This is a genomic window from Caballeronia sp. GAFFF2, from assembly GCF_023631485.1.
In the GTDB taxonomy this organism is placed as follows: domain Bacteria; phylum Pseudomonadota; class Gammaproteobacteria; order Burkholderiales; family Burkholderiaceae; genus Caballeronia.
Genome location: NZ_JALQDA010000052.1, coordinates 1 through 41,307 on the forward strand (window position 1 = coordinate 1; position 41,307 = coordinate 41,307).

The window sequence follows — 41,307 nt, forward strand, 5'->3', positions numbered from 1 at the left end:
GAAGTCCTCGACTCCTATATCCGGTGGTACAACGCAACACGGATCAAGGTCTCGCTCGGCTCTCTTAGTCCGGTCGAATACCGGCAATGTCTCGGAATCGCGGCATAAATCAGTCCAAGAATTTAGCCGCACCCCCTGTGGGTCAGGTTTCAGTCGGCGTTGACACAAATGGACGAACCCCGTCGTTTGGCTGGCTGGCCGAGCCCGGTCACATAAGCAGCCATCGCTATCGGTTGGATGGACAACTCGATTGAAAACTAACAAACGACCAAGCGCGCGACGACCGCCGAGCTGGCATCGACGCTGGTTGAGCTGGTGGAGAGTCTGCTAGCGGACGTCGCAAGCGACGTTGAGGTTGTCACGCGGGAGCGTGGGCTCAAGGATGAGATGCGGGAGCGGCTTCGGCGGGCGCTGAACCGGGTGGAGTGCGCGCGGGGTGTTTTGGGAGCAGTGCGTGAAAACGCAGGTTCAGAAGGAGCGTGGAAGGAGCTGCCCACAGAAAGAGGCGCTCGTGGCTCCGCCAACGGAGAACCCCATGGAGACTATGAGAATGACGATTCGATAGGCGAAAAAGCGAGCTTGGAGTGCGATGGAATTGCTCGCAAAGAGTGGCCACAGGACTACCCAGAGGGGGCAGTCGAGTGGCACATCTTGGAGAGGATGCAGTGATTGCCGGCATGACTGTGGCGGATTCCTGACGCCAATGGCTCGAAAATCACCCCCTCGCTAATAGTGTCCCTCGAGGGCGCGGGGGGCGGTTTTTTCTGGAATCAGGAGGGGGTTAAAAGGGGATTTTTTTCTTCAGCGTGCACCACACCGAATGAAAGTGTCCCCAGCCTTGCTCCGTAAGGGTTTGCGGGAAAAATCACCCCCCTCCAGGGACGCTTTTAGCAGAGGGGTGAGGGACGCTTTCATTCTTTGCGGGCAACAAACAACTTGCTTTGCCCTCGCCCTTGCTCCACCGTCACAGACTTCGCAAGATTCCGCATATTGGCCACGCTGAAGTAAGGCGCTATACCCGACTGGGCTCCGCTTCTTGGCTCATTCTCAACGTTTGAACCAACGTTGGCTTGTCACGAAAACCTTATGTGGCAAGAGTTTGCGGCTTCGTTGGCGCAAACTCTTGGTTCAAACCTCGAAGATAGACCGCGACTTGCACCAAGGCTAGACCGATACCGTATACCGCGCTGTGCTCCGCACACCCGTCAATTGTAGTGACCCTTTTTTCAACAATTGATCCAATGCTCGTCGCATCTGCGATCGTGGAATTTCCGTGCCCACGCGTTGATGAATCTGGCTGATGCTTGATCCCGGATAACGCGCGACATCTTCCAAAATGAGCGCTAATAAGCGATGCGGTTCGATCCGCTTCAACGTCGTCGTCGCCGCAAAGTCGAGATTTCTAAGTAAGCGCGGGTCAACGAAGTAACGAGTGGCCTGGGTACGTCCCGCCGACTTCACGATCTCCCAATCTAATAGTCGCGCCAGCCACGGACGAAGTGCGTCCGGAGAGCCAAGCTCTAGCAAAGCGATGAGTTCGCGCGCAGTAAGTGAATCGTGCTGCGCGAGCAGTCCCAATGCAATCCGCTCACGTTGCTGCAAATGAAACGTCTCATCCGCCTTGGCGAGAAAGTCGATCACCTCCGGCTTCAGAATGCGTCGGCGTATCGCCACCTGCACGCGATCATGATTCTCAATTAACTCGGGTGCGGGGCGTCCTTGCGACAACAGGATTTCATACATCTTGTCGAAACCGCTCCCCTCGCGCTCCATCAGCTTTAGGTCATGGAACAGTCGCGCCAGGATCTCATTGCGCCGAACAGTCGTGTGCAGGACGTTCTGCGGTGTAACGCCAAGCGGAAGAAGACCAGGATTTACGACTTCAAGCCGGTCCGGATACAAATTGATAAAAATGTCGCCCCGCTGCGTGTACGGTCGATGAACTAGTGCATTAACGAGAAGCTCGCGCACCACAATCTCGTCGTAAGCCGGGACATACTGTCGATAAAGGCCATCTGGAAGCTCGTACCGCTCACGGAAATCTGGGACCTCCTTCCATACCGCCTCGACCAATTCCATCGGACTCAGAAGTTGGTCGTCCCACACCCATTTATTGACCTTCGCGCCGCTGTCGTCGTATTTGATGACCTGAATGACGGGCGCGGTCGCGAGCTGCGCGCGATCGGCTTGAGTGCCGACGCATAGAACGCCCATGTTTGTCAGATAGTCCCCGCGCACCAGCATATAGTGTTCGAGCAACTCGTCGACCGACTTTTCTTTGACCGACGCCTTCACACGGTCCGACGTAAGAAGACCTTGCGTGAGCCGCTGAATCTGCTCGGCGTTCACCACATGTCGAGACACACTTGCTGTGCATTGAGTCTCCCAAGGCAACGCCGCGCGTTCGCTCGCAAGCCTCAGCACATCATCGCCCGTGACGGGGGCGCTTTTGTCGGCGATACGGATGAAATAGCGTCCGTCGGTGGTGGACGCTACCGCCACCGCGCGTGGGATGGTTATCTCAAGATACTGCCCGCCGTTCTCAGCCGTCTTTGCCTCAGGCAACGCAACAACGTTGACGGTGAGCTCGCTCAGACGACGGCGTACCAAGTCGGGCAGATCCATCGGAAGCACTTGTTCAGGCGGGGGCACAGCGACGGCATCTTCGATGCCAATGAGCAGTCGTCCTCCGGTTGCATTGGCGAACGCCACCAAGTCTTTAGCCAACTCATGCCAATCCGCGGACTTTCCGGTTACGGCACGCAACGATTTCTTGTCGAGCAACTGCCCTTCTTGGCTCAAGTCATACCCCAGGTGAAAACGGCGATTTGCGTTCTGATTAGGACGGTCGCACCGTCAGGCGTTAGCCCAACGACGCGGAGAGCGGCGCAAATGATAATTTTATGTCGAAATCGACGGAGAGATCGTACGTATGCTGATTGCATAAGCGAACAGACGATCGATAGTCGGCAAGTGGTGCGTGCTGCGCCGGCGTGTCGAGGATGCTGTTGAGATGCCGCTTCATTGCGTCGAGTTTTACTGCGCGCGGCCCGTCATCCGAATCGGATAAGGCGGCACGACGATTCGCCGGCCCTAGACCTGCCTCAAACGGGCGCACTTTCGCGCTAATCGCGGTACGCAAAGCGAACGTCTATGCACGGAGCGCTTCATGCCAGGTCGCACACAAGAAATCGAGGCGAGACGTTCGTAATGCAGCGTGTCAGACAGCGCCGCATTTTTCGAGGCGAAGGTGGTAACTTCGACGTCGGTTTCGGGCTCCGCTCCGTACGTCGCACGGTGCACAAGCTCAACCGCGCCGTCCTCGCGATGACATCTAGTACGGAGCCGCGGCGCGCGTCTCCACACAGTGCAGTGCATCTCGGAGTTATCACGAGTGGAACGACGATCGCATGCTCCATGCGCATCGGATTGACCGCCAGTGGCGGCACCGAATCGAATCGCCGTGTGCGACGCGCCACGCGCCGGCAACCGCGCGCTTAAGCGTGATCTACTCACGGATTTTCGCCGCACTGAGGGCTTTTAAAGGCTACCGAGTTTCATTGCTTTGACTGTCGCCGCTTCGGTGATCCACAGGCTGCCGACGAACGCTCGATTGGCAATGTGCCCGTAACCCGTCCTCAGCAGCGACCCATGGGCCCCTCCCCTCCTGTGCGTTTTCAGAATATGCGTTGGCACGTGACGCACTTATTCGATCGTTCGGACAATCGAGCTCTCATCGTGAGGTGCACCGGGGCAGGCCACAATACGGCCGGGCGGGTTGTTCCAAGCTGCAACAGGCGGTGCTCACTGCTTGTGCATAGTGTTCGAACGGCGCACCAATGCAAATCGGCCCGACATGCATGTGGCCTAAGAGCGTCTAGTCTGCCGCTCGTATCAAAATATACAGAAGTTGTTTCGGTCATTACAAACCGCTTCTGCAAATAGAGAAAACCTGCTCAAGGCGGCAAATAGCGTTGCAGGGAACGCTTCAGCCTTCTTCTACCGTGAAACAATCGGCGTTCCTAGCTGCTCTTATAAGAATAATTCGTTTAAAAACAACTATTTGCATCAGATCCTGGTTACGCCGAGCTGTTTCACGCTGAGCCATAACAAAATCGGAGCTGTCAACTAGTTAGTTAGGATTCCTGTATCATTGATGCCAAATTTCGGCAACTATCAACTCGGGTAGACACCTGAAGCTCTTAACCTGTACGGTCTCGCCCAGTAAGAGATCCGCGCCAAGCGCGATTAAATGACTTGTCTGGCTTGCCGAGATGGCCCAGCTTGGCTGCTAATAACAGTTAGCAGACAAGGCTGATTCTGCTATTCCCGATTTTTTCGGCTGCCAACGAGCGACTTTCCGGCCTCTGCTCTACCCTGCCCTTCCCTCACCCTCCCGTCACCCTTCCCGGCCCTGACGACCATGCGATCGTCAGGGCCACCGCCGTTACGCCGGCTTAATGTTCGACGCTTGCCTGCCCTTCGGACCCATCTTCTCGTCGTAGCTCACCTTCTGCCCTTCCGCGAGCGTCTTGAAGCCGTTCGACTGGATTTCCGAGAAGTGCGCGAACAGATCGTCACCGCCTGCGTCCGGCGTGATGAAACCAAAACCTTTTGCATCGTTGAACCACTTGACCGTACCGGTTGCCATGTTGTGTTGTGCCTTAAAAGTTGAGAACGGCGCCGCCCCTCGCAAGCGCCGGACGCTATCTTGATCGACGGGGCCGGCTCGCGCAAGGGTGTGCTCCCGAGGGTCGCGAACCCGTTTCGGCTGCCTGACCCGGCGGCTAAAACGCTATAGTCGCGACGAGTCGGCAGCGACGACGTGGCCGGCGTTGGACGCCGAGGGTTCCGCTGGGTCCTTCGGTTTTTTGGTCACGCGCCTTGAAAGCGACCGCGTCGTCCCTCCCCTGCCGTTGCGACAGGGCCGTTGCGGTGCCCCATCGCGCACGGGACTGATCAACTTTACGGGGTCCGCGCGCTATCTATATCGGGCGGGTGGGTTCATCTGCCGGCTCTCCGGCAGCAGCGTCGAACCGCACCGTCGCGCTTTTAGGGGGCACGGGACATTGTGCGCGCCCCCTCGCGACTCGCACCGCGCTTCGATGGTCCGTCGCCTTAAGGCCCCGACGTAATCCACCACCGCACTGTAAGCGCACGCGCGCCTGAGTTTGCTCTGCCGCGTCTCGCGTCCCGGCTTGATTCCCGACGCGCACTTCACGACGCTTAACCGGCGCCGCGTGAGCAATACCCAACCGCCCTCTTCGTCCGCGACTATGGTTGACAACTGCCGTCCGCTCCTCCTGTCCCGGTCATCCCCAACGGTATCGCTTGGGACGGCGATGCGCGTTCCCAGTTCGTTCTGCCACATCGTCCAAAGCATCCTCGAGCATGATTGACGTGTGCGGTCGCCCTGCCCTGGTTGCGCTAGCCGAGGCACGCTCAACGATCCCGCGCGCCGGTGAAAAGCGGCGCCTGCCTTGCTTAATGCGGCGGCGTCCACGGTCACTTCCTGATCGCTTCGATCGTCCGAATGGCCTCTGCCACCTTCCCCTGTTTCCTCGCCCTGGGCCGGGTCATCGGTCTCTGCAAGCTGGTTTTTCGGGGCCCGTCAGCGTGTAGGGACTGGAGTGTTCGCGGAGTCAAGACGGTCGGATCGGTAGTTGCGTTATGGATGGTCTCGTCTACGATCGGTCTCAGTTCAGCTCCACCGGCTCGTGACTGAGGCGTTCGCTTTGCACTCACCGCCGTCCTTGAGGCAGCACATACGCCGTCATGGCTGGGTGCGTGTGGACGGCAGCCGACCGCGTCACGCGCCCGCACTTCGCACCTTGAGCAGGTGACGCAGTCCGGCGATATGGTCACGCACGGCGCCCGTGACCGGCGACTTGACCGTGCTCAACGGAACGGCCGAGGCCGGTGCGTTGCCGAGTGCTTGCTGCTGTGCGTGGGCGAAGCGTTCGAGGTCAAGGGCGGTGGCGGGGCGGAGTTTTCCGGACTTAAGCGCTGCGGCGAACGACGGCATCCAGCCGGCGGCCTGCCGTCCAACGCGCTCCGTGAGGCTGAAGATCGTCAGCGAATCGCCCCCGGCGCCCACGATGAACTGACGCGCGTTGTCTGCATCGATGAAGGTCCGGCCCGCGTGTTGAAGGGCGATGGCCTGGCCTTCGGCGCGTTGCTGATTGCGCGCCTGGGTGGCGTCGCCATCCGCGCTCCGACGGCGCACGAGATGGGTGAAATCGACTGGGGTGCGAAGCAGGGCACGAAGGTAACTTATCGGCGCCTTGGCGAGCTTCAGGTGGTCCCAAGTGGCTTCTACCACATCGGAGAGTCGCTTGCCGTGATCTCGGGCTTCACGCATGAGTTTGAAGATCAAAAAATCAAAAAAACCCAGGGTGCGAAGACGCTGAAGGTCCGCAGGCAACTGGCCCGGTTGTCTCTTGTGAAAAACAGAAGGGCTTAGATCCTTATATATTCCACCGTCTGCCAATGTGGCAGACGGTGCCGGGAATGAGGTCTGCGAGGGTGCAGCGGCTGACGAGGAGGGCGCTTGCGAAGCCTCGCTCTCGTGCGTGCGTAAGGCCTCAATGAGTCCGAGGAGGGCAGCAGCGTGTTCGGTGAGGTGGAGGTATGCGCGGCCAAACAGGCCCGCTCGGACGTAGCGGCTTTGGGGGCGACGCTCGATCAGTCCCGCGACTTCGAGATCGTCGAGGCTCCGATAGAACGTGCGCATCGATTGCAGCGCACGGCCTGTGAGCAATTCACGACGAGCGAAGATCGCAGCAAACGGTTGGGCAGCGTCAACGGTCCGCGCGAGGGCAGACAGGACGGCGCGGGCCCGGGGAGGGATTTGTTCGATGTGCGCGGCCCGGAACGCTGCGCGGAAAATGATCCACGGCAGGTTGGTCGAGTCGCAACGAAATGCGCTAAGGGCGGCCGAATCTTCAGGGTGTGCTTCACCCTCGCCGGCAACGAAGTGTTGCGCGATAGACATGTCGAGCGATCCATTAAAAATGGATTGAATTCGCTTGACTGTCGACCTTGTTGCGCTACACTCCGGGTGTCTGCAGTCCCTTTCCAGTTTCCAGCTGGGGAGTCGCGCGGCAAGGTTTCCAGCCAAGCCCGCAATCGCAAAGGCCCTCAGTTTCCAGCTGCGGGCCTTTGTCTTTCTTAAGCTAGGTTTTCGTCATTTCGGTTCCGGTAGACGCCTGCGTAGTACGAAGTTGTTGTTAATCAACGACTTATGGTTTTTGAGTCTGCGCGAGTTGCTCTAGGTGCTTTCGAATAGCATCACGTACCGAATCTGCGATTTCCTCAGATTGAAACTCGATTCGCATCACGTTCTTAGCGCTTCGGACATCGCACCAAGTTGTTTTCCCAGAGCGAATCTTGAAGCTTGATGCGGCTGGGGTGGCTTTCTTCGGGGCATCGGACGATCGAGCAAATTTCACTGCCTGCGACTGATCGAGCCTCCGGTCAGCAAGACATTGGACAGCCTCTAATACCCGATCCCTCTTGCCCGCTTCGACCAGCACTGCGAACTCGGCTGCGGCATTTGCGCCAAGAAGTGCAATGTTCGCTTCCAGAATTGTCCGAACTTCAGGCGGAAGACGGTCGAAAGACAGCAATGCGCTTATGTGTGACGGACTGATACCCACACGCTCGGCAACGGTCGCCCTATTCATTTCCGGATGCTCGGTCTGAAATCGCTTCAGACCAATATATTTCTCGTAGTCAGTTAGGTCCGACTGCATCAAGTTCGCGAAGAAGGCTCCTTCGTCAGCTTCCTCAGCCGTTGCCTCGCCCAGCACGCAGCGAATTGTTTCGCGGCCCAGTTCCCGATAAGCATCGCTTCGATGATGTCCGGAAATAATCTCGAAACCACCTTCCGCGCGCGGCAGCACAACCACCGGATGAATCAGCTTGTTATGGCGGAGATTGTCGCGAAGCTCAGCATATTTCTCCGGTGCCATGTATCTGCGACGGCCGGGGACTTCATGCAATTCTGAAAGAGGGACATCAACGGTGCCGCCCATCTGCTTTGCTTCTTGCAGCTCTTTCCGAAGCCGCTCAATCTCATCCTGCTGCTGCTCTGACTTTGCTTGAAGGTGCATCAGCTGACCGGGCGCAGTGCGGGGCGTCGTTGCAGCGCGATTCTGTGCTTTGTCCGCCTCTTCATCTGTAAGGCGTATGTTCGCCGCCTTTGAAGCGAAATTTTTCATACTCACGATGCGCTACCTCCTTTCTGCCAAAGACCCGAAACACGATCATCGACGCGATCGACAAACTGATCGCAGGGCGTTCGAATCCGACGGAGAGTCTCAGCTCCCCCTTCATACGTTGAGATGTCGTACACCGTTGCAAAGCGCATATTGGTGTTGCGCGCTACGTCAGTTTCTGGAATTTCAACTGGGATGACCCGGTTGCCGTACAGTTGGCTAATCCACGACTGAACTGCCTTGGCTGCGGGCTTTGGCGTCATCCGTGTAATCAGGATGTCGAGAAAGTCGAACTCTTTGCGCGACTGTTCTCCGCGCGCTGCCATGCCGGTTACCAAATCCGAGAACAGGTGCCAAAACTGAACCATCGAAGCGAACGATAAGACGTCGGGAACCACGGGCACGATCACCCCGTCGGCCGCAAAAATCGCATTGATTGTCAAATAGCTCAGCGTCGGTGCCGTATCCAGGATGATGTAGTCGTATTTTTCCCGTAGAGCTTCGATTCCAGCATGGAGAACATTTTCGAATCGTTCACCGCGGGCACCGGCTGATGCGCGGGCAGGCAGCATGAACTCAGCATTGAAAAGCTCGGTCGACGACGGGATGAGATCCAAGTTTGGCCAGTAGGTCTCTTGCGGCAACGTCCGCATGTCGAACTCATCACCTCGCAGGTAGGCCTCGATCAAAGGCATGATGGTCTGTGAGGCGTCGACCTCCGCATGCGGATTGATCCCGTATAGCGTGGTAGCGCTGCCCTGCGGGTCTAGATCTATGTGGCAGACACGCCGTCCACGACGCATCGCTAGTCCCTGAGCAAGAACAGTCGACATCGTCGTTTTAGTGACGCCACCTTTGAAGTTCGCGACGGCGATGATTTTTCCGGGGCCTGACCGGGGAGTCGGAGCGAGTTCAGCACGTACCCATTGAACAGCCTCTTCAACTGTAAACTGCCGCGGCGACCCCCGACGAGCTTGCTTGCCTTGCGGCAGCTCGCCCTTTTTGAGCATATAGGCCATCCGCTGGACGTCGATCCCGCACATTTCCTGAACTCGCGCTGAACTGATCATTGGAGGCACCTTTCTCGGAAAAGGCTCCAGCAGCTCATCCCGAATCTTCTGCAACATGAAGTCGGAAAGCCCAGCGAGCTTGATAAGATCTTCAGGTGTTGTCTTACCAGGGTTGGCGAGATCTAAGTCCATAGTCTATTTTCGATCGGTTTAGATTATTCTATCGCCAAGCCAACTTTTCACCCATCCGATAGAATCAAGTGGACTTTAGACGGCTGGGGTAGTAAACGCAAGTTAACTTTAAACATCGCAGACGACTCAGTGCTAGAAGTCTCGGCCATTAGACGCGTTTACCGCGAAACCACATTAAGTGTGAAACGTGGTTACACGTGAAACACACAACGTGGCTGATCGTCGGGCTGACTAACAATAGTGTGAAAGACATCTACCCAGCCTTCGCAAACCTCTTCGTTGCGAACCTGCATCCTCGTCCAAGGTGGCGTTGGGGCTCTTCGGGCTGAGGAGGCGAGTCGAAGAGCATGCAGCCTCAGATTTCCGAGCAACTTGGGTTTCGCAAAACTTGCTTTGTAAGACGGTCGCCTTTCGACGCCGCGAAACCCTGATAAGCGGCGCTCCGCGCCGATAGAGCACACGCACCTGGCGGTGCCTGTGCCGCGGGATTGCTTGTGCGGGAAACACGTCGCCGCGCTCCATCCTTTGTCTGCCGTTCAAAGCGCGTTTCATCTGCCCTTCAAAGCCGCCTCTTAATCGACGCATAGCACGAACCGGATTCGGCACAAGGGTTCGCTTCGCCGCGTCCTCACCCGTTCGATGCTCGCCTGCGGCTGCGCTTCGCTGCGGCCTCCGGGCGCGCCCTTGCACCGAATCCGGCCCGTGCAAGACATGCGCCGAGGCGGCTCCGAAGAGCAGATGAAACTGAACGACAGACAAAGGAGGTAGTCATGAGCGCAACGACCACCCGCACAAGCAACCCCACCAACGATTCGGGCGTTCCTCCCGAACCCTCCGAGGCTCACCAACGAACATATGTCGAGGGCGACATTCGAGTGGTGACTGTTGACGATTCCCGTATCCAGTTGCGGTACCAAAACGGCAGATGGTTAAAGGTCACGGTGACATCGCTTTAATTGTCGATCGCACAATAAGGATACCGAATCATGACGGCAAGATACTTTTCTTGTGCTGACACCGCAACGCTGATTCGTCAGTCGTTGGCGGAGTGCTTCAAGGGCGTACCGTTCTTGGTCCGCACTCAGACTCACGGCGGTAGCGCAATCTTTTACGTGAGTCGGACCGATGGCCCGAACGCCGCGCAGGTCGAGGCGATCACCAGCAGAGTTCGGCGGGTGTATTTCGACGGACCGAATGATGATGCGGCAGCCGGTGATCAGAGGCTGGACGCATACGAGGTCTGCTTTGGGGTAGACCACATCTTTACTGTTCGCGAGCACAGCGACGCAGCGGTGCAATCCGCTATCGACAGTATCTATCGACATTACGAAAACCTCTTCGCCGGAAACGGTCTGTCCAAGCCGACTGTCGATCAATTTCGCTCCTGTGAACTATCACGACTCCAACTTGCGGAACTGGTTTCGGACACCACGACCACTGTGCAGACGATGATCCATCAAGCGCTTGCCAAACAAAGCGATCGCCTAAAAGTGGCCTGTGAAAAGCCTGCACTCCAATCCTACATAACGCTCCGCGACGGCTATGCCCGCGAATGCGGCGAGCAACGATCCGTCATGCCGCTCTACGACCGATTTGGACCCGTTGACTGAACAGGAGAGGGGGAGGGCGATCATGCATCCCGCCGATTGCCTTCCGTTCTACATCAACCTTGTTTCTAACCGGCCAACGACCAACGCAATCCCACTCTGCGTAACTCGGTCGCTGGCATTCTCTGGGAGCTTGAAAATGGATGATTGCAACGACGCCATCAACGTTCAGAACAATGATGTCGAGCTTGACGATGCAGCAACATCGCCCACGGGACTCGACAACACCTTTGGCGGCGACAGTGCCATCGAGCAAGTCGCATTGTCACGCTTGAATCCTTCGCCGCGAAATGTGCGCCGCAAAGCAGCAACTGGAATCGACGGCCTCGCGGACAGCATCGCCGCGAAAGGGCTGCTGCAAAATCTGGTAGCTCATCCGATGACGGGAGCGCGCGGCAAAAAGCCGAAGCTTTGTGTGTGCGCAGGACAACGCCGACTTGCCGCACTTCAGTTGCTTGCAGAACGCGGTGTGATCAGCGCGGACGAGTTGATTCCGGTGAAGGTCGTCACCGAGGCTGAAGCAGTCGCCGCATCACTCATCGAAAATCACGCCCGCGAGCCAATGCACGGAGGCGATCAGGCGATGGCATTTCGGCTGCTGATCGAGGAGGGCAGGAGTGCAGACTACATCGCTGCGCTGTTCTCGGTTTCGGTGTTGACCGTGCAGCGACGTCTCAAAATCGCCAACGTCTCGCCCAAACTATTGGACGTTTTCCGCGATGACGGCATGAGCATCGAGCAGGTCGTCGCTCTTGCCTTGACCGATGACCATGACTTGCAGGAACGGCTATGGTTCGACGCCGCACAGGCATGGTTGCGCGATCCTCATCAGCTACGCGCTGCGATCACGAAGGAAGAAATCGAAATCCGCAACAATCCGCTTGTCGCGTTCGTGACACTCGAAGCCTACGAGGCCGCCGGTGGGTTCGTGCGTCGAGACTTGTTCAGCGATGACAACAACAGCGGGCACATTGCCGATGCCGCACTGTTGCTGCAACTTGCCACCGACCGTCTGATCGAGGTGGCGCAAACAATCAGTGCCGAGGGCTGGAAGTGGGGTCGAAACCCGAGTCAAGCGCGACTACAGCGAGTTGGCCGAATATGGTCGGCAGTCGTCACACACGCGCGACATGACAAAAAAGGAGGAACGCGATTTCGCCAAGCTCCAGAAGGCAAGAGACACGGCGACTGGCGCACTCAATGCGTATTACGACGACGAGTCCGCCGAGGAGGACGAGGAAAAACGCGGTGCTTTGGAGGAAGCAGCGAACGCGGCGAGCGATGCCTGCGATGCTTTTGTCGAAAGCATGGAAGCATGGTTGCCTGAACAGTTGCAGGCTGGTGGCGCTTTCGTGTTCCTCAACTATGCGGGCGAAGTCGTCATCGAGCGGGGCTTTATCAAAAGGGACGATATGCAACGGTTAGGTTCTGCGCAGAGCGCCGCCGATGGCACGTCAGGAGTCGAGCCGAAGAAGAAAGCGAAGCCTGTGCACAGCGAAAAACTCTGCCGCCGCTTGACCGCACATCGAACCGCTGTTGTTCAGGTTGAACTGGCCGCACAACCGGGCGTAGCAATCGCCGTATTAATGCACCACATGATCCCGACTATCTTCGCGGACCATTACGGCCACATGTATTCCGGCCGTACTCTTGAGGCAAAGTTTACTTGCGTGCATGACGGCCTGTTGCGTGAGGCCGATGATCTGGCGAATAGCCGTGCATGGAAGGAAATCGAAGCCGAGCGTGCGATGTGGACAGCGATGCTTCCCGAGAACAATGCCGAGCTACTACCGTGGCTTTTGCAGCAGAGCGACGATGTCACGTCCAACTTATTCGCGTTCTGTGTCGCAGCCACCCTCGATAGTGTCTCCGGGACCGATGGCGATCATCCGGTGAGCCAGTTGTTCGACGTGCTCAATCTCGACATGAGCAAGTACTGGACTGCGACGCGGGAGAGCTATCTGGATCATGTATCAAAAGGTCGGATCGCCGAGGTCGAAACTGCGGCAGTCTCGGCGGAAGCAGCAACACCGCTCGCATCGAACAAGAAGGATGAGGCAGCATCGATGGCCGAAAGGCTGCTGTCCGATACAGGTTGGATTCCCGACATGCTGACGAACCGCAGTTCGGTGAAGGAGAGCAACTTCGCTTCACCCGAACTTGATGACCAAGAGTCAGACGAGGAGGGCAGCCGAGAAGAAGCTGACGCAGACGCAGATCAGTGACCCGCAGAAGGTAGCCAAGGAAGGGCAGTAACTTGACCGTTCCGTATTCAACGTCGAACTGGAAAAGAAAAGGCTCGAAGCGCGGCAACGCTTCGAGCCCGACCGTCCAACGTCGCAGGAGTAGAACGGGATCCAACTGATTTCATTATATCCGCGCCGAGGCCGAACACAAAGCCGAACACCAGCCTCCGCGCCTGGCGGCGCTGCGCGCCCCAAGGGGGCTTGCCGGTTGTTTCGCACGGTCTATCGGATGGTCTGCTCGTCGGAGTCGGCCTGTCGCTCACGCCCTTGAATCTGCCACACGCCCCGGCTTTCCCGGTCAAGGGGCATTTCGCGGCATATCCTCGACCGCTTCGCGGCCTGCGGTATTCCACGACCCCTTGACCGCGCCGGTTCGCGCGGCAGAACGGGCTTACCGCGACCGACCGACTCCGACGAGCAGACCTAGCAAACGGCTTCGCGTGCTCCACGCCCCTTGAAGTGAGACAAGCGCTCACGCGCCCGTCTTGATCGAACGATCCGCTCCCTCGCTCGTCCTCGGGGCAGCACCTTTGATGCCAAGACTCGCCGGGAAGAGAGTACTTATCAAGAATAATAAATAGATACTGCTATTGACTTTGGTGAGGGTATCGACCATAATACATACATCGAAGCACGAAACGGAAAGACGCTTCGATACCGAGAAACCAGCGGCGGCAACCGCTTCTCGACCTTCCACAACGTCGCAATTTAGGAGTACTATAAATGCAACTCGCATCCAAGTTCGGTTATAACGCACCCGTTCTTCGTTCGGAAATCCCCCTGACGGACGACCAAATCCAAAGCATCGCGCCGTCGATTTTCGCTGCTGAGAAGCACGAAAGCCGCTCGAAGCGTTACACCTACATTCCGACGATCGATGTGCTCAACGGCCTGCGCCGCGAAGGTTTCCAGCCCTTCATGGTCGCACAGACGCGTGTGCGAAACGACGACAAGCGCGATTTCACCAAGCACATGATTCGCCTCCGCCATGCTGACCAGATCAGCGGCAAGGAAGCGAACGAAATCTTCTTGTTGAACAGCCACGATGGAACGAGCAGTTATCAGATGCTCGCCGGTATGTTCCGCTTCGTCTGCTGCAACGGCATGGTGTGCGGCACGAATGTCGGAGAGGTGCGCGTCCCGCATAAGGGTGACGTTGTGGGCGAAGTCATCGAAGGCGCATTTCGCGTGCTCGATAACTTCGAGGTGGTGGACGAGCAGCGCGAAGGCATGCAAGGCGTGACGCTCGATACCGGCGCACAGAACGCATTTGCGCGCGCAGCCCTCGAATTGAAGTACGACACGGAAGACGCCGCCGCGCCCGTTACCGAGACGCAGATTCTCCGCCCCTGCCGCATGGAGGATGGCGGGTCGGACCTGTGGACGACCTTTAACCGTGTGCAAGAAACATGGTGAAGGGTGGCCTGCGCGAACGTAGCGCGACGGGCCGCACGACCACCACCCGAGCGGTCAGCGGCATTGACCAGAACGTCAAACTGAATCGGGCCTTGTGGGTTCTCGCCGACGAGATGCGCAAGATGATCGGCTAACGCGGACGGCTGCCGGGCGAGCACAGCCGCCCGGTAGTTCCTCGGACACATGGAGAGAACACCATGAGCAAGGTCTTTTATATTCCGGGCGAGCCGACCGCGATAGATTATGCGTTGGAACTGACGGACGGCCCAACCACCACTTACGTCACAAACTGGACACGCGAAACGCTCGACCAGCTCGCGCAGCGTTATCCGGGCGTGGTGATCGGTGAGGAGGATTCCTTCATCGAGCAACAGGAGCGTGTGTTATCGACTAACCCGGAGGAAATCACCGAGGCCGAATATCATGCAGCCATGTCCGGCCCATGGCCGCCGCTCGTCTGGCAACTGGGCGATGGCGTCGAATCGTTCAAAGGTAGCGAACCCGTCGAGGGGAATATCACCTTGATCTACGCGAGAAAGGGTTCCCGTTACTGGCGATTTCGCGGTGTCGCGACACTGCCTCACCCGTTGATCGCACAGAAGATTCAGCACCATTAAAGCCGCGAGACAGTACGCTCAAATCGCCCCATCCCACCGGATTGGGGCTTTCTGTTGACCGATATTGACTCCGAGCAGATAATCTAGTCCCGATTTCAAACATTTTTGAGGGGGCGCAAACATGGCAGGAGAGAGGATGACGGCGAAGGACTTCAAATCGCTCATGCCCCGCCTCAAGCGCATGACCGTCGGTAACGTGGAAATTGCGCGGCGCGTGCTTGTTGACGGTATCTCGCAGGTAGATGCCGCTACAGAGAGCGGACTGAGCAAGCAGCGCGTCGGTGCGGTAATCAAAGCCGTTGAAGCGGCAGCAAGAGCGATTCCCCCGGATTGGGAACAAGTTGAAGTCTGGCTGCCGCCGGAGCTTGCTGCGCAAGTGCGACAGATGGCCGAAGAGGCAAGGGCACAACTGACGATGGGTGGTGGTATTTTGTCGTCCTCGTGGCCTTCGACGCGATAGCGCAACTAACCGTCTCCGGCCGATTTCCACCGCCAATGTTGTCCCCGGATCTGATGGCAAGAAGCAGGGGCGTGAAGCTGTCTACAGAGGACAGGGAGAAAAAATCTGCGCGCCGTCCCGGCGCGCAAGTGTGTCGCAGCGTGGTAATCCTTCGTTACGCGCGGACTGTCATCGAATACGAAGGTAACGGCAAAGACCGCTCGGGCGGGTAAGTCGCCCCTTTGGCGAACCTTGTGTCCCTCACATTCCAGCGGCCAGCTTACTTCCGATGAAGCCGCCGACGATGCCTGCAGTCAGTGCGAGCACTGCCAGCAGCAAGACAAGCCGCCGCGCTTTGTGTTCGAGTGCGGCATTGGCGGCCACGAGTTGGACAGCGCCACTGTTGAGTTGATTGCCAACCTGCGCCGCCGCTACGCGGCCCGCCTCCATGAGCTTATTGCTGTTCTGCTCGATGACAGACTCAAAATTGAGCTTTGCCGCGAGGAATGCCTTGGCTGCGGCGTCGGTCGTTGCCCGCTCGATTTTTCCGGACAGTGCCTCGTCAGCCTGCTCGAAGCGCCGCACAAGCGCATCGGCATCTTGCAATAACTCTGCCATCAGCGCTTCGCGTGCGGTGGATACGTTGCCACCCATAACGGCCCCCGTTACTTGAATAGCACCTTGTACACGTCATCCAAGTTCTTATGCGCGGACTTCGCGAGCCGCTGCGCCGAAATCATGATGACCGCACGCGCCTTCGTGTCGTCATCCTTCGCTTCGCGCAGCATCGCCCGGTAGTCGGTCCCATCCGCGACGATCTCTGAAACACTCTTCTTGAGAACTCGCAACCGCTCGAAAATCTCGTTTCGGAACACTGCTGCTTCCGGTTTTAGCGTGAAGCATTTGCGATCTGCATGAAGGCCGAAAACCGTGCTGAACAGGCGCGGCACATCGTTTGCATCTTCAAGCTCGACCTTGTTGAACACCACGCGGATTTTCTTGGCCGGGACACCGAGGCCCGCCAGTGTCTCAATGGTGTTGACCGTGTCGATCTGCTGTTTCTTCTCACTCACCGCTGGCACGACAAAATAATCGAACTCTTCATGCGAGCCGTCGAACTGGCTCATCTGCTTGATGAACTCTTCGACGTTTGATGCGCCGACATCGACGATGGCCGAATCGAGCGTCATCAGATCCTCTTGAAGCCCTCCGTAGTCCTTGCCCTTGAGGCGCTCTGCGCCAGTGCCGGACGATCCCGCATTAATCGTTTCGACCTCAAACTTCGGCGCGTTCATGCGCGGCGCGAGGAGATTATCGACCAGCGTCGTTTTGCCAGGATTCCCACTGAAGTTGATGACGGCGACTTTCATTTGCGGCTCCTTCGTTGCTGTTTGGCCAGGCGTTCGTAACGTGCCAACTTTTCGGCTTGTTCAGCCGGGTCGGGCTTCATCAGACGGTCAAGCTCCTGCATCGAGATCGGCCCTTGTGAGGCCTCGTGTGAGACCGAGTCCGTCGATAAATCTGAATCGCTTATAGAGGATGAGTCAGAGTAGTGTCGTTGTGACACAGATCCGGTGGCGCTGGAGTGCTGGACATTAGCCGGAAGTTTCTGTCCCGCAGTCTCTTGCTCGACTTGCTGCTTCTGCCTGTACCGGTAGAGATAGCTTTTCAATGTGGCTTCGGTCAGATCGATTCCGTTCGCTCTCAGGGCCTTGAGAACATCCACGATCCGCACGCCTGCTGAGAGCCTCTGTTCTATCAGTGGCATCACTTCACGCACTTTCGCCGCCTTGGTTTTGGGCTCCAGCGCCGTCAAAGCCTGCACCACATCACGTTGCGGCATTCAAGCATCCTCCAAGCTATTGATACGCACTCCTATTGCATTTAGCACGCATTCTTCATACTACCAACTTGCATCTGTTTTGCAACCTCTGTGCTACTCGATTGCTACTTGATTGCATCCACTTCGCCTACGCCCTTTGGGCTAGTTGATTTTCACGCCCTTAACCCTTAGAGATCCCTGTCCTTAACAGGCCAGAAATCTCGATACACATCACGCACCCCCTGCGGGAGTGCAAACCCTTGATATGACCGGACTCACAGAGAAAGTGACACTACTTTGGCTCTATAGCGTTGCTATAGGAATTCACAGGAGAGCTATGTGTTTGCTCATTTGATACCTATAGACAATACTATAGGTTAGAAGATTGAGTTACTCTAAATTTAACAACAGGGGATGACGACGCATGAGCACAGGCAAATCGATCCCAGTCTGGTTTTCAGAAGAGGATCGCCGCAGGGTCGAAGAAGCGGCGGCACTCGCGGGCTATAAGCACCTGTCGAAATATATTCGCGACAAAGCGATGAGTCGTGATAGTCAGCGCGACAGCATGGAAACGTGGGCTGAGCGGCAAGAGCTCAATGGCCGACTAGCGGAAATTGAACGTACCCAAAAGTCCGCGCATACGCTTTTGGCCGCGCTACTTTTTTTGATGCGCAAGAAGGCGACGTCGGGCGATTTCAACGATCTCGTGCTTGCATGCGAGAACGCTGTATCGGGTGCCGGGATGCCCACGGAATTACTTGCCGCCTCGTCTCCAGAATTCGCTTCGCTGGTAACCCGATTCGCGGAGGATTCGTGATGTCAGAACCGATTGAGCAGATCGACTCGGACATTCAGGCTGCGCTCGATGCGCCGAGCATCAGCGACTGGCTGCACGATGCACTGCTGAGCGCCCTGCAGCGCGACTGTGTTGATGCGGCGTGTGATGCGCAAATATTGGCTGCGTGGCTCGCCCGGCGCCGTGACGCGGTGGTCGGGTCCAGCGTGGCCAGCGTGGGTTAGGCCGATGCAGAAACATGAAGCGGAGAACGCGACCCTGATCTTTGGCGTGAGCTTACCCGTGGCCGGCTGGCTTGCCGGCGCCTACGCTGCAAATGTTCCGCTGCGCCCGCTCCCGGAAGCGCTCACCGTTGCGCTCCATACGACACCGCACAATCCGCTCATCGCAAGCGGGGTCATGCTCGGTCTTGGCCTTGCGGCAACCGCCGCCTTTCTGCTGCACGAATACGGCGACGACGGATTTCGCGGCGCCCGCTATCACCGTTGGCTGCGCGGTGCGCGCATGGCCAACTGGCACGGCGTCAAACAACAGGTAAAGGCCGCCAATCGTCGAGAGAACCGCCGTCTTCGCGTCGAATTGAAGCGCGCGGCAGACACCAATGCGCCGAGTCTCGCAAGAACAGACTTGCCTCCCATCATGATCGGTCGGATGCCGATGCCGTTGCACCTTGAAAACCGGAACACGCTGATCTGCGCGACCATCGGCGCCGGTAAGTCGGTCGCAATGGAAAGCATGATCGCATCGGCCGTGAAGCGCCGCGACAAGATGGCCGTGGTTGATCCGAACGGCACGTTCTATTCGAAGTTCAGCTTTCCCGGCGACATCATTCTCAATCCGTTTGATCAACGTTCAGCCGGTTGGACCATCTTCAACGAGATCCGGGGCATCCATGACTTCGACCGGATGGCGCAAAGCATCATTCCGCCGCAGATCGATCCGACCGACGAGCAGTGGTGCGCTTACACGCGCGACGTACTCGCCGACACCATGCGCAAGTTGGTCGAGACCAATAACCCCGACCAGGACGCACTGGTCAATCTTCTCGTGCGCGAGGATGGCGAGGTGATTCAGGCATTCCTGGCCAACACCGACTCGCAGGGTTATTTTCGCGAGAACGCGGAGAAGGCAGTCGCCTCAATCCAGTTCATGATGAACAAGTACGTGCGACCGCTTCGGTTCATGTCCAAAGGCGAATTTTCGCTGTACAAATGGGTGCACGATCCGAACGCGGGCAACCTGTTCATCACGTGGCGCGAGGACATGCGCACAACGCAGCGGCCACTCGTGGCGACGTGGATCGACACGATCTGCGCCACCATCATGAGCATCCCCGACAGCTCGGCGCCGCTCGCGCGCCGGCTCTGGCTTTTCCTCGACGAGCTGGAATCGCTCGGCAAGCTCGAGTCGTTCGTGCCGGCGGCAACGAAGGGTCGCAAGCACGGTCTGCGCATGGCCGCGTCCATTCAGGATTGGGCACAGCTTGACGAAACCTATGGGAAGGACGCCGCGCGAACCTTGCTTGGATGTTTTCGTAACTACCTGATCTTTGGCGGCTCGAACGCGCTCAATACCGATAAGGCGAGTGAGATTCTGGGCAAGCATCAGGTGGAGCGAGTCCAGATCACGACGAACGCAGGCGGTGGCGCAGGCGGTGGTGGGGGAGGGCGCAGCCGCAACATTGTCACGAGTCCGCCGGAACCGGTCGTGATGGATTCAGAGATCTCGTTCCTGAAAGACCTGGAGGGCTACGTGATGTTCGGCGAAGACTTCCCCATCGCGAAAATAAAACTGCCGTACGTCAAGTATCCGCATCGGGCGACTGCAATCGAGATCAAGTGAGGAAGGCACCGCGATGCTCAATGTGACGCCGATTCGCGGAAGCAACCAGTATGCAGCCGCCCATTACTTCTCGTCGGCCGACGACTACTACGCTAAGGAGAATCCCGGCGAGTGGCAGGGCGAAGGGGCGCGGCACCTCGGGCTCACGGGGCCCATCGAACAGGCACAGCTTTCGCGTCTCCTGGACGGCCAGCTGCCCAACGGCGAGCGAATCCAGACGACGTTTGACCCCGTCGACAGCAAAAAGCGCATGGGGCTCGATCTCACTTTCTCGGCGCCAAAGTCGGTTTCGATGCAAGCGCTCGTGGCCGGCGACCGCGAAGTGACCGCTGCGCATGACCGCGCCGTGACCCGCGCGCTCGAACAGGTCGAGCAACTCGCCGAGGCCCGCAAGAAAGTAAAGGGCAAGAGCTACCGTGAACGCACGGGCAACATGACCATCGCCAAGTTCCGGCATGAGATGAGCCGGGCGAAAGATCCTCAGTTGCACACGCACTCGGTCGTGATGAACATGACGCGGCGCGCCGACGGTGCATGGCGGGCGCTCGCGAACGAGGACATTTTTCGCGTCCAGCACGAGGTCGATGCGATCTATAAAGCCGAGCTGGCAAAAGGCCTGCAGGCGGTCGGTTACTCGATCCGTTTGGTTGACGACAACGGCAATTTTGAGTTGGCCCACATTAGCCGGGATCAGATCGAAGCGTTTTCAGCACGCAGCCGTGTCATTGAAGAGGCGTTGGCCAACGAGGGTAAAACGCGCGCGAGTGCCACCACGATCGAGAAGCAGGTGATTGCGCTCGCCACACGCCCGCGCAAGGACGAGTCCGACCGGGAGATCGTGAAGCAATATTGGGCTGAGAAAAGCCGCGACCTGGGCATTGATTACGGCCCGAAATCACGGCTTGATGGACGTAGTTATGACGTGAGCGGCGGGCGAGAGCGCGCAGCACCGGGAGAGGCTAGCCACACGCTCGACGGGGCAGCCGACGGGATGACCGGCAAGGTGACTAACGCTATCACCGGCGACAGAGGGAAGGTCTTTAAGCCCGAAGAGCGCGATCGCGTTGCCGCAACGAGTTTGCCGGCCAGCCTCACGCCTGCACAAGCGGTGGCGCAGTACGCCATCCACCATCTCACTGAACGTGAGGCCGTCGTGCGTGAGAGCGCGCTCATGGCGACCGCTCTACGCCGGGCCGTGGGCTTGGCAGGGCCGAGCGACGTTCGCGCCGAAATCAAGCGATTGGTCGGACAGGGCGCGCTTATCGAGGCGGTGCCGGCGTATCGGATGGCCGAGCGCAAGGAGGGTCCCGCGCTGTCTATTGCAGGCTGGAAGCGCTATCTGCAGGAGCTCAAGGGCTGGTCAAACAAGCAGGCGCAGCAGTACGTCGCCAATGCGATCAAACAGGGCTCACTCGTACCGGCCGAAAAGCGATACACGACGCAACAGGCGCTTGCCCGCGAAAAAGCCATTCTCGCCATCGAACGGACCGGACGTCGGGCCGTCGCGCCGATTCTGGAAATCGCCGCCGTCAGATCGGCGCTCGAAAACTCCACGCTCAATACGGGGCAGCGTTCGGCCGTCGAAACGATCGTCGCCACGGGTAATCGATTTGTGGGCATCCAGGGCGACGCCGGCACGGGGAAGACCTACACCATCAATCAGGCCGTTTCCCTCATCAAACAGGCGTCGGCCTTGACCTCGAACGCCGCGATGCAACAAGGCTACCGGACCGTCGCGCTCGCTCCATATGGCAATCAGGTCAAGGCGCTTAAGAACGAAGGACTCGAAGCGCATACGCTCGCGAGTTTTCTCCGGTCGAAGGATAAGCCCGTTGACGCCAAGACGATCATCGTATTGGACGAATCCGGCGTCGTCGGCGCTCGCCAGATGGAGCAGCTCATGCGAACGGTCGAGAAGGCGGGTGCGCGTATGGTGTTGATCGGGGACACTAAGCAGACTGAGGCCATTGAGGCAGGAAAACCTTTCGCCCAGCTTCAACTCGATGGCATGCAGACCGCACGGATCAGCGAACTACAGCGACAGAAAGATCACGAGCTGAAGGCGGCGGTGGAACACGCAGCAGAACAGCGTGTCACCCAGTCGCTCGCGCATCTCAAACACATCGAGGAGCTGAAAGAGCCGACGGAGCGACATCGCGCGATTGTGAACGACTACATTGCGCTCACCGAAGCCGAGCGTCGCGACACACTGATTGTCGCCGGCACCAACGAAGCGCGTCGCGAGATCAACAAGATGGTGCGCGAGTCGCTGGCGCTCACCGGCAACGGGCGGGAGTTTGACACGCTGACTCGCGTAGACATGACGCAAGCGCAGCGTCGCTTTGCACCGAGCTATCAGCCCGGTATGGTGATTCAACCGGAAAAGGACTACGTGAAAGCGGGGTTGGTGCGCGGCGAAACATACCGCGTGACAGAGGCATTACCCGGCAACGCGTTGATCTTGTGTCGGCAAGATGGCACGACGGCGACGATCAACCCCCGCAAGGTGACGCAGCTGAGCGTCTATGGACTCGAGCGGGCTGAGCTTTCGGTCGGCGACACCGTGCGGATCAATCGGAACGATGCAGGTCGAGACCTCACGAATGGCGATCGCATGCGTGTGGCTGGCGTGATCGGCGGTGTGGTGAGCCTCGAAACGGTCGAGCATCGAGACGGCCGGCCCGTGCGATCAATTGAGCTGCCGACCGGTCGACCGCTTCACCTTGAACACGCCTATGCCTCGACCGTCCATAGTTCACAAGGCTTGACCAACGACCGGACGTTGATCGCGCTCGACACGAAGAGTCGCACGACGTCGATGAATCTGTATTACGTCGCCATCAGCCGATCACGGTACGAGGCGCGGGTCTACACGGACTCGATCAAATCGCTGCCTGCTGCGATCGCACGTCGATTCGATAAGACGACGGCCTTGGCGATCCAGCGAGAGCGGGAACTGCAACGCCGCGGTGTTGGTACGCAGCCTGGAGGCGCTGCAGCGGGTAAGCAAGGTTTGCAACGTCAACTGCCCGAGGACCATCGCAGGCAGCCAACAAACGGTCGCAAGCCTTCGGATTACGGTCGATTCAGATAGGTCGATTCAGATAGGTCGCTTCGGTAACGAATGTGCGGAATGCGCGCTTATTGATCGGCGTCATCGGCGCTTCGTCAGCTACTCGTCACGCATCAGCCAGCATCCACTAGCTTCAACGGCTAGCCCTACGATCGGTCCGACGGCATCCGTCCCAAATCGACCAACGCCCGCGAAATCGGCCCTATCATGATCGCGCAGGCGATCGACATGGTGAAGACCACGAAAAACGCGATCCAACGCCCAGGGTCCGGCCAAGTGGCCACGACAAGCACGATGTTCGTTGCATACCACAGGAGAAAAAAAGCGACCGCCAAGTAGGCAATCAGATCAGCAAGACGGACAAGAGGTGGTCGGATCATCGATCGTGCTCCATTTGTAGATTGACGGTGCGCCTGGAGGTTGATGCGGGCGCGACTATTTTCGGACCGCTATCGCGCGTGGCACATGCGAGCTCACCGGTAGGAGCTCACCGACATGCGTGCACACCGATATCCGAGCGGACACTGCTACCAACGCACGCGCTGTTGGTAGGTGTTGTCGATGTAGACGTCGATGGCCCGCGGATTCTGCGGTGGCTGCCAGAGCACCTTGTCGAACACGTACACGGTGTAGGTGTTGTCATAGCTGCCGGTCGTGTACGAGCCGATTGACTGACCGACACAGGCTCGCGCGCCCGTGGCATAGCCGTTCCCGACCGATGACTCCGATAGTTGCGGTGGGGCATTCAGCGAGTATGTGCCATCGCCGCCGAACCATCCTCCCTTGTTACCGCTCGATCCTCTTTGGCCCTCGACGACATAGGAGCCACGCTCGGCCGGCAGCAGCGGCGCCGGGCAAGGATCGTACGGATCATTGACCTGCCGGGCGTAGCTCGATCCATCATTTCCGTCAGCTTGATCACAACTCGGAAACGGTCTCCCTTTGCTGAGGTCGTGATAGAGCTGATTGATCGGGGGCACGCATTCGCCAACGCCTTTGGGACCACCGTTCGATGCAGGATTGGCGAGGCATAGCAGCACCTTGCAACCGTACTCCGAGGCATGGGCCGGCACTGATGTGCCGAGGACAAGCAAGACAATCATGGCTCTTTTCATCGGTTTTCGTCCCGAAAGCGCTTCTCCCGTATGCCAGAGAAGCGTTGATTCACAAACTGCACGAATGGCGCAGCCTGCTGCGTAGTTGATGTCGATGCCGATGTCGGTGATCGCTGGACGGCGACTGGCTGCGTCGCATGCGAAGCTGATGTGGGAGCGGGACGCGTCTGGTTGACTATGTACGCCGAGCCATCGGCCGGCGTTGCCAACCGTACTCTGACCGCCGCCCCGCTGTTGGCATTCTCGACAGGTGAGTCGGGGGCCTGGTCACGCTGCGCCTGACCGTCTGCAAACATCACCCATTGCGGCGTCATGGCCATCCGCTTCGCTGGCTTCTGGGCTGCCGCGTGTTGAGGCGTAACGCTGGCATCAGCGCTATCTGGCTTCACGGCCGGTACAACGGGAATGGGCTCGGCTGTGTCTGTCGCGTTCGCCACCACCTTTTGCACGTAGCTCCGCTCACCCGCGCGATCTGGCCGAAAGCCGCGCGTGAAGTTACCCGAGTAGTAGCAACTGAAAGCAGCGCGGAGCGCTTGTTGATCGTCCGTTATTCGTGCCTTCGCGCGCTGGTAGCAATCTCGTAGAATCGCACTGCCCGCCTTGAGGTTGCGGCATGGCTCGAATATCGTCTCGTAGCGTTCGCCATACTTCGCAAGGTTGTAGCGATTGACCTGTCCGAGTCCCATCGAAAAATTGAAGCCCTGTCGCTCAAGCTCTCGCGCCGTCGCGACGGCTTCCGCCAGGTTGCGCGGCTTACGCTCAAGTCGGCCACCCACGACACCAATCACGAAGGGATTGCCTGCCGACTCGGTGCGCACCACACCCTTGAGTGTTGTCGGGTGAACACCCGGCGCGCATTCGGCGGCCAGCTTGTCGAGCGGTAGAGAAGGGGCCGCTGTGTGGGCGCAGGCGAACCGGCCGAATACCAGCAACGCCCCGGCCGCGGCGAGTATGGGTAGAGCGTCACGCGCCTGCATAAACGATCTCCGATATGTAGCGGCCGTTGCGCTCGGTGTATTTCCACTGCACGACGACGTCGATACGCCTTCTGACGCGTTCGATGATTTGCTCGCGCGTCATCGAGGTGTGTCCGTCCATCAACTCGCCAAACCGGTCATACATCTCAGCAGGTGAATCCGTGTGAATAGTCGTGAGCGAGCCTTTATGCCCCGTGTTGAGCATGTTCACGAATTCGACGGCCTCCTGGCCGCGGATCTCACCCATGATCACCCGATCAGGGGTTAGCCGCATGCACGAGCGAAGCAACGTGGTTGGCGTCACGGCAGCCTGCCCCGATGCTTGATGACGGGCGTAGGACAATCGAACACAGTTTGGCTGGGCCGGCTCGATCTCGCGGGAGTCTTCAATGGTGACGATGCGTTCGTGCGCGGGTATTTCCTGTACCAGTGCGTTCAGGCATGTCGTCTTGCCGCAGTAGGTCCCAGCGGAAATGACGATATTTTTGTGGGCCAACACCGCGCCGCGCAGGAACGCGTCCCACTGCCTCGCCCGATACATCTCCTGCAAGCTTGCATCGGAGTAGGGTTCATCGATCACATCGCCGTTCACGAATCGGAACGTACCCTGTTCCAAGTACTTCGGTAGACTCATCCGGACGAGCGACTGCTTGCGAATCGTCATTGCGATGGTCCCCTCCGGCACGACGGGTGGCAGGATCATTTCGGCCCGGTAGGTTCCTCGCTCGAAATCCGGAATGCCATCATCGAGATTGACCGGAATTTCGGCGGAGAGTATCGGGCTCTCCCGATCGACTTCGAGGCTCTTGAAGGAAGCGGTGACGTCAGCCAGTGACGAAAGCAACTGATACGTGAGTCCCGGCACTTCGATCTTCTCGGCGTAGTATGAGTCTTTCTTTCTCAGCCATAGCTCGCCCGGCTTGTTGACCTGAATCTCGGTGACATCCTTGTCGTCAAGATAGTCCGCCAGCAACGAGAGCTTGGCTCGGAAGGAGGCAATTTGCGACATGTCTCCTCCTCACTGAATGAACGTCACGCCGTCGACGTGCTTCGCCGCATCGATCTGATCCTTGTAGATCGACGTGAAATCCAAATCCTTGTTCACGTAGATACGTACGCGCGAGCCTGCTGGCACTGTCACTGTCGGCTGGATGTTGATGTACGGGGAAAGGACCTGTTGCGACGACTGGGCTGCGGCTTGTTGCACCGACTGCCGGTATTGCGAGGCGGAGTTGTATTGATCGCCCGAACTTACACCGACGTTCGACGCACCGGCACCGATGATGGACAGAAGCGCCGACATGCCAAAAATCTCGGCAAAATGGGTGTCGACGATCCCGCCCATGCCGGCCGTACCGCGCTGGTCGCTTCCGGCACTGTCGATGGCAACCTGCACGCCGTCAGGTCGACGCAGCGTGTTCCACACGACGAAGAGGCGATCTTGGCCTTTGCGCAGTTCGGCGTTGTACGTGCCGCACACTCGCGAGCCCCATGGAATCAGTTTGAGCCGACCCTGTGCGCCATATACATCGCGTTGCACAAGCGCGCACAGCTGACCCGGCAGGTCGGAGATCGCCCGAGGTTCCAAGACTGCCTCGATAAACTCGCCCTGCAAAACCTTGTAGGGAAGATTGTCGATTTGGCTTGCCATGCTGACCGGCACAGCATTGCCGGTCACTGCACGGGCGAAGCGCGAATTGGCATCTTGCGGGCCTTGGTCGCCCGAGCCACCGCCGAGCATCCCGGCGTTTGGCCGCCCCTGACCGCCTGCATCGGGCGCTGCCTGTGTCTGAACGCTTGCAGGCTGATTCCCGCTGTTAGGCGGAATGATGGCCGACTTCATGCGCGCTTCGAGCAAACGTCGCGCTTGTTCGCGACGCTGCATTTCCATCTGCTCGCGCTGCGCCTTCATCGGGTCGTCGGCCTGCACCGTGCTTGCCGGGGTTGCCGCCGGTGCGGCCGTGACGGAAGAGGCACTCGCCAGCTCTTGATCCTTGAGCTTTGGGACGGGCTTGCGGTCCGGGATGGAGAGTTCGCTATTGGCTGCCGTCTTGGCCGAGTCATTGCCGCTATGCTTGACCAGCCACACTGCCACGATCGCGGCGGTCGCGATCGCAGCGATGGCGACACCGCCAAGCCGCTTTTTGCGGTTGTCGGCCACCATCGAGGTGTTGGCCTGCTTTTCCCACTCCCGAACGGCTGCTTCGCGGTCCTCGGCAGGGTTGATGTTCGGATCCACCATATCAGTGCCCCTCGGCATTGAACGCTGAAGCGGTGCTCACGTCAGCACGGCGATAAGGATTCGCGTTGTTCTGTACGCACAAATGGGCATTGCCGTTGCGCAGCGTGAAGAGGCTCGCTGTACGCTTGACGACCATGTACGGGCCTTCCCGACGCGGACTCACTGCAGATTCGGTGCCGTCCGGACCCACCGTGTAGAACGACGGGATCTCAGCATTCTGGTCGAACAGGAAATATGTGAACTGTCCATCGTCGAACGCGCGTTTGAGGGGAACCGCAGTTTTGTCTCCCGACACACCGTAGTCAATATTCAGCCGTGCAGGATCAATTCCATTGCTCGCACTGGCGTCGGACCGAGTGGCACCGGGGGAGCCACCCATACTCGCGTTCATGTTCGAGGCTGTGTTCGGGTAAATGAAGCGCACCAGAAACGTCTGCGTCGTTCGCGCCTTTGAGCTCGTAAGCTTGAAATAGTAGGTCCGCTTGTCGGTAACGACGGTCAGGTTGGTTGCCGCATTCGGCTCGACCGGCTTGATGAACAACCGATTTTGGTAAGGGACCGTTTGCCATGCGATCGAATCGCCCAGAGAGACCACCTTGACTACCTCGTCGTTGGCAAACTCAATGGAAGTCTGATATCCATACGTGCCCACCACCTCATAGACCTGATTTGGGTCATAGGGGACTTGCTTGACTCGATCATCGGTCACAAGTGCGTGAGGCAACTTGGCTGCGAGTGACGGAACGGAGAACAGCGGAGTCGTTACGCTGATAAGGACTGCTAAAGCGATAGGATCGAACTTGCGGTTCATGGTCTGATTCCTTGCTCAAAGCGTGTTACTGGCGGCTCAACTCTTGATCTTTCCGATAACCCGTCGTGGCATAGCCAAGCGCGTTTTCCCAGCGGTCGCCCAATGCGAGCGGTTTGAACGTGAACGTGTAGCGCACAAGCGCCGTGTAGTACTCGGTCTTCGGCGGGCTGCCGGGCTTTTCGATAATCGATTGGAACGAGACCTGATACGCATCCTTCCCGAGCGACGTGATGCCGGTGATCTTCGGATAGCGACGCCCGCCCTGGCCCAACTGGTAGTAGGGGTTGTTTGCGTTGTCGGCGCTGGTCTCCGCGTCATATTGAGCGGCAACTGATTGCGTTGAATGCAGCCGACACAAGTCGGCGAAGCGTTGGCGCCAGTCAGGATCAAACGTGTTGCAGTACATGATGAAGTCGTACACTTGGCTCTGGACGAAGCTCTCCTGTCCGGTGATCGTCTCCTTGTTGACCACCTGCTGTTTCACCACATGTCCGTTGGCGTCGAGCACTGATACGACAGGAACGACCGTGTGAATGCTGGCGAGGACGGTAATCGCGCTCGCCATGCCGCCGACAACAAAAAGAAGCAGGCCGATGAAAAGATAAGCACGGTTGCGCTCTTGTTTAAGCTTGTTTGAACCACCAAGCTGCATACGTCGCGTTGACTCGTCGCCCGTGAAGGTCCCCTTTCCGAATGGTTTCATTTCCCTACTCCTTTTGCGAGCGCCATTCGGGCTATCATCACTAAGGTGCCAGTAGATGACGAAGCTCCTCCCGCCAGCGCTGACGCCCAGCTCCTAACTCCCAGCATGAACAGAATCAACACGCCTTCCACGATGACGAGCTGAGCTGTCTGCTCACTGGTTGCCAATCCATCTGATTGCGCCACCTTTCCCGCCGTGTCGATAGCGTCACCAAACGCGAGAAAGCCGAACCGAACTATCGCAATCACCAAGATGTACATCAAACAGAACGTCAGCATCTTGCTCACCCAATTGATGAACCACTGCCGTGTCTCGGGAAACATCAGAAAGCCAATGAAGAGAGGGCATAGCACCATCGTGATCGCAAGTCCGAACTTGGCTATCGTCATGTAGACGAGAGCCAGCACGAACAGAACGCAGTTCAACACGAATAAGAGAATGCCGTCGCATATCATCGCGAATTGATAGAAGTCCACGGAGCGAAGACGCTCCGACACTGCTTCCACGTTATTCCAAAGTGCGTCCAGCATTTGGGCTGTTGGTTTCCCGGCCATGACCGTAGCAGCAGCGCCCTCCATGAACGAAACAAACGCGGAATAGATGGTCTGCGCAAATCCTCCCCAATTTAGCGTTCCGAACACAGCAACCGTCATCACGGCTTTTGCTAGGACGTCTTTCCACTGCATGGGCGCGTACCCTGCATACACCTTGTAGCCAAACAGCGCCCAGTACAGCACGGCAGCGAAGTAGATCGGCGTTGATATGGCCGCCGAGATGGCTGGATACGTCTGCGCCAGGAATGACTGGGTAACGCCGTCCGCAGCACCAACCAAGCCTTGCAGAGACATGTCGGCCATGCTATTTAGCTCCCGTCACTTCGTTCCAGTGTGTCGCGACGCGCGAGTCGATTACATCATCGCGACTCAGTTGATACCCTGTTGCCGTGGTAACGCGCTTTCGTATCTCCGCGACGCAAAACGAAAAGTTGGATGCTTTAGGGTTAGCCTTCTCGAAGATGATTTCGCCACATCGGATTGGGTACGAGGGCACCCATCTTCTGAACTGATTTGAGTCGGCGGTCAGCAACGGATTGCCGGCTGGGACCGCAAGCATGCGACTTTCTTTCGACGGTGGTGGAACGTCATTCGACACGCTCGCAGCTTGATTGGTTGGTTGCTTCGGAAAAAAGTAATAAACGGCTCCTCCGATCGCGATGACCAAGGTAGCTCCAGAAATCAGCATCCAGCGAAGATTGCGCATCGGTGTTACTCCTTCAGCTACTCGTGTTGATTGACTCGAATTTGCACGCGCACGGTGACTTGTCAAGCTTGTTCGATGAATTTGCGCATCCGCTCATGAAGGATATTGCGAGCAGTACGACGAACAAGCGCCATCCCTTCTTCGCTAGTTTCATCATTGGCCAGAAAAGAACAAAGGCGGGAAGGAAAGCGAGGATTTTCATGACATTTCTCTCAGGGCTCTTGTCCTCTCGCGCGCGAGAACTGATTATTGGCCTGCGCGATGGAAATACTTCTGTGTCGCGGCTGTCGCCTGATTCTGCTGATTCACGAGGTTCGCTTGGAGATTCATGTTCATCGCGTTGAGCTTGGCCATAGCACTCGACAACATGCCGTTCTCGCTGGATATACGGTTCTGCAAATCTTGTGCGTCTTTGACATTCGTTGTCGTATCGACCTGCTGACTCATCACGGATAGGTTGTTCAGGTGCGTCTGAACCTCTGAATACAACGAATCGCCGCCAGCCAACGCCGCACGGACGGAATCCGTGCTCATCTTGTAAGACGTCGCGTTTTGCGCATTGGGATTGGCAAATACGTCTTGCGGCATTGTGTTGATGAGCTTCTCGTAATAACTCTGCCTCGCGCCGAAGGTGCCACTTTGCTGTTGCGAGACGACCTCCTGCCAAGACCCCGGCACGACCGATGCCGCGTTGATCGACTGATTTAGGCCGATCGAACCACGGCCGTAGCTTCCGGTCACCGCTGCGTATTGATCTTTGAGTGTTCTGTACTGGTCCTGCAGCTGCGAAAGTTGCTGCTGCAGTTGCAGAAACGTGGCAGCGTCAAACGTCGGGATACCCGTGGCGTAGATTGGCACCGAGACGCTGAGTGAGAAGCCTACAGCGACGGCAACAAGCGTAGTTTTCACGTTCACGCTCCTTCCTTCTTGAGGTTGTGCGTGTTTTCGGAGATCGCACGCTGCATGAAGACCGGCAACCACTTTTCCGGGTCGTCGGTTTCGAGTTCACTGATGATTTGCTCCATCAGCGCAACCCCCTTGTCGTTCGAGGAGAGCACCGGGATAAACTCGGGCATGTCCGAGAGATCGAACTTGACCCGGATCGACTCATTGCCACGTCGAATCAAAAACTTGAAGCTTTCGGGCGGTGTGTTATGAACGAAATCGAATTCGCCGTCTGTGAGGCCAAGGCGATCCACGAGATCGGTCTTGCTCGCCTCTCCGTTTGGGAGGTAAATCTTCGTTGCAGTCTGCTTCTGGATCGAATCCGTCTCGCTGTAAAGATATTTGGCGTCGGGCGTGACGAAGATGAGCAGCCCATTTTTGCGGCGGATCTGCATGATGTAGCTGTCAATTTTCTCTCGCCAATACGCGTGTTTGACGAGGTTCTGGCCTTCCTCTAGTACAAGGATGAACGGCTCACCATTCATGGACTGTTCGATACGGTGAAACGGATAGCTCAAGACGACGGGCAGTTCGGGTCGAGCCACTCCGTCCTTGATGAGCTGCCGCATTTCGAAGCAGTAGTGCCGGCACTGCGTGAGGTCGATGCTGTCGTGCTCGCTGTCAAACACGCCCCAATTGGCGCCCGCTGAACCATTTGCGCCGTGCCAAATCCTCATGTCCTTCGCCAGTTGTCCTTGACCGAAGCACCACGCCACATTACGCAAACGGCGATCTTGGAATGGCAAAACGTCGTAGTTCTCACAGACGGCTCGCTTGAACCGCTCGATGTCATCGGGCGTGAGCTTGCCGCCGTAGCACGTGCGCATCAGCGTCATCAATTCGACGAGGTACAAGCGGTTCTCGGGTGAGTCGGGTAGCTTGAAGGGGTTCCAGCCGGTGTTTCCCTGCACTGACAACGTGGTGTGGGGAGCCCCCATTGCGCGCATGAAAACCTTCGCACCCTCACGGTTGTCGAACCAGAAAACGCGCGGACGCGCCTTGTCAGCCATGGCGATCAGAGCCGACAGTAGGGTCGTTTTGCCTGCTCCCGTGTCCGCGGTCAAGGCCATGTGCCCTGCGACCATGCCTTCCATTTCCCGGTGGAAGTTGAAGTAATAGGCGGTGCCACTCTCTGTCTCAAAGGGCATAATCGCCGGGCCCCACAGGTTGCCGTCGATCTTTCCAATCGCGTAGTTATGCAGTGAGGCAAATCCCGCAAAGTTGCTGGACTTGATCTTGCCTCGTCGGCCGATGAAATGCTGCGCTTGGCCTGGAAGCTGCGACCAGAAGAATGTCTCGGCGGCGAACCATTCACGCACGGCCTTGACGCCAAGGTTCACGAACGATTTCTTCAGCAACGCGACCGCTTTATCAAGGTCCGCAATCGTTTGCTTTTTGTTCTCAACAGGATCGGCGTGCTCTGTTGCGGCAGGCACATGGGCGAGAATCGTCAAGTGATGGAGGCCATTGACAGCTCGGCCACTTGTCAGGTCGCGCAAGCCTTCCGTGATTTCCTTCTTGTCCTCCTCCGCACCACCTTCCCGGTCGTTGACCACGAGACGTCGTCGCTCCTGCTTCATATCATGCTCGGCAGAAATACGGTCGCAGAAGAAAAACGACTGGGTGACGATGTATTCGACGGGTTGCTGCAGAAACTCGTCAAGCATGTGCGACGGTGTGCGTGCCGGCCATTCGGCCATGCTCAGCATTGCACCGGCGCGTGTTCCACTCAGGTTCTGCACGGACATCATGTTGCCGACCATCTTGAAATCGAGCCACGACACGGCAAGCGTGCGGTCAAATTGGATGTCGGTGACGGGCACGCGCTCGTCTTCCAGATTGATCAGGTAGTGGAAGAAGCCGGCAATCTCCGAATAGTCCTCACCGAGATGGTCGTCGATGCTCTCACGGTCATAGACTTCACGCACGCCATATTGAGTCTGAAACGCTCCCCAGCTCAAATCGAATTGCTGGATGGCTGCCCGGGCGTCCGCCGCACTTATCTGGTCCGTCGTGAACGTTGGCCGACGCCGGATACGCAGTTTTCGCGCGCCATAGGCCGACAGAGTCTGCACAACGAGATTGGTGGCCTCGTTCAGAGCCTTTGCCTGTTCCTCGAATGACTCGAGGTTTTCGGATGATAGCTTCGCACCAGACGCGAAGGAGAAGATGCGGTCGAGAATGCCCGGCGCGCCTTGTCGAAAGCGATTCTGAACGATGGTGATATAAATCTCGTTCACGTAGAAGGAACGCTTCTCATAGCGCTCGCGCCACGCGGCGTTAAAGCGCCGTGCGAACCACGTACCGCCATCTCCCTCCGGGTACTGATTGACCTTGCGACGAATCAAGTGAACATAAATCCCGCGATCGCTACTCGAGACTGTGCGCAGCACGGTATGGCGCACACGCTCGTACTGCTTCTTCTGCGCCGCGTTGAGCGAGTCGTGGAACAGGCCGCCAAGCTTAATGACCTGCATAACCGCGCCATCTTTCGTGAGGACGCTGTAGTCGTCATAGTGCACAGTGATGGGGATCATGTCACTTGCCGCCATTTCCTTGGCGTCGACGGCTGCCCCGTTAGGCAACGGCATCGACAGCGACATGTCGAACATCTCTTTCAGAATGTTAGCGGGGCGCATAGCGTCGGCATCTCCAGAAGCGCTTGTTCGGACATACCTTTAGATGCGTTGCGGCAGCCAAAATGTCGAACAAGTAAACGTCTTTGAGGCAGATCAGATAACTGGCGAGCAGCAAGAAGGGGATGGCCATGGCCGGAAGCACTGACCGCACGATCATCGCGGCCATGCCAGGAATGTAGAAGCTCAACGCCAGACTCGCGAGCGTCAACCCACCAACCATCGTTGGGCGGGTCATAGCTACAACCAGCGTTTCCCCCTCGTCGTCGTGGAGCCTTTCGCTCACACTCATACGATCGTTCCGGCCGAGCGCGCCTTGAGATCAGAGACGATGTTCGGCGCAAAGAAGACGAGTCCAATTCCGAGCCCCCAACCGCCGAGCGTCATGAGGTCGATGCGACCCGTCTTCCAGCGGTATCCTTGGATCGCCAAGGTGATGATGCCGATGTAGTAGCCCCACTCATAGATGAGCAGTTGTGTGACGGATCGTAAAAAGGCAGTGATCCCGCCAAATGTTCCGGATGCGTCTTGCGCGTGTGCGAGCTGCGGTAACAGGAGGAGGGCGATGACGCAGGCATTAGCCGTCAGGTCGAGAATCATGTCCAGACGATCGGTCTTCTGGATTCGAGCTGATTGGTCGGAGTTCTGAACTTGCATCTTTCGCCCTCTCATGAGTTGAACCTTAGGGTTCGTTGGTTTTTAGGCACTCTCAGTTGCTGATATGCAGTACTAATATTGACAATTTGATATTTCTGTATCGGAGAATATGGTTAGTCGGGCTTTGTTAGATCGAGCGCGATCTTTTCGTCGAGCTGCGAGTGAGATGTTTCCCGCATGCGGATTTTGAGTTCAACGACCAGTTGGGCGTTTCGAGATCGCTCTTCGGCTTTTGCGCGCGAACTGAGCCATTCGTTAAGCTCCTTCGGAATTCGATACTGCGATCGAATAGATTCGCCCATTCTTTCTCCCTTTCATTTTGTCACTATAAAGTGACTTGTAGTCACTATACGTTAGTGTCTGGGTAGTGTCAAATTTAACTATGGAAGATACCCATCGCTCTCAATATCGCTTGCCTTGGCCGCTGTACGAAGAGCTCAAGGCCGCGGCGGAAAAAAACCGCCGCCCGTTGAATGCCGAGCTCATCGCTCGGCTGGAATCAACGTTCCCGCAGTTGACGGTGAATGCTGGCGCGGACCTGACGGCGCTGCACCTCACCATCTCTCGGATGTCTCTGGCGGAACTCATGACGCCAGCCGAGATCATGATGTTTGCGCAACGAATGTTGGAACTTGCGCAGCAGCGAGGCGGCAACACCGACGCACCTCGATAGTGCCTATGGTCATACAAAAGCTCGAAATTGTTCGTAATGTAGTGTCACATTCTTTGTAAGAGTTTGTGTCGTTGCCGCGAATACCGTCATCGTGGATTGGGCCTCAAGAGCTATGAGAAGGGGCTTTTCAGGGCGATGCTGAGTGTGCATAGCGGGTCGGGCTGGAGATGCTCTGATCGTCACACCAGAAAGTGATATCAGAGTTGTACCCGATCACTGCCAGCATGTTCAAGGGCTTGAATGTGCTGCCAGAAGCCGCTATGGATCGGGATGATGCGACTGAAGGCGGATCTGCGACTCCGCCTGTTTATCGTGATTCCGCGATTGCGATTAACGGTATCGATGCCGTGGGCCTGCTTCAAGCAGCGCGCAGAGGTCACAGGCCAGATTAGCGACACTCGGGTGTTTGAGTGGGCTGCGAAAATCATCTCGCAAGACGAAATGCATGGTCGATTGCATGCGATCCGCCGTGAGGCAGCGAAGGCGACTTACTAGACCTCCTGAGATTAGGCCAGGGTCTGAAAGGCAAGTGCGCGGCGTCGGGTCCCGCGCGCAGATCGCATCAGCATCTGAAGTCATTGCGTGCTTTGCGCGACCACCGACACGACGCGCGTTACCGTTGGGTCAAGCAAATGTCGCAGCGTGCGGTCCGCAGAAATCTACTTGCAATCGCTGGCGGAGATGTTGAGCTGCGACAGTTTCCGCGTGCGCCGTTTGTGAAAAGTAGGCCTGTCAAATCGATGGACAGGCTCGAATGCTTAGGGAGACATGGAATGAGAAGGTCGGCGGAAAATAAATTGCGGGTCGTTGCGGTTCGCGTCGATCCAGTGATCGAGCAACGTCTGCGCGTGCTGGCCGAGGCAACGGGACGCAAGCAGTCGTTTTTTCTGCAGCGAATGATCGAGGACGGGATCGACGCGATGGAAGACATCTGGCTGTCGCCCGAGACGCTGGTCAAAGTTCGAAATGGCGAACTGTCAGACTTGGTAGCGGAGCACGGGACGACTTCAGATTTATTCGATTTAGAAGCGGTCGATACCGAATCAAGGTAACTTCGGTTTTTGCCGCATTCCACAGTGACGAGTGAGTCGCATCAGGACCAGGAGAATCAATGAACAAGCAAGAATTGGTAGAAGCAGTCGCGTCGGAAGTGGGGATCAGCAAAAGCGCCACTGAAGAGGCAATCAGCGCTGTCCTGGAAACAATCTCGAAGGAAGTGGCGGCAGGCAGTACGGTTCAGTTCCTTGGGTTCGGCACCTTTGGCCGCGGCGAGCGCGCCGCGCGCACGGGGCGCAACCCGGCGACGGGCGAAGCGAAGGAAATTGCTGCGGCGAAGACCGTGAAGTTCACGGCCGGCAAAGCGTTCAAGGACGCCGTCAACGAGTCGTGAGATCTCGGGCGGTTAATGTCGATCCACTTAGAAAAGTTGGCTGCCGAGCGGCGTCAGATTGGTGAGCTTGACAGCGGTCAGGCGCTCCGAGCCATCAGGGTGAATCGATCTGATCATCACGCGTTGGCCTCGTGCTTCACCCAAGACCTCGACGATGCGATCGCCATAGCGTGCGATGGTGCCGCGCGGCGGTTTTCGCCTCATGGTGTTGGATTTGGAAGGAGAGGGCATAGACAGAATGGCTGCTGCGACGTAGGCATTATGCCAAGCCCTACGTCGGAGCCAAGCGTTTGCTACTTTGCTCAGCGCACAGTCGTTTCAGTCGAAAAGGCGTAGTCTGGAACCAATCGCCATGTTCTTCGGCAGCATTGCACTGCTCATCCTTCTTGATGCCGCTGGCAAGCTCAGCCCGCTGCTCGGTAGGAATGCTTCCTGACACGCCACCATGCCTAACAAGCCCAAGCACGCGAAAAGCGCCCGTCGCGCGCCGCTGACTCGAACACAGTTGCTGCCGATCGCACCGACGACTGCACGCAAGTTTTCATTGGAAAATCATCTGGCGCTGGTGGCGATGCGCAGTGGACGAGGTAATGCCGATCTTGCAAGCACACTCATCAAAATGCTGTATTTGACCTTTCTCGTGTGCGAAGGGGACCGGCTTGATCCCCAGATCGAAGCCTATCTCGAAGCCGAATCGATTCTCCGGGCAAGCATTGACGATTCATTGACGACGGAAGGCTGGCAAATTGCCGACAATCAGTGCGAGCCAATCAGCTGGTGTTGTGCGCGCATGACGAGCAACTCGCGTCGACACCGCTACATCGATTTGAGGTCGCGAAGCGACGACTTGATCACGTCTTGAAAGCAGGGCGTTTTACGGATCTTGATGCGATGTACCCGATGCGCGAGTGAAACGCCGCATCGGTCAGGCATCACGTCATTTCGAATCGGTATCGAACCCGTGCGCGAACGCTTAAGCTCTTTTTTGCTGTCAGATGACTGGTTTTTGTTCCGCTAATTCCCACAATTGGCGGCGCCTGGTTGCGACTGCGAAGTCGAGCTGACCTGCCCCGGTACTTTGAGACCGAATTGATCTAGGATAACGGCGCATCATACGGAGCGCGTCATGAAGAAGAGTCGATACAGCGATGAGCAGATTGTTCGGATCTTGCGAGAGGCGGACAGTGCGCCGATTGCCGAGGTGGCAAAGCGACACGGTGTCAGCGACGCGTCGATTTACGCGTGTCGCAAGCGATTTGGCGAAATGGTCAGTGACGACGTCAAGCGATTGAAGGCGTTAGAGTTCGAGAACAACCGACTGAAGAAGCTCGTGGCGGAGCGTGACCTGGAAATCGAGGTCATGAGGGAGATTTCCGCAAAAAAATGGTAAGCGCACAGGCACGCCGCGAGCAAGCCCGCTATGCCATTTCGCGCGGGCTGAGTCAACGACGTGCGTGTGCGCTGATTCACGTCAGTCGCGCCAATCTCGGTTACATCAGCATCATGCCGGGCAAGAACGGCCCGATCGTGGAGATGATGCGACGCCTCTCGGGTGATTATCCCCGCTTCGGCTCGCGGCGCATCCGCATCATGTTGGGTCGCGAAGGGATCATCATCGGCAAGGAGCGGTGCAGCCGATTGGGCGCAAGCCGGTCTTCAGGTGCCTCGCAAACGGCGTCGACGCCGCCTCGCCGGTTCGCGTCCCCGGCCGCTTGCTCCGAGCGCTCGCAACGCCGTATGGAGTTTCGATTTCGTCTTCGATGCGTGTGCCAACGGCCAGCAACTGAAATGTTTGACGGTCGTCGACGAGTACACGCGTGAGTGTTTGGCCATCGATGTGTCTGGCTCGATCCGATCGGCTAGAGTCATTGAAGTGTTGAGCAAGCTGATCAGCGTTCACGGCGCGCCACGCTATATGCGAAGTGACAACGGCCCAGAGTTTGTCAGCGCAGCGTTGCTCAAGTGGGTGGTATCGGAGAAGATCGAATCGGTGTTAATCGATCCCGGCAAGCCCTGGCAGAATGGCACGAACGAAAGCTTCAACGGTAAATTCCGTGACGAATGTCTTGCCATGGAATGGTTCCGCAATCGGATTGAAGCCAAGATCGTGATTGACGACTGGCGACGGCATTACAACGAGGTTCGACCGCATTCGAGTCTGAACTACGACACGCCGCTGGCGTACCGCCAGCGCTTAGAAAGAAATTCAACCCAAGCCGTTATTGCTAGAACGCAGTGGTCTTAGAAAAACGGGCAGGTCAGAGCGTCTGTGTCCAAGCATCAGGCTGCGATCGAGGCTATGCGACAGACCATCTGCTGATGCTGTTAACGAAGTGTTTGAGCGGGCGAGTGCATCACGGCGAGTTCGCCGGCTCGGCGTCCCGACTACCCTACAAGCATTCCCGCGCCTGCACAGGTAACGCACACGAACTATCCTGCGGGTAAGCGACTCGGCACGACCGTTTCACAGTACTGAATTTCTCGATGCATGATAAGCGCGTTCAGATTGACGGAGACAGTCAGCCATGTCGAACGCAGCGGGCCGTACGCATCCCCGTCGCACGTATGCGCAAGAATTCAAGCAGCAGGTGATCAGGGAGACATTGGAACCCGGCATGTCAGTGTCGATTGTTGCGCGACGGCACGACATCAACGCCAATGTAGTGTTTGGATGGCGCAAGCAATACCGTGAAGGTAAGCTGCCTGTCCCTGCACTCGAAGCCGCGTCGAGCGTGCCCAGCATGAATTTGCTGAGCGTCGAGGTGGTTGACTCGGCATTGGTACTGCAGCCGCCGGAGTCGGCAATGGCGTCGCAAGCGCCACGCGGCGTACCGATGCCGCCCCCTGCGTGCGAAATCGAGGTGGAGATTGGCAAACGGCGTGTGAGGATTCGCGGCCTGTCTGCCGAGCGCGCCGAAGCGTTCCTGCAGGATTGTCTGAAGTGATCGCGCTGCCGGCAGGTACGCGCGTTTGGCTCGTGGCCGGTGCGACCGATATGCGCTGCGGCTTCCAGGGGCTGGCCGCGAAAGTGCAGACAGCGCTCAAGGAGAATCCGCTGGGTGGCAACGTATTCATCTTCCGCGGCCGCCGCGGCGATCTCGTGAAGCTGCTTTGGGCAACCGACGATGGCCTCTGGCTGCTCGCAAAGCGATTGGAGCGAGGCCGGTTTATCTGGCCACAGGCCGACGGTGGAAAGATCCATCTAACGAGCGCACAGCTGTCAATGCTGCTCGAAGGCATCGACTGGCGACACCCACAACGCACCGCCGCTCTATCGATGTTGTAAACCACATCGAAGGCTCGTAAACTGCGACGCATGTCCAGAGATGCGCCGCTTCCCGCCTCCGTCGCTGAGCTCCAAGCTTTGGTGCTCGCGCAGCAGGCGTCGATCGAGAACATGGTGCGGGAGATTGCCGCACGGGACGACGAAATCGAACGCTGAAGGCGCAGATCGACAAGCTCAGGCGGATGTACTTCGGGAGCAAGTCCGAGAAACTGGCCCGGCAGATCGATAAACTGGAGGCGCAGCTGGAAGACCTGACGGCCGGTCAGGGCGCGGCCGAGACGCGAGGACACCGAGACAAGACGTCGACGGCGCCGCCCGGTCGAGCGCCCACGCGAGAGCCGCTGCCGCCGCACTTGCCACGCGATGAAATCGAACTCACACCGAATCCGGCTTGCCCCAAGTGTGCGACAACGATGCAGCGACTCGGCGAGGATGCCTCCGAGCAACTCGCGCGCGTGGCAGCTGCGTTCAAAGTGATCCGCACGATCCGTCACAAGCTGTGCTGTCCTGACTGCGGCCACATCGAACAGCCCGCGATGCCCAGCCTGCCGATCGAGCACAGCATCGCGCATCCGAGCCTGCTGGCCGACATTGCGGTATCGAAGTTCGCCGATCATCAGCCGCTGTATCGCCAATCGGAGATTGCGGCACGCGACGGCGTGACGCTGGATCGCGCCAGCATGGGCCGCTGGATCGGGCAGATCGCCGAGCTCTGCGGGCCGCTTGTGGAAGCAATCCAGCGCTACGTGCTGGTCGCCGGCAAAGTACACGTCGACGCCTACGCCTTAACCGGATAGATCTGGATAGATTTGGATAGATCATGTCCACGATTGCTGATCATGGACACGATCCTCCGTCTTGATCCATATGAATTCCATCATGCCTCACGCGCGCACGAATGAGGAACTGGCCCAGCCGAGTCGCTTATTCCTGCGGCGAAGAACCACGCCGACATCGATCGTGCGAGTCCGAGCACGACCTCCGCGTCGGTCCGGCCGGAGGACGCGCGCACGTGGAACGAATGATCTGCGTCATCCATCAGATGCAGCGTGGCGCGCGGCGCCAGCGGTTCGACGACCGACCGCAGCAGGTGAAGCTCGGCCAGCTTGTCGCGCGTGCCCTGCAGGAAGAGCATTGGCACCGTGACGTCCGCAAGGTGCTGTGTGCGTATTTCGGACGAAGGTGACCGGCCGTTTCGGGATCGTGACCGGCGATTTCGGCAACGTGACCGGCCGTTTCGGGAACGTGACCGAACGGACCGGACGACAGGACTGGCGTTGCGCATGACATCAACCACGCGAGCTATGCTCGCCGGCTTTGGCCGGAGAAA

General features: G+C 57.8%; 40 protein-coding genes and 3 pseudogenes. 19 read left to right on the top strand and 24 right to left on the bottom strand.

The features are described from left to right. On the top strand, positions 1-108 hold a 108-nt coding region (locus NCT04_RS32495; RefSeq protein ID WP_250468121.1), incomplete at its 5' end, for an IS3 family transposase. Between the two features lie 1,056 nt (positions 109-1,164). On the opposite strand, the gene NCT04_RS32500 is transcribed toward NCT04_RS32495, so the two are convergent. The 5 genes from NCT04_RS32500 to NCT04_RS32520 all read right to left on the bottom strand — a co-directional run bounded on the left by NCT04_RS32500 (position 1,165) and on the right by NCT04_RS32520 (position 9,421). Beyond that, positions 1,165-2,784 (bottom strand): ATP-binding protein, encoded by a 1,620-nt coding sequence (locus NCT04_RS32500; RefSeq protein ID WP_250469936.1) that lies wholly within the window; start codon positions 2,782-2,784, stop codon positions 1,165-1,167. Between the two features lie 1,663 nt (positions 2,785-4,447). After that, entirely contained in the window at positions 4,448-4,651 is a 204-nt protein-coding gene (locus NCT04_RS32505) for a cold-shock protein (protein ID WP_250469937.1), read from the bottom strand. 1,158 nt (positions 4,652-5,809) lie between these two features. Continuing rightward, positions 5,810-6,994 (bottom strand): Replication protein O, encoded by a 1,185-nt coding sequence (locus tag NCT04_RS32510; protein ID WP_250469938.1) that lies wholly within the window; start codon positions 6,992-6,994, stop codon positions 5,810-5,812. Positions 6,995-7,241: 247 nt separating this feature from the next. Continuing rightward, positions 7,242-8,222 (bottom strand): ParB/RepB/Spo0J family partition protein, encoded by a 981-nt coding sequence (locus NCT04_RS32515; RefSeq protein ID WP_250469972.1) that lies wholly within the window; start codon positions 8,220-8,222, stop codon positions 7,242-7,244. Positions 8,223-8,224: 2 nt separating this feature from the next. Next, positions 8,225-9,421: a ParA family protein gene (locus NCT04_RS32520; protein ID WP_250469939.1), complete on the bottom strand. Its 1,197-nt coding sequence runs from the start codon at positions 9,419-9,421 to the stop codon at positions 8,225-8,227. A 986-nt stretch (positions 9,422-10,407) separates the two neighbouring features. On the opposite strand from NCT04_RS32520, the gene NCT04_RS32525 reads away from it, so the two are divergent. From NCT04_RS32525 to NCT04_RS32550, 6 genes and pseudogenes are all read left to right on the top strand, one after another. Further along, positions 10,408-11,031 carry an LPD29 domain-containing protein gene (locus tag NCT04_RS32525; RefSeq protein WP_250469940.1) on the top strand — a complete coding sequence of 208 codons (624 nt, stop codon included), beginning with the start codon at positions 10,408-10,410 and terminating at the stop codon, positions 11,029-11,031. 22 nt (positions 11,032-11,053) lie between these two features. Next, positions 11,054-12,355, top strand: a complete 1,302-nt coding sequence (locus NCT04_RS32530) for a ParB/RepB/Spo0J family partition protein (protein ID WP_250469941.1) — start codon at positions 11,054-11,056, stop codon at positions 12,353-12,355. Beyond that, positions 12,282-13,253 (top strand): hypothetical protein, encoded by a 972-nt coding sequence (locus tag NCT04_RS32535; protein ID WP_250469942.1) that lies wholly within the window; start codon positions 12,282-12,284, stop codon positions 13,251-13,253. The genes NCT04_RS32530 and NCT04_RS32535 overlap by 74 nt, the downstream gene beginning before the upstream one ends. Positions 13,254-13,997: 744 nt before the next feature. Next, positions 13,998-14,824 (top strand): annotated as a pseudogene (locus tag NCT04_RS32540) (DUF932 domain-containing protein). A 63-nt stretch (positions 14,825-14,887) separates the two neighbouring features. Beyond that, positions 14,888-15,307: a hypothetical protein gene (locus NCT04_RS32545; RefSeq protein WP_250469943.1), complete on the top strand. Its 420-nt coding sequence runs from the start codon at positions 14,888-14,890 to the stop codon at positions 15,305-15,307. A gap of 136 nt (positions 15,308-15,443) precedes the next feature. Further along, positions 15,444-15,767 (top strand): TrfB-related DNA-binding protein, encoded by a 324-nt coding sequence (locus NCT04_RS32550; protein ID WP_250469944.1) that lies wholly within the window; start codon positions 15,444-15,446, stop codon positions 15,765-15,767. 240 nt (positions 15,768-16,007) lie between these two features. Here the strand turns inward: NCT04_RS32550 and NCT04_RS32555 are convergent, their stop codons facing one another. Genes NCT04_RS32555 through NCT04_RS32565 form a run of 3 tightly spaced genes read right to left on the bottom strand, consistent with a single transcriptional unit; the run spans position 16,008 to position 17,589 of the window. After that, entirely contained in the window at positions 16,008-16,400 is a 393-nt protein-coding gene (locus tag NCT04_RS32555; protein WP_250469945.1) for a hypothetical protein, read from the bottom strand. Between the two features lie 11 nt (positions 16,401-16,411). Beyond that, a complete protein-coding gene (gene stbB, locus NCT04_RS32560) occupies positions 16,412-17,116 on the bottom strand; it encodes a StbB family protein (RefSeq protein WP_250469946.1) in 705 nt (234 codons plus the stop codon). Next, on the bottom strand, positions 17,113-17,589 hold the full coding sequence (locus NCT04_RS32565; protein ID WP_250469947.1) for a conjugal transfer protein TraD: 477 nt from the start codon (positions 17,587-17,589) through the stop codon (positions 17,113-17,115). The genes stbB and NCT04_RS32565 overlap by 4 nt, the downstream gene beginning before the upstream one ends. 403 nt (positions 17,590-17,992) lie before the next feature. Here NCT04_RS32565 and NCT04_RS32570 point away from each other — a divergent pair, with 403 nt between their 5' ends. Genes NCT04_RS32570 through mobF form a run of 4 tightly spaced genes read left to right on the top strand, consistent with a single transcriptional unit; the run spans position 17,993 to position 23,303 of the window. After that, positions 17,993-18,388 (top strand): hypothetical protein, encoded by a 396-nt coding sequence (locus tag NCT04_RS32570; RefSeq protein ID WP_250469948.1) that lies wholly within the window; start codon positions 17,993-17,995, stop codon positions 18,386-18,388. Then, the gene (locus NCT04_RS32575) at positions 18,388-18,591 is read left to right on the top strand and encodes a hypothetical protein (protein WP_250469949.1); all 204 of its coding nucleotides are present in this window, start codon (positions 18,388-18,390) and stop codon (positions 18,589-18,591) included. The genes NCT04_RS32570 and NCT04_RS32575 overlap by 1 nt, the downstream gene beginning before the upstream one ends. Positions 18,592-18,595: 4 nt before the next feature. Beyond that, complete coding sequence (locus NCT04_RS32580) at positions 18,596-20,209, top strand: type IV secretion system DNA-binding domain-containing protein (RefSeq protein ID WP_250469950.1); 1,614 nt, start codon at positions 18,596-18,598, stop codon at positions 20,207-20,209. A 13-nt stretch (positions 20,210-20,222) separates the two neighbouring features. Further along, positions 20,223-23,303 carry a MobF family relaxase gene (gene mobF, locus NCT04_RS32585; protein ID WP_250469951.1) on the top strand — a complete coding sequence of 1,027 codons (3,081 nt, stop codon included), beginning with the start codon at positions 20,223-20,225 and terminating at the stop codon, positions 23,301-23,303. Positions 23,304-23,428: 125 nt separating this feature from the next. On the opposite strand, the gene NCT04_RS32590 is transcribed toward mobF, so the two are convergent. The 14 genes from NCT04_RS32590 to NCT04_RS32655 form a co-directional block, all read right to left on the bottom strand. Continuing rightward, complete coding sequence (locus tag NCT04_RS32590) at positions 23,429-23,662, bottom strand: hypothetical protein (protein WP_250469952.1); 234 nt, start codon at positions 23,660-23,662, stop codon at positions 23,429-23,431. Positions 23,663-23,809: 147 nt separating this feature from the next. Further along, positions 23,810-24,397, bottom strand: coding sequence for a hypothetical protein (locus NCT04_RS32595; protein WP_250469953.1), 588 nt, complete (start codon positions 24,395-24,397; stop codon positions 23,810-23,812). Further along, positions 24,394-25,374, bottom strand: coding sequence for a lytic transglycosylase domain-containing protein (locus NCT04_RS32600; RefSeq protein ID WP_250469954.1), 981 nt, complete (start codon positions 25,372-25,374; stop codon positions 24,394-24,396). The genes NCT04_RS32595 and NCT04_RS32600 overlap by 4 nt, the downstream gene beginning before the upstream one ends. Beyond that, positions 25,361-26,383: a P-type DNA transfer ATPase VirB11 gene (gene virB11 / locus NCT04_RS32605; RefSeq protein ID WP_250469955.1), complete on the bottom strand. Its 1,023-nt coding sequence runs from the start codon at positions 26,381-26,383 to the stop codon at positions 25,361-25,363. Before virB11 ends, NCT04_RS32600 begins: the two co-directional genes overlap by 14 nt. A gap of 9 nt (positions 26,384-26,392) precedes the next feature. Continuing rightward, positions 26,393-27,616 (bottom strand): TrbI/VirB10 family protein, encoded by a 1,224-nt coding sequence (locus tag NCT04_RS32610; RefSeq protein WP_250469956.1) that lies wholly within the window; start codon positions 27,614-27,616, stop codon positions 26,393-26,395. 1 nt (position 27,617) lies between these two features. Beyond that, positions 27,618-28,427, bottom strand: a complete 810-nt coding sequence (gene virB9 / locus NCT04_RS32615) for a P-type conjugative transfer protein VirB9 (RefSeq protein WP_250469957.1) — start codon at positions 28,425-28,427, stop codon at positions 27,618-27,620. A 25-nt stretch (positions 28,428-28,452) separates the two neighbouring features. Next, complete coding sequence (locus NCT04_RS32620; RefSeq protein WP_250469958.1) at positions 28,453-29,130, bottom strand: VirB8 family type IV secretion system protein; 678 nt, start codon at positions 29,128-29,130, stop codon at positions 28,453-28,455. Further along, positions 29,127-29,987 (bottom strand): TrbL/VirB6 family protein, encoded by an 861-nt coding sequence (locus tag NCT04_RS32625; protein ID WP_250469959.1) that lies wholly within the window; start codon positions 29,985-29,987, stop codon positions 29,127-29,129. The genes NCT04_RS32620 and NCT04_RS32625 overlap by 4 nt, the downstream gene beginning before the upstream one ends. A gap of 1 nt (position 29,988) precedes the next feature. Further along, entirely contained in the window at positions 29,989-30,390 is a 402-nt protein-coding gene (locus NCT04_RS32630) for a hypothetical protein (protein WP_250469960.1), read from the bottom strand. A gap of 246 nt (positions 30,391-30,636) precedes the next feature. After that, on the bottom strand, positions 30,637-31,305 hold the full coding sequence (locus tag NCT04_RS32635) for a TrbJ/VirB5 family protein (RefSeq protein WP_250469961.1): 669 nt from the start codon (positions 31,303-31,305) through the stop codon (positions 30,637-30,639). Then, complete coding sequence (locus tag NCT04_RS32640) at positions 31,302-33,974, bottom strand: VirB4 family type IV secretion/conjugal transfer ATPase (protein ID WP_502800722.1); 2,673 nt, start codon at positions 33,972-33,974, stop codon at positions 31,302-31,304. Before NCT04_RS32640 ends, NCT04_RS32635 begins: the two co-directional genes overlap by 4 nt. Further along, positions 33,961-34,263 carry a VirB3 family type IV secretion system protein gene (locus NCT04_RS32645; RefSeq protein ID WP_250469963.1) on the bottom strand — a complete coding sequence of 101 codons (303 nt, stop codon included), beginning with the start codon at positions 34,261-34,263 and terminating at the stop codon, positions 33,961-33,963. Before NCT04_RS32645 ends, NCT04_RS32640 begins: the two co-directional genes overlap by 14 nt. Next, a complete protein-coding gene (locus tag NCT04_RS32650) occupies positions 34,260-34,628 on the bottom strand; it encodes a TrbC/VirB2 family protein (RefSeq protein ID WP_250469964.1) in 369 nt (122 codons plus the stop codon). Before NCT04_RS32650 ends, NCT04_RS32645 begins: the two co-directional genes overlap by 4 nt. A 113-nt stretch (positions 34,629-34,741) precedes the next feature. Beyond that, entirely contained in the window at positions 34,742-34,930 is a 189-nt protein-coding gene (locus tag NCT04_RS32655; protein ID WP_250469965.1) for a hypothetical protein, read from the bottom strand. An 80-nt stretch (positions 34,931-35,010) separates the two neighbouring features. Here NCT04_RS32655 and NCT04_RS32660 point away from each other — a divergent pair, with 80 nt between their 5' ends. From NCT04_RS32660 to NCT04_RS32670, 3 genes are all read left to right on the top strand, one after another. Further along, positions 35,011-35,301: an Arc family DNA-binding protein gene (locus tag NCT04_RS32660; protein WP_250469966.1), complete on the top strand. Its 291-nt coding sequence runs from the start codon at positions 35,011-35,013 to the stop codon at positions 35,299-35,301. 773 nt (positions 35,302-36,074) lie between these two features. Beyond that, on the top strand, positions 36,075-36,353 hold the full coding sequence (locus tag NCT04_RS32665; protein ID WP_250469967.1) for a YlcI/YnfO family protein: 279 nt from the start codon (positions 36,075-36,077) through the stop codon (positions 36,351-36,353). A 59-nt stretch (positions 36,354-36,412) separates the two neighbouring features. Then, the gene (locus NCT04_RS32670; protein ID WP_250469968.1) at positions 36,413-36,691 is read left to right on the top strand and encodes an HU family DNA-binding protein; all 279 of its coding nucleotides are present in this window, start codon (positions 36,413-36,415) and stop codon (positions 36,689-36,691) included. Between the two features lie 27 nt (positions 36,692-36,718). Here NCT04_RS32670 and NCT04_RS32675 read toward each other — a convergent pair whose 3' ends face one another. Then, complete coding sequence (locus NCT04_RS32675; RefSeq protein ID WP_250469969.1) at positions 36,719-36,922, bottom strand: hypothetical protein; 204 nt, start codon at positions 36,920-36,922, stop codon at positions 36,719-36,721. Positions 36,923-37,136: 214 nt separating this feature from the next. Between NCT04_RS32675 and NCT04_RS32680 the strand changes: the two genes are divergently transcribed. The 5 genes and pseudogenes from NCT04_RS32680 to NCT04_RS32700 form a co-directional block, all read left to right on the top strand. Continuing rightward, entirely contained in the window at positions 37,137-37,553 is a 417-nt protein-coding gene (locus tag NCT04_RS32680) for a hypothetical protein (RefSeq protein WP_250469970.1), read from the top strand. A gap of 264 nt (positions 37,554-37,817) precedes the next feature. Then, positions 37,818-38,936, top strand: a pseudogene (locus NCT04_RS32685) (IS3 family transposase). A gap of 280 nt (positions 38,937-39,216) precedes the next feature. Continuing rightward, positions 39,217-39,636, top strand: coding sequence for an IS66-like element accessory protein TnpA (tnpA, locus tag NCT04_RS34925; RefSeq protein ID WP_284503555.1), 420 nt, complete (start codon positions 39,217-39,219; stop codon positions 39,634-39,636). Next, positions 39,633-39,977 carry an IS66 family insertion sequence element accessory protein TnpB gene (gene tnpB / locus NCT04_RS32695; RefSeq protein WP_250469971.1) on the top strand — a complete coding sequence of 115 codons (345 nt, stop codon included), beginning with the start codon at positions 39,633-39,635 and terminating at the stop codon, positions 39,975-39,977. The genes tnpA and tnpB overlap by 4 nt, the downstream gene beginning before the upstream one ends. A gap of 30 nt (positions 39,978-40,007) precedes the next feature. Further along, positions 40,008-40,753 (top strand): annotated as a pseudogene (locus tag NCT04_RS32700) (IS66 family transposase); the annotation flags it as partial. Positions 40,754-40,854: 101 nt separating this feature from the next. Here NCT04_RS32700 and NCT04_RS32705 read toward each other — a convergent pair. After that, complete coding sequence (locus NCT04_RS32705; RefSeq protein ID WP_350030052.1) at positions 40,855-41,112, bottom strand: alpha/beta family hydrolase; 258 nt, start codon at positions 41,110-41,112, stop codon at positions 40,855-40,857. Positions 41,113-41,307: the final 195 nt, after the last annotated feature.

Excerpts from the sequence above, each read along its gene's own strand:
- NCT04_RS32505 (WP_250469937.1), bottom strand. The coding sequence starts at position 4,651 with ATGGCAACCGGTACGGTCAAGTGGTTCAACGATGCAAAAGGTTTTGGT.
- NCT04_RS32510 (WP_250469938.1), bottom strand. The coding sequence starts at position 6,994 with ATGTCTATCGCGCAACACTTCGTTGCCGGCGAGGGTGAAGCACACCCT.
- NCT04_RS32515 (WP_250469972.1), bottom strand. The coding sequence starts at position 8,222 with ATGAAAAATTTCGCTTCAAAGGCGGCGAACATACGCCTTACAGATGAA.
- NCT04_RS32520 (WP_250469939.1), bottom strand. The coding sequence starts at position 9,421 with ATGGACTTAGATCTCGCCAACCCTGGTAAGACAACACCTGAAGATCTT.
- NCT04_RS32525 (WP_250469940.1), top strand. The coding sequence starts at position 10,408 with ATGACGGCAAGATACTTTTCTTGTGCTGACACCGCAACGCTGATTCGT.
- NCT04_RS32530 (WP_250469941.1), top strand. The coding sequence starts at position 11,054 with ATGCATCCCGCCGATTGCCTTCCGTTCTACATCAACCTTGTTTCTAAC.
- NCT04_RS32545 (WP_250469943.1), top strand. The coding sequence starts at position 14,888 with ATGAGCAAGGTCTTTTATATTCCGGGCGAGCCGACCGCGATAGATTAT.
- NCT04_RS32550 (WP_250469944.1), top strand. The coding sequence starts at position 15,444 with ATGACGGCGAAGGACTTCAAATCGCTCATGCCCCGCCTCAAGCGCATG.
- NCT04_RS32555 (WP_250469945.1), bottom strand. The coding sequence starts at position 16,400 with ATGGGTGGCAACGTATCCACCGCACGCGAAGCGCTGATGGCAGAGTTA.
- stbB (WP_250469946.1), bottom strand. The coding sequence starts at position 17,116 with ATGAAAGTCGCCGTCATCAACTTCAGTGGGAATCCTGGCAAAACGACG.
- NCT04_RS32565 (WP_250469947.1), bottom strand. The coding sequence starts at position 17,589 with ATGCCGCAACGTGATGTGGTGCAGGCTTTGACGGCGCTGGAGCCCAAA.
- NCT04_RS32570 (WP_250469948.1), top strand. The coding sequence starts at position 17,993 with ATGAGCACAGGCAAATCGATCCCAGTCTGGTTTTCAGAAGAGGATCGC.
- NCT04_RS32575 (WP_250469949.1), top strand. The coding sequence starts at position 18,388 with ATGTCAGAACCGATTGAGCAGATCGACTCGGACATTCAGGCTGCGCTC.
- NCT04_RS32580 (WP_250469950.1), top strand. The coding sequence starts at position 18,596 with ATGCAGAAACATGAAGCGGAGAACGCGACCCTGATCTTTGGCGTGAGC.
- mobF (WP_250469951.1), top strand. The coding sequence starts at position 20,223 with ATGCTCAATGTGACGCCGATTCGCGGAAGCAACCAGTATGCAGCCGCC.
- NCT04_RS32590 (WP_250469952.1), bottom strand. The coding sequence starts at position 23,662 with ATGATCCGACCACCTCTTGTCCGTCTTGCTGATCTGATTGCCTACTTG.
- NCT04_RS32595 (WP_250469953.1), bottom strand. The coding sequence starts at position 24,397 with ATGAAAAGAGCCATGATTGTCTTGCTTGTCCTCGGCACATCAGTGCCG.
- NCT04_RS32600 (WP_250469954.1), bottom strand. The coding sequence starts at position 25,374 with ATGCAGGCGCGTGACGCTCTACCCATACTCGCCGCGGCCGGGGCGTTG.
- virB11 (WP_250469955.1), bottom strand. The coding sequence starts at position 26,383 with ATGTCGCAAATTGCCTCCTTCCGAGCCAAGCTCTCGTTGCTGGCGGAC.
- NCT04_RS32610 (WP_250469956.1), bottom strand. The coding sequence starts at position 27,616 with ATGGTGGATCCGAACATCAACCCTGCCGAGGACCGCGAAGCAGCCGTT.
- virB9 (WP_250469957.1), bottom strand. The coding sequence starts at position 28,427 with ATGAACCGCAAGTTCGATCCTATCGCTTTAGCAGTCCTTATCAGCGTA.
- NCT04_RS32620 (WP_250469958.1), bottom strand. The coding sequence starts at position 29,130 with ATGAAACCATTCGGAAAGGGGACCTTCACGGGCGACGAGTCAACGCGA.
- NCT04_RS32625 (WP_250469959.1), bottom strand. The coding sequence starts at position 29,987 with ATGGCCGACATGTCTCTGCAAGGCTTGGTTGGTGCTGCGGACGGCGTT.
- NCT04_RS32630 (WP_250469960.1), bottom strand. The coding sequence starts at position 30,390 with ATGCGCAATCTTCGCTGGATGCTGATTTCTGGAGCTACCTTGGTCATC.
- NCT04_RS32640 (WP_502800722.1), bottom strand. The coding sequence starts at position 33,974 with ATGCGCCCCGCTAACATTCTGAAAGAGATGTTCGACATGTCGCTGTCG.
- NCT04_RS32645 (WP_250469963.1), bottom strand. The coding sequence starts at position 34,263 with ATGAGTGTGAGCGAAAGGCTCCACGACGACGAGGGGGAAACGCTGGTT.
- NCT04_RS32650 (WP_250469964.1), bottom strand. The coding sequence starts at position 34,628 with ATGCAAGTTCAGAACTCCGACCAATCAGCTCGAATCCAGAAGACCGAT.
- NCT04_RS32655 (WP_250469965.1), bottom strand. The coding sequence starts at position 34,930 with ATGGGCGAATCTATTCGATCGCAGTATCGAATTCCGAAGGAGCTTAAC.
- NCT04_RS32660 (WP_250469966.1), top strand. The coding sequence starts at position 35,011 with ATGGAAGATACCCATCGCTCTCAATATCGCTTGCCTTGGCCGCTGTAC.
- NCT04_RS32665 (WP_250469967.1), top strand. The coding sequence starts at position 36,075 with ATGAGAAGGTCGGCGGAAAATAAATTGCGGGTCGTTGCGGTTCGCGTC.
- NCT04_RS32670 (WP_250469968.1), top strand. The coding sequence starts at position 36,413 with ATGAACAAGCAAGAATTGGTAGAAGCAGTCGCGTCGGAAGTGGGGATC.
- NCT04_RS32675 (WP_250469969.1), bottom strand. The coding sequence starts at position 36,922 with ATGCCCTCTCCTTCCAAATCCAACACCATGAGGCGAAAACCGCCGCGC.
- NCT04_RS32680 (WP_250469970.1), top strand. The coding sequence starts at position 37,137 with ATGCCTAACAAGCCCAAGCACGCGAAAAGCGCCCGTCGCGCGCCGCTG.
- tnpA (WP_284503555.1), top strand. The coding sequence starts at position 39,217 with ATGTCGAACGCAGCGGGCCGTACGCATCCCCGTCGCACGTATGCGCAA.
- NCT04_RS32705 (WP_350030052.1), bottom strand. The coding sequence starts at position 41,112 with ATGCTCTTCCTGCAGGGCACGCGCGACAAGCTGGCCGAGCTTCACCTG.